This is a genomic window from Streptomyces sp. NPDC048248, assembly GCF_043201875.1.
Taxonomy (GTDB): Bacteria; Actinomycetota; Actinomycetes; order Streptomycetales; family Streptomycetaceae; genus Streptomyces.
In genome coordinates this window covers 285,067-338,983 of sequence record NZ_JBICZL010000002.1, presented here as the reverse complement: position 1 = coordinate 338,983, position 53,917 = coordinate 285,067, and the positions used below count along the sequence as shown (strand labels likewise).

Sequence of the window (53,917 nt, the reverse complement as noted above, 5' to 3'; positions counted from 1 at the left end):
GGGGGGCTCCCGCCGCCGGCCCCCACCCTCCGGGCCCCCGGGGGGGGGGTGGGGGGGGGGGGCGCCCGCCCCCCCGGGGGGGGGGGGGCGGCCCCCCCCCCCCCCCCGCCCACCTGGAGAACCCTTCCGCTACACCTCGCGAATGCCGCGGCCGGCCCACTCCGGCGCGGGAGCGGCCAGCGCGGAGAGGTGTTCGCGCGTCGCGTCCGGCAGCGGCGCCGCGCGCCCGGTGCCCTGGTCGACGTGCAGGGTGAAGAGCTCCTCGGTCGCGACCGGGTCCCCGGACGGTTCGCCGACGAACATCTCGTGCAGGAGGCGGAGCTTCTTACCGTCCACGCCCAACACCGTTGTACGGATGGTGAGTTCGGTGTCCCGGGCGACCTCGCGCAGATAGCGGACGTGTGCCTCGACCGTGTAGAGGGAGCAGCCGCTGCGTGCGCGGTAGGCGGCATCGAGGCCCGCGCCGTCCATCAGGGCGTCCGTCGCGAAGCCGAAGATCAGGACGTAGTACGCCTCGCTGAGGTGGCCGTTGTAGTCGATCCAGGCGTCCTGGACGGTCTGCCGGAAGAGAGGGAGAGGGGCACTCATCGGCGGTCGTCCCCCAGCCGGCCGGTGGCCCGCAGGACGTCGATGACGCCCCGGTCGCGTTCGGCGACCAGATCCGCGTAGCTGCGCTCACCCGCGGCCTCCGCGCAGCCGTCGACCATCGCGTCGCGCAGCGCACGGTCCAGCTCCGGTGCTTCCAGGCGGGTCCACGGGGACTTCAGCGACGGGCCGAAGTGGTCGAGCATATGGGCCATGCCGCCCTCACCGCCGGCCAGTGCGAAGGTCAGGCACGGGCCCATGAACGCCCAGCGCAGCCCCGGGCCCTCGGTTATCGAGGCGTCGATGTCCTCGACCGAAGCCTCGCCGTTGGCGACCATGTGCAGCGCCTCGCGCCACAGCGCCTCCTGGAGGCGGTTGGCGATGAAGCCGGGCAGCTCGCGGTCCATGGTGATCACGGACTTGCCCGCCACGTCGTAGAAGCGGGAGGCCCACTCGACGGCCTCGCGGTCGGTCTGCTCACCGCCGACGACCTCGACGAGGGGGATGAGGTAGGGCGGGTTGAACGGGTGGCCGACCACCAGCCGGCCGGCGTCCTCGGCGTCCGTCTGCATATCGGTCATGGGGTAGCCGGAGGTGGAGGAGGCGATGACCACGCCCGGACGGGTCGCCGCGGCGAGTTCGGCCAGCAGGGAGCGCTTCAGCTCCAACTTCTCCGGGGCGCTTTCCTGGACGAAGTCGGCCTCGGCGACCGCTGTGGCGAGGGTGGGCGCGACGGTGAGGCGGTCCTGGGATGCGCCCTCGGCGAGGCCGATCCGCTCCAGAGCGGGCCAGGCCGCGGAGACCAGGCGGCGGAGCTTTTCCTCGCCGCCGGCGGCCGGGTCCCAGGCGGTGACGTCGTAGCCGCGGGCCAGGAAGTGGGCGACCCAGCCGCCGCCGATCACTCCCGCGCCGATGCAGGCGACACGGCGTACGGCCTCGGGCGAACAGGGGGCAGGGGTCGGGGCAGGGGTGGTCTCAGGCATGGGGAGCGGCTCCGGGAAGAGGGCGGGCGGGGGAGGCTGCGGCGGGTCAGCCGCGCGGCTTGATGCCCAGGCGGGCACGCGCCTGCGCGGGGGTGGCGACGGATGCGCCGAGCAACTCGGTGATCTGGACGGCGCGTTCGACGAGCTGACCGTTGGTGGCCTTGACGCCCTTGCTGAGGTAGAGGTTGTCCTCCAGGCCGACGCGCACGTTTCCGCCGAGCAGGATCGACTGGGCGACCCAGGGCATCTGCATCCGGCCGAGCGCGAAGCTGGCCCACTGCGCGCCCTCGGGCAGCATGTTCACCATCGACTGCAGCACGCCGGGGTCGGCCGGTGCGCCCCACGGGATGCCCATGCACAGCTGGAAGATCGTCGGGTCGTCCAGCAGGCCCTCGGCGAGCAGCTGCTTGGCGAACCACAGCTGGCCGGTGTCGAAGATCTCCAGCTCCGGACGGACGCCCAGCTCCTGGATGCGCCTGGCGCCCGCCCGCAGCATGTCGGGGGTGGAGACGTAGAGGTTGGACCCGTCGCCGAAGTTGAGCGAGCCGCAGTCCAGGGTGCAGATGTCGGGCAGCAGTTCCTCGACGTGCGGCAGCCGTTCCAGGCCGCTGACCAGGTCGGTGCCGGGCAGGCTGCGCAGCGGGTTCTCCGGGTCGATCACCAGGTCGCCGCCCATGCCGGCGGTGAGGTTGATGACGACGTCGGTGCCGGTCTCCTTGACCCGTTCGACCACCTCGGCGTACAGGCGCGGGTCGCGCGAGGGGGCGCCGGTCTCGGGGTCGCGCACGTGGATGTGGACCACCGCGGCGCCTGCGGACGCCGCCTCGACGGCCGAAGCGGCGATCTGCTCGGGGGTGACGGGCACGTGGGGGGAGCGGCCCACGGTGTCGCCCGCGCCGGTCAGCGCGCAGGTGATGATGACCTCGTTGTTCATGGTGATCCCTTCGGTGGGGCGGGGCGGAAGGACGAGAGGGGGGAAGGCGCGTTCCGGAGGAGGCGCAGCGGGTTGCGGGGCCGGGCTTCGTGCCTCAGTGGGCCGTGAGCTCGCCCTCCACGAAGGCCAGGAGTGCGGCGTGCATCGTGTCGGGGCCGGTGCTGTCGGGTGCGGTGGCGAGGACCTGGGTGGCCAGGCCGTCGATGAGCGCGGTCAGCCGCAGCGCGGTGAACTCGGGGTCCACCGGACGGAAGACGCCCTGTTCGACGCCGCGGCGCAGGACGTCGGCGACGGTGGTGCGCCACTGCCGGTAGTAGTGCTCGTGCAGCCGTCCGACGGCCGTGGAGCGGGCCGCCTGCGCCCACAGGTCCAGCCAGACCAGCCACTGCCGGCGCTGCTGCGCGGTGCGCGGGGTCTGCAGGGCGATCAGGTGCAGCAGCTCCTCGCGGGCGTCGGACGCCTCGGCCAGGCCCGCGGCCCGGCGGTCGGTGTCCTCGTCCATGCACCAGCGGACGGCCGCCTCCAGCAGCTCGTCACGGCCGGGGAAGTGGTAGTGGACGGCGGCGGTGCTCGTGCCGCAGGCCGCCGCGATATCGGCGACCCGTACGCCGTGGAAGCCGTGCTCGGCGATGAGCCGGACGGTCTCCCGCACGATCTGCAGCGGCCGGCCGCCCTCGGGCAGGGGAACCGGTGCCCGGTCCGCCGGCGGCGCGGGCCGTTCCGGGGAGCCGAGCAGCCGGCCGACCTCCACCCCGCCGATGTCGGCGATGCGCACGATCTCGGCCAGCGTGAAGCGCCGGGTGCCGCCCAGTGACCTGGACAGCTTCGAGGGGTCCATCACGATGCGGCGGGCGAACTCCCGGTGGCTGCAGCCGAGCCGGTCGATCACCTCGCGGACACGGTCGGTGACCTCGCCCGCGTCGTCGCCCACCCGGGCTCCGGGGTCTTCCTTCATGGTCCGGGACCGTAACAGCGTGTTGAGAACATCGCAACGACCGAGGTGCGGTCGGAGGCGGTAGAGGCCAGTATTTTGGGGGTGAGTGGTGACGTGATGAGCAACAACTGATGAGGGAGTCAGTATTGCGGCCGGCGGGGAGGCTGAAATACCTCCATCCGCCGCAATCCGGGTGAATGTGGCAAAGTGACGGCATGGCTGACCGGGGACCGAAGCGCCCCACCGTGTCGGTGCCGGACGATTGGCCCGCCCACCCGGACCTGACCCTGGCACTCAACGGCATGGGCGGCTTCGACTGGGACCTCGACAGCGGGCTGATGCACATGGACCCGCCCGCCCTCGAGGTCTTCGACATGCCGCCGGCCGAGTACGACAACCGCCCGGAGACCCTCGGCTGCCGGGTACCGCCCACCGAGTCGGCCCGCCTGGACGCCGTGGTCGCCGCGGCCCTGAAGGACGGCAGCCACTCCTACGGCGCCTACTTCCGGATCCGGCTGCGCGACGGTGGACTGCGCTGGACGCACACCCAGGGCAGCATCCGCCGCGACGAGTCCGGCAGGCCCCGCCGGATCATCGGCGTCGTCCGGGACGCCAGCGACGAGTACACCCAGGCGGCCGAGCGGGTCGCGGTCGACGAGGAACGCCGCCGGCACACCAGCGTCGTCGAGCGCACCACCGCCGCCCTGGCGCACGCCAGAACGGTGCGCGACGTGATCGCCGTGCTCGCCGACGAACAGGGGCTGAGCCGGCTGGGCGCGGAGAACGTCATCCTCGGCCTGGTCGAGGCCGGCCGTATTCGCCTGGTCTCCGAGGGGAAGGCCGGCAGCTTCGTCCCCGACCACGAGCTGACGCGGGTCGGCGACGAATTCCCGATGAGCGAGGTCGTGCGCACCCTCACCCCGCGCTACCTCCGCAGCCGCGCGGAATTCGCCCGCGACTACCCCGACCTGTGGCCGGCCATCGAACCGCTGGACGTCGGCTCCGCCGCGTACCTGCCGCTCATCGCCCAGGGCCGACCGATCGGCGTGATCGGGCTGTTCTACCGGCGGGAGAGCGAATTCCGCGACCAGGAGCGCAACGTGCTGGTCGCGCTCGGCAGCAGCATCGCCCAGAGTCTGGCCCGCGCCATGCTCTACGACCAGGAACACGACCTCGCCGCGGGCCTGCAACAGGCCATGCTGCCGCGCCGGATCCCGGGCGTCCCCGACGCCCAGGTAGCGGTCCGCTACCGCTCGGCCCGGCTCGGCCGGGACATCGGCGGCGACTGGTACGACGTGATCCCGCTGCCCAACGGCAGGGTTGCCGCCGTCGTGGGTGACGTCCAGGGCCACGACACCCAGGCCGCCGCCCTGATGGGCCAGCTGCGGATCGTGCTGCGCGCCTACGCGGCCGAAGGGCACGCACCCGCCACGGTCATGGCCCGCGCCTCGGCGTTCCTGAACGAACTCGACACCGACCGCTTCGCCACCTGCGTCTACGTCGACGCGGACCTGAGCACCGGCGCGGCCCGGTTCGTCCGCGCCGGGCACATCGATCCGCTGCTGCGGCACTCCGAGGGCATCTGCCGCCGGCTGCCGGTGGCCGGCGGCCTGCCGCTGGGGATCTCCTCCGAGTTCAAGCGCCTGGACTACCCCGTCACCACCATCCACCTCGCCGCCGGCGACACCCTGGTGCTGTGCACCGACGGGCTCGTCGAGCAGCCGGGAGCCGACCTCGACGACGGCCTGCGGCAGCTGGCCCGCGAGGTCCGCGAGGGCCCCCAGGACGTCCAGCAACTCGCCGAACGGCTCTGCGAGTCGGCGGCCGAGCGCAGCGGCGAGGACGACATGGCGCTGCTGCTGCTGCGACGCCTCGGCGCCCCGGAGCACGACATCGCGGGGCGGTTCCGGCAGCACATCGCGCCCGCCGACCCCCAAGGGCTCTCCGCCGCCCGGCACATGATCCGGGCAGCCGTCCGCGCCTGGGGGGCGCGGGAGCGCTCCGAGGAGATCGAGCTGGTGGCCGACGAGCTGATCACCAACGCCCTGCTGCACACCGACGGTGAGGCGGTGGTCAACATCCGGATGCCGCACAGTGTGCAGCGGCGCCTGCGCCTGGAGGTCGAGGACAACTCCAGCAGCCTTCCGCGGCGCCGCGAACCGGGCGAGGCGGGGGTGTCCGGGCGTGGCCTGCTGCTGGTGGACCGGTTGGCCGATGTCTGGGGTGTGGAACCGCGCGGTGGCGGAAAGTGCGTATGGTGCGAGTTCAACTGCCCCTGACCGGGACGGGCCTGTGCCCGCCGTCGGTGACGGGGGGATCGGGCGCCGAGGGATCGGCACGGCGGAGTGAGGACGGCATATGGCATCGCGGCCTGCGGAACAGCGCGGGGACGCCCGCCAGTTGGCGGCGCGACTGGACGCGGAAGGGGTCCGGAACCTGGCCCTGACCTGGGTGGACAATGCGGGCATCGTGCGCGTCAAGGCCATTCCGGCGCAGCGCCTCGCGCAGGCCGCGGAGCGTGGCGTCGGGATGTCGCCCGTCTTCGACGTCTTCACCTCCGAGGACCAGATCTCCCCCTCCGAGCACCTCGGCGGGCCGGACGGCGACCTGCGGCTCTTCCCCGACCTCGACCGGGTCACCGTCCTCGCCGCCCAGCCCGGCTGGGCATGGGCCCCGGCGGACCGCTACGACCAGCTGGGCCTGCCGCACCCCGCCTGCCAGCGGCAGTTCGCCCGCCGGATGACCGAGCGGGCCACCGCGGCCGGCCTCGACCTGCGCGCGGGCTTCGAGACCGAGTGGGTGGTCACCCGCGCCCCGGCCGGCCCGCCCCCGGCAGCGGCCGACACGTACGAAGCACTCGACTACCCCTGCGCCGGACCCGCGTACGGCATGACCCGCGTCGTCGAACTCTCCGACTACCTCCGCGATGTCTCCGAGGCGCTGGCCGTCCAGGGCGTCGAGGTGCTCCAGCTCCACCCCGAGTACGCCCCGGGGCAGTTCGAGGTGACCACCGAGCCCGGTGACCCGGTGCGCGCCGCCGACGACGTGGTGCTGGTCCGCGAGACCATCCGCGCCGTCTCCCAACGGCACGGACTGCGCGCCTCGTTCGCCCCATCGGTCGTCGCAGGAGAGGTCGGTAACGGCTGCCACCTCCACCTCAGCATGCACCGCGACGGCGAGAGCCTGCACCGCGCCGCGGACGCCGAATGGGGCCTGGCACCCGACGCGCAGGCCTTCCTGGCCGGCGTCCTGGGCGCGCTGCCCGCCCTCCTCGCCATCGGCTGCCCGTCCCCCGCCAGCTACCTCCGGCTGCAGCCCTCCCACTGGGCGGGCGTCTACCAGTGCTGGGGAGTGGAGAACCGCGAGGCGGCGCTGCGCCTGATCACCGGTGCGCCCGACGACCCGGACGGCGGCCACGCCGAGGTCAAGACCTTCGACGCCGCAGCCAACCCCTACCTCGCCGTCGGCACGGTCATCGCAGCGGGACTGCACGGCATGGAGACCGGTGCCTCGCTCCCCGCACCGACGGTCGGCGACCCGGGCGTCCTCGGCGTCCGCGAGCGCGCCCGGCGCGGCATCGTCCGGCTGCCGTCCACTCTCAGCGAGGCCACCGACCGGCTGGAGAAGTCGGCGCCGCTGTTCGAGGCGCTCGGCGAGATGCTGCACGGCGCGGTGCTCGCCGTCCGGCGGGCCGAGGAGGCGCGGTTCGCCGAGAGCGACGCCGAGGAGATCGCCGCCGCCACCCGCTGGCGCTGGTGATGGCCGCGGACGACCCGGGGCCCGGCGACGGTGCGAGCCTGCCGCCGCTGGTGGACCACCACTGCCACGGCGTGCTCCGGCACGAGCCCGACCCCGTGACGTTCGCCGCGCTCCTCACCGAATCGGACCGGCCCGCCGCGGCCGGCACCACCTTCTTCGACACCCAGGCCGGCTTCGCGGTACGCCGCTGGTGCCCGCCGCTGCTGGATCTTCCGGCCCACTGCGCGCCCGACCGCTATCTGGCGCGACGCGCCGAACTCGGCCCGGACGAGACCCGTCGCCGGCTGCTGGGCGCCACCGGCATCGGCGCCTACCTCCTCGACACCGGGCTGCCGGGCGATCTCACCGGGCCGGACGAGACCGCGGCGGCCGGCGGCGGCACCGGACACGAGATCGTCCGGCTGGAGACGCTGGCCGAGCGTGTCGCGGCCGCCACCCATGACGCCGAGGAGTTCCTGCACGCCCTGGAGAGCGCCGTACGGGATGCGGCGCGCACCGCCGTGGCCTTCAAATCGGTCGCCGCGTACCGGCACGGACTCGCCCTCGACCCGAGGCCGCCCGCCCCCGCCGCACTGCACAGCGCCGCCCGCCGCTGGACGGCCGGCGGGGCGACCCGTGTCACCGACCCGGTGCTGCTGCGCCACCTCGTCCAACTGGCCGTCGCCACCGGCCGCCCCCTCCAGCTGCACACCGGCTTCGGCGACCCCGACCTCTCCCTGCACGGCGCGGACCCGGCCCTGCTCACCGACTTCGTCCGGGCCACCGCCGACACCGGCACCGACCTGGTGCTCCTGCACTGCTACCCCTACCACCGGCAGGCCGCCTACCTGGCGAGCGTCTTCCCGCACGTCTACGCCGACTTCGGCCTGACCCTGACACACACCGGGACACGCGCCACCGCCGTCCTCGCCGAATTCCTGGAGCTCGCCCCCTTCGGCAAACTGCTCTTCTCCACCGACGCCTACGGCCTGCCGGAGCTGTACACCGTCGGCAGCGCCCTGTTCCGTACGGCCCTCGCCTCGGTGCTAGGCGACTGGACCGCCTCCGGAGCCTGGTCGGAGGCGGACGCCCAGCGGGTCGGCGCGATGCTCGCGGCGGACAACGCGCGGCGGGTGTACGGCCTCCCCGGAGGCTGAGAGCTGCCCGGCGGCCGCGCCGGGGCCGTACCGCCCTGCCGTATCCGAACTCCGGCCACCGTGCTTTACTTCCGCGTGCCTCCTGCAACTACCTCGAAATCCGGCGACATACCGCTGCGCTCCCGGATATTCGCCGACCTCACGCCCCTGCGCAGCTCCGCCGACTACCGCAGGCTGTGGTGCGGCAACACCATCTCCTGGATGGGCCAGCAGATGACCGCGCTCGCGGTCTCGCTCCAGGTCTACGCCATCACCGGCTCCACCTTCTCGGTCGGCCTGGTGGGTCTGTGCTCCCTGGTGCCGCTGGTCGTCTTCGGGCTCTACGGCGGCGCCATCGCCGACACCGTCGACCGCCGCAAACTGGGCCTGTTCAGTGCCGGGGGCGCGACGGTGATGTCCGTCGTGCTCGCCACCGCGGCACTGGCCGGCTACCACCGGGTCTGGCTGCTCTACGGCGTCGTCGCCCTCCAGGCCGTCTGCTTCGCGATGAACTCCCCGGCCCGCTCGTCGATGATCCCCCGGCTGCTGCCCACCGAGCAGCTGCCGGCCGCCAACGCGCTCAACTCGCTGACCAGCAACCTCGGGTTGATGGGCGGGCCGATGCTCGGTGGCGTCATCGTCGGCCTGTGGGGCTACCAGGCCGCGTATCTGATCGACGTCATGGCCTTCAGCGGCTCGCTCTACGCGATGTGGCGGCTGCCCTCCATGCGCCCCGATCAGGGCGAGGGACACCCGGCGGGCAGGCGCCGGGCCTCCGTCCTGGACGGGCTGCGCTTCCTGGCCACCCGGCCCAACCTCCGGATGACGTTCTTCTCCGACCTCGCGGCCATGGTGCTCGCGCAGCCCCGGGCGCTGTTCCCGGCGATCGCGGTGCTGTGGTTCGGCGGGGACGCCAAGACCGTCGGCCTGCTGGTCGCCGCGCCCGCGGTGGGCGCCGTCCTGGGCGGGCTGTTCTCCGGCTGGCTCGGCGGGATCCGCCGGCACGGCCTGGCCATCCTGCTCGCGGTGGCCTCCTGGGGCGCCGCCATCGCCTGCTTCGGGCTCTCCCGGCACCTGTGGCTCGGGCTGTTCTTCCTTGCCGTCGCGGGCTGCGCGGACACCATCTCGATGGTCTTCCGCAGCACCATGCTGCAGGCCGCCACCCCCGACGCGATGCGGGGGCGGCTGCAGGGCGTCTTCATCGTGGTGGTCGCGGGCGGGCCGCGCCTCGGCGACTTCCTCGCCGGCTCCGCGGCCGATCTGACCTCACCTGCCGTCGCGGTGATCGGCGGCGGCCTCGCCTGCGTCCTGGTGGTGACCGGCCTCGGCCTCGGCCGCCGCGCCTTCGCCCGCTACGACGCCCACGACCCGCAGCCGTGACCTCCGTCGGGCCACCGGGGCCGACGGCCCGCCGCCGGCGTCCGGACCCGATCAGTAACGGGTGATCGCCGTGGGCCCGTGCGTCGTGCCGATGGCGATGTGCGGGTCCCGGGCCGGCCGCACCCAGGCCAGGATCCGCGCCATCGCCCCGGCCGGTACGGACACACAACCGGCCGTCGCCCCCTTGCCGTTGACGTGCAGGAAGATGCCCGCGCCGCGGCCGCGTACCGGATGGCGGTAGTTGAACCCGATCACCAGCGCCCGGCCGTACTGGGCCGGATACTTCGCGAGCCGCTCGGACTCGGCGGCCGCGCAGTCCGGTGGCCGGGGATCCACCCAGCGGTTGTAGGACGAGGACGCGTTGTCCTGGCACCACCAGGAGCCCGCGCCGACCCGGCGGTACGGGGTCGTGGTGCCGGCCGGCGCGGGGGCGGTCCCGAACGCGAACGGCAGGTCGTACAGCCCGGTCGGTGTGGTGGAAGTGCCCTGTACCCGGGTGCGGCCCTCGGCCAGGCCACCGGAGCCGAACCGGGCCGGCGCGGAACCGGCCCGTCGCCAGCCGCCGTTGTGCCGCTGCCACCAGCTGACCGTCCCGGTCGTGGCGCGCGTACCGGACGCGACGGCGGTGATGAGCTGATCGCCGCCCCCGGTGTCGGCCATCCGCAGGGGGAGCGGGACGGGCGCTGCCGGGGCCGGTGCGGCGGGCGCGAGCAGGGCCGCGCAGAGCGCCGACGCCAGGACGGCGGCCCGGAAACCGGGTCCGCCGGCGCACCTCCCGGGACCGCTGCCGGCCGCGGCTGTGGTCGTACGCGTCAGGGACATCTGCGCAATGTAGAGCGGGTCGGGGCGGCCCGGCGTCGTCCGAACAGGTCATTCACCGAGGGCTCGGTGCCGTCCCTCGGCAATCCGCGCTGCGTCGGGGCCATGGACGGGCGAGACTCGGGTACGGGCACCCATGTGCCCGAAGCCGTCCGATTCTGGAGGCCAGAAGTGCAGCGGCAAGCGAAGACGCGGCGGGTCCGCACCACGGGCCGCGATCCTGATCCCGTGCCGCCTCCCGAGCCGGGCCCCGGCCCTGTGCCGCCCCCGGAACCCGGCCCCGGTCCGGTGCCGGAGCCGCCCCCCGTACCACCGGCCCCGCCAGGACCACCCGGGCCGCCGGACCCCGTCCCGCCGTCCCCGGTGCCACGGCCGCCCGGCCCCGATCCGGATCCGGTCCCGGATCCGTCCCCGGCGCCCTCTCCGCTGTCCTAGGGGCGCCGCGGACCACCACCCCGTACGCGCATCACCACCCGTACCCCCAAGGAGGTGCTGATCATGGCCATCGCCACGGTCAACCCGGCCACCGGCGAGACGCTGAAGACCTTCGACGCGCTCAATGCGGGCGAGATCGAGGACTGCCTGGTCAGGGCCGAGCGGGCCTTCCAGGAGCACCGCCTGACGTCGTTCGCCCACCGGGCCGAGCGCATGCTCAAGGCGGCCGATCTGCTCGACGCCGACCAGGACTCCGTCGCCCGCACGATGACCACCGAGATGGGCAAGCCGCTGGCCCAGGCCCGCGCCGAGGCCGCCAAGTGCGCCAAGACGATGCGCTGGTACGCGACGCACGCCGAGGAACTCCTCGCCGACGAGCATCCCGACCCGGCCGATGTCCACGACTCCGGCGCGATGCGTGCCGTCGTGCGCTACCGCCCGCTGGGCACGGTCCTGGCGGTCATGCCGTGGAACTTCCCGCTCTGGCAGGTCGTCCGGTTCGCCGCGCCCGCCCTGATGGCGGGCAACACCGGCCTGCTCAAGCACGCGTCGAACGTCCCGCAGACCGCCCTCTATCTGGAGGAGCTGTTCCGCAGGGCGGGCTTCGCCGAGGGCTGTTTCCAGACCCTGCTGATCGGTTCCGGCGCCGTCGAGGACGTCCTGCGGGACCCGCGGGTCGCCGCCGCGACGCTGACCGGCAGCGAGCCCGCCGGCCGCTCGGTCGCCGCCATCGCCGGTGACGAGATCAAGAAGACGGTCCTCGAACTCGGCGGCAGCGACCCGTACCTCGTCATGCCGTCGGCCGACCTGGACAAGGCCGTCCGTACGGCGGTCACCGCACGGGTGCAGAACAACGGGCAGTCCTGCATCGCGGCCAAGCGGTTCCTGGTGCACACCGACGTCCACGACACGTTCGCCGCGCGGTTCACCGAGCGGATGGCCGCGCTGACCATCGGCGACCCGATGGAGGAGCACACCGACGTCGGTCCGCTCTCCAGCGAGCAGGGCCGCTCGGACCTGGAGGAGCTGGTCGACGACGCGCTGCACCAGGGGGCGACCGCGCTGTGCGGCGGCCGGCGCCCGCCGGAGCACCGTACGGGCTGGTTCTACGAGCCCACCGTGCTGTCCGGCATCACCCCCGCCATGCGGATCCACCGGGAGGAGGCCTTCGGCCCGGTCGCCACGCTCTACCGCGTCGAGGACCTGGACGAGGCGATCGCGCTGGCCAATGACACGCCCTTCGGCCTCGGTTCCAACGCCTGGACCCGGGACGCCGAGGAACAGGCCCGGCTGGCCCGGGACTTGCAGGCGGGCGGCGTCTTCTTCAACGGTATGACCGCCTCGCACCCGGGCCTGCCGTTCGGCGGAGCCAAGCGCTCCGGCTACGGACGGGAGCTCTCCGGGCACGGCATGCGGGAGTTCTGCAACATGACGACGGTCTGGTACGGGCCCGAGGACTGAGCCCCGCCAGGGTGGTCCGGGCGGTCCGCGCGCGGTCCGCCCGGACCGCTGTGTCCGGCCCGGTTCGGGCTCCCGGGGAGGGGTGGCGGGGCGAGGGGCGAACGGCGTGTACGGAGCCCCGGCAGGCGCGTGCGCCGGAGCAGTTTTCGTCAGCCGTGCGAGGGTGTACGTTCCGATCAGGGCGAGTCGGCCAACGGCCAGGTTGGCCGGCTCGGCCATGTTGCGCCCCGACCGCGCCGCGGGGGAGTCGCAGAGACCGGTCGATGGCCGCCGCGGCGCGCCCACGGGACGTCACCGCAGCGCTGCGGCGCGGACCTTCAGTAGGCCGAGCCGGTGGTGTCCGGCAGGACGAACTCGCACCACAGTGCCTTGCCGGAGCCCCGCGGCTCCGCGCCCCAGCGGTGCGCGAGTGCCTCGACGAGCATCAGCCCCCGGCCGGAGGTCGCGGTCTCGCCGGGGCTGCGGCGCCGTGGCCACTGGCTGGAGCGGTCCTCGACCTCTAGTCGGATCCGCTGGGGTGAGCCGGGCAGCAGTTCCATGGCGATCAGGGCGCCGCTCTCGGTGTGTGTCAGGGCGTTGGCGATCAGCTCGGAGGCGGCTACCTCGACATCGTGCGACACGCTCCCGGCTCGCCACTGGTCCAGGGTCCGGCGCAGTGCCGAGCGGACCTCAGCGGCGCCCGACGGGTCGGCCTGATGGACGTGCAGCCGCAGCCGCGGCGTGAGGGCGGCCGCCGTGCCGGGCAGCCGGTGCAGCAGCAGGAGCGCCATGTCGTCATCCGAGCCGGGGCTGGCCCACAGCTGGTCAGCGAGCCGGTCGGCGAGCGTCTCCAGGTCCCCCGGCCCGGCGCGGACCGCGGCGGACAGCTTGTCGATTCCCATGGCGATGTCCTGGCCCGGCTGCTCGACCAGACCGTCGGTGCACAGCAGCAGGGTGGACCCGGGCTCCAGGAACAGCTGGGTCTCCGGAAAGTGGTCGTGCCCGAAGGACGTCGCGACGCCCAGGGGCAGTCCGCCGCGGATCTCGGGCCAGTCGATGTGCCGGGAGCTGTCGCAGATCAGCGGGCCGAGATGACCGGCACGCGCCACCCGCAGGGCCCCGGACTCCAGGTCGGCCTGGACGTACGTACACGTCGCGAACCGTTCGGTCTCCAGCTCCGACAGAAAGCGGGAGGCCCGCACCAGCACCGTCTCCGGCGAGTGGCCCTCACTGGCGTAGGCGCGCAGGGCGATGCGCAACTGGCCCATCACCGCGGCCGCGTGGGTGTCGTGGCCCTGCACGTCCCCCACCACCAGGCCGGTACGTCCCTGTGGCAGCGGGACCACGTCGTACCAGTCGCCGCCGATGTCCCGTCCGACGCTCGCCGGGTGGTAGCGCACGGCCACCTCGCCGCCGGGGATGGGCGGGACCCGGCGCGGCAGCATCGTCGCCTGGAGTCCGGTCGCGAACTCCCGCTCCTGGTCGAAGAGGGTGGCGCGCTGCAGCGACTGGGCGACGACACCGGCCAGCGCCAGGGCCAGGTTCCGCGAATCGGTCGACTGCACCGCCGGCTCGGCGTTGAGCAGGGCCAGAGCCCCGATGACGGTGTCCTGCGCGATCAGCGGCAGGAAGGCCGCGCTGCCCGTCGGCAGCATCTCGGTGTAGGGACGCAGCCGGGGATAGCGGGCGATCAGCTCGCCGCGGGTGCCCAGGAAGCTGGGCCGCCGCGAGCGCACCGTGTCCGACAGCGGCAGGGTGTCGTCCAGCGGCGCGTTCATCAGGTCCTGGGGGACCTCGCCCGTCAGTCCGGTGGCGGCGATCACCTCGAAGGTGTCGCCGTCGACCAGCCCGAGGACCAGCGCGTCGGCACCGAAGCGGAGGGCGGCGCCGGTGCCGGTGAGCACCCGGGTCACATCCGCGACGGACAGGGCACGGGACAACGCGGTCGTGGTCTGCTGCACCATGACCGTCTGCCGCTGCCGCTCCCTCTGGAGAGAGCGCAGCAGCCCCGAGTCGGCCAGCTCGCCCGACGCCTCCCGGACGATGCCGATGACCCGGTAGGGGAGCCCTTCCGCGTCGTGCAGGATCCGGCCCTGGGAGTGCGTCCAGCGCGGGGTCCCGTCGCGGCACCGGATACGGAAGTACGCGCCGTAGGAGGAGTTGCCGTGCTGGAGCGCCTCGGACAGCGCCGTGTCCAGCCGCAGGCCGTCGTCCGGCGGCACCCGGGTGGCCAGGGACAGCGGGTCCCCGTCGAATTCGTCGGCGCTCAGGTCGAACACGTCGAGCGCGCCGTCGTCCAGGTTCATGAAGCCGCTGTCGAGGTCCCAGTCGAAGGTGCCCATGCGGTTGAGCGAGAGCCGGCCGCGCAGGTCGACGGGCTCGTGGTGCGACACACCCGGCACGTCTTCCTCGACACGCCGCGGGGACCTGTCGGCACGGGGGTCGTAGCGCTCGCGCCGCGGTCCTTTCCGGCTCGTCATGGCGGTGGCGCCCCCACCCCTGCCGGGGCACGCACGCCCCACACCCTCGGTCGCGGGCCGTTGACCGGGGCCGATCTCCACCGGAACGCGGCCATGCGCTCACCCTAGGCCCGGGTCCGGCCGCCCGCATTCGGGGTGCTGCGGGTGCCGTGGGGCGTTACGGAAGTCGGGTGACGCCCGGCGGACGCCCTGCCGGGGCGGTGCGCGGCGCCGGGCGTGGCAGACCAGGGAGCACCTCCGCGAGTCCATGTTCATGTGGTGAACGCGCCGCGCGACGCGAGGCCGGTCAACTCCGGTTTTCTCCCCGACTCTTGACGTGGCACGTTCAACTCCCGAACCTTGTGTCGAGCCGCCGGCCGTGACCACACCGGCCGGAAGCAGCAGCAGGGCCGTGACCGCACCGGCCCGTCGGGCAGACCGGCGTATGCGCCTGCCTGCCCTGCCACAGGAAGGCACCCCCCCCATGAGATCCCGCAGATTCCGCCGCGCCATGACCGGCGCGGTCGGGGCGGCCGCGGCCGCCCTCGTACCGGTGTGTGTGGCCGCCGGAGCGTCGGCCGCCCCCGAGGCCGCCGCGCAGACGCAGGTCCAGGTCCACCTCACCACCACCTCCGACCCCGGTGGCCGGCAGGTCGCCAAGGGACTGGAGAAGCAGGACCCGGTGGCCTTCGTCCCCGGCGGCGGAGGAGACATCACCGTCGACGAGTCGACGACGTACCAGACGTTCGAAGGCGGTGGGGCGTCCTTCACCGACACGGCCGGCTGGCTGTTGAAGAGCAGCGGCGCGATCAGCGAGGCCACCCGCTACGCGACCATGAAGAAGCTCTTCGACCCTGTCGAGGGCATCGGCCTCGGCTTCGTCCGCAACCCGATGGGCGCCTCCGACCTCGCCCGTTTCGGCTACACCTACGACGACATGCCCGCCGGGCGGACCGACCCCGCCCTGGACGCCTTCTCCATCGAGCACGACCTCGCCGACGTGCTGCCGCTGACCGCCCAGGCGCGTGCGCTCAACCCGGCCGTCAAGGTGATGGCTTCGCCGTGGACCGCGCCCGCCTGGATGAAGGACAACGACAAGCTCGACCAGGGCTGGCTGGAGGCGCAGTACTACGGGGCCTACGCCCAGTACTTCGTGAAGTATCTCCAGGCGTACCGCGACAAGGGCGTGCCCGTCGACTACGTCTCCGTCCAGAACGAGCCGACCTGCTGCTCCGGCTATCCCTCCATGCAGTGGAACGGCTCCGGCCTCGCCTACTTCACCAAGAACAACCTGCTGCCCGCCCTGAAGGACGCAGGCCTGTCCACCAAGGTCCTGGCGCTCGACTGGAACTGGGACAAGTACGCCGACTTCGCAGCGCCCACCGTCGACGACGCGGCAGTGCGCAGCCACCCCAACTTCGGCGGTATGGCCTGGCACGGCTACGGCGGCGACGTCACCGAGCAGACCAGGGTGCACGATCGCTACCCCGGCCTCGTCGCCCACGACACGGAGCACTCCGGCGGCCAGTGGATCGCCAACCAGCAGAAGGAGGACATGCACAACCTGATCGACTACACCCGCAACTGGGGCAGCAGCTGGGTCAAGTGGTCACTCGCCGTGGACCAGAACGGCGGGCCGCACAACGGCGGATGCGGCACCTGCACCGGACTGGTCACGGTGCACAACGGCGACGGTCAGCACGGCACCGTCGACTACACCGTCGAGTACTACACGATGGGACACCTCACCAAGTTCGTGCGGCCCGGCGCCCGGCGTATCGCCTCCACCGCCTCTGCCACGGTTCACAACGTGGCCTGGAAGAACCCCGACGACTCCAAGGCGCTGATCGCCTACAACGACACGGCCGAGACCCGGAAGGCCGACATCAACTGGGGCGGCGAGCACGTCACCCATGACCTGCCGGCCGGCGCGTCGGCGACCTTCACCTGGAGCGGCAACCCCTCCGGCAGTCCCTCCCGCGGTGCCCTGACCGCGGACCGCGGGCCCGTCACCGCCGCCTACCAGCGAGAGCGGGAGTGAGCGCGACGAGGAGGCGCCCGCCGCGCCGCGTTCCCCCGTGTTGAGTTCTCCGCGCTGAGTCGGAGGAGTGTCGTCCCCCGGTGCTCCCCGCCGGGGGACGACACATGCCGTCAGGCGTGCACCCGAGCCCCGGCGGCGACCGGCGCCGCGGTCCGTGTCCGGTGCGCCAGTGTGGCTTTCCGCGTGGCCACGTCGACGGTGTAGGCGTCGATGGTCAGCCGCGCCCCGGACACCTTCAGCACCATGAACCCGTGGTCGGCGAAGTTCTGCCAGGCCGCCGGGTGCCCGAAGTGGGCCTTGCCGTCCTCGGTCTTGGCCGACGCGCCGCACACCACCTGACGAGTGCCGCCCGTCCGGGCCGTCGGCTCCAGCACCTGGAGGGTGTGGTCGTGACCGGACAGGATCAGATCGGCCCGTCCGCACACCACCTCCTCGTACATCTCCTTGAGGTGAACGCCGCTGGTGTAGTTCCCGATCTCGAAACCGTCGTAGGAACCGGCGCTGCCGTGCTTGCCGTTGTTGAGGTACGGATGGTGGCCGATGACGACCTTCCAGCGGGCCCGTGACGCGCTCAGCGCGCCGTCCAGCCACTGCCGCTGCTCGCGCATGTACGGGCCGTTCCACCAGTAGTGCGGGTCGAGCTGCGCGACATACGACGACCACGGAATCGTGTCGATCGCGAAGAACTCCACCAGTGGATCCGCGGCCGGCAGCGGCACACTGTAGTAACGGGCAGGCATGTGCCAGCGCCGCGAGGTCGCGGCGTAGGCCACCTCGCGGTCGCCGCGCGAGGGGTCGCCCCCGCTGCCGGGTATCAGACCCGAGCAGTCGTGGTTGCCCAGCACCATCAGCCAGGGCACGTCGATGCCGTTGTTCGGCTTCTCGAACTTGTCCTGGAACTCCGAGTCGTGGTCGGACTCGGGCCCGTTCTCGTAGATGTTGTCGCCCAGGCCGACCGCCAGGCCCACCCCCTCGGAGCGGCAGACGTCGCGGGCGGCGGCGGCCACCGCGTACTGCGCCTCGTCGCCGGTCCCCGCGTCTCCGGTGACCAGGACGGCGAACTCGCCGTTGCCGTTGGGGTGTTCGGGGAAGGGGAAGGCCTCGGCAGCCCCCGAGGCGCCGGTGCGCGACGCGGCGGACGCGGGCGACTGCGCGCCGGTGGGGAGTACGGCGAGCGCCGCGCCGGCCACCGCTCCGCCCAGCAGCGTCCGCCGGTTCACGAACTGCGGGACGCGCCCCGTCGTCCGCATCGGCGGCCCCCCGGCCGCGGCGTCCGAGCCGGTGCGCAGCCACTGGCTCTCGGTCATGTCCGCCTGCGGCGGGATCAGTTCGTCTTCACACATGCCTGGTTTCTCTCACGCGCGTCAGGGCCGGTGGTGACGAATTGATGAACGAGGAGTGGATGTATGAAGATTCCGGCGCGTCGAGTTGCCGGAATGTGCACCCCCGGTTCTTCCTCCCTGGTGCCGGGGCCCGGGGCTCCGGCGGTTCAGATGCTGTCGCGGGGGCGGTCGGCGAGGCGGCGCAGGGTACGGCCGAGGCGCTGGGCGTACAGGCGCTGGAAGACGGGGACCACGGGCCCCGCGAGGCGGCTGTAGAGGCGGGCCGGGCGGCTGAATGCGGTCACGGTGAACCACACCGAGCCGTCCGCGCGCAGCTCCGCGATGAACGCCTCCTCGCCGCACTCCGGGTGGCCGTCCCGGGTGCCGTACGCGAAGCCGACGCGGTCCTCCTCCTCCGCCGTCCACACGACCCGACAGGGTGCACGCAGCCACAGCGGGCCGATGCCGAGCGCGACCTCGACGGCCACCCCGGGGGCGGCGCGCGGGGCGTCGGCGTGGACCTGGGCGCCTGACGCGCGGTGCATCCGGAAGGTGGTGATCGCCTCGCCCGCCGCCGCCAGCACCTCGGGACCGTGGCCGATCTTCCGCTCCTCGTGCAGGTGGTGGTAGCCGGGCGGCAGCGGGCGGTGCCGGGTGCCGCCCTCCTCGGGATAGTTGAGGTCGCTCATGCGGTGCGCTCCTTCAGCGTGCGGATGTCGGGTTCGGTCGTGGTGCCGTGGGTCTGCGCAACGGGTTCGTCCGGAGCCGGCACCTGCACGGCGCGCAGCCGTCGCTGGGCGAGGAGCGCGCAGAGGGCGAATCCGAGGGCGTTGCCCAGGCCGTGGGTGGCGGCCATCCAGGCGAGCGAGGGGTGGGGCAAGCCGGTCGCCTCACCGAGCGCCCAGCTCAGAGCCAGCAGCATGGTGGCCACGAGGACCGTCGCGGAGCAGGCGAGCAGCGCCCGCGTCGTCCGGTCGGGCCCCGTCGTCCTCAGGTCGCGCCAGGTCAGCAGGCCCACCAGCCACATACCGGCGGTCAGGACCAGGGCGCCGGCCAGCTCCGCCCAGTCGTCGGCGAAGTACCCGGCGAGCACCAGCAGGGTGCCCACCGGAACGCTGAGCGCGGCGGCCCGGCCCGCCCGGCCGCCGCCGGTGCCGCGGCACACCAGGCCAGCGATCAGCGCCGCGGCGAATCCGGCGAAGTGGAAGTGCGGCACTGTCAGCGCCAGGATGTCGAGGTCGAAGCCGAACAGCCGGTACCCGCCGCGCTCGGCGACCAGTGCGGCACCGGCGACGGCCGGGGTGGCCAGCGCGGTCAGCACGGCGACCTCGGACGCCGCCAGGGAACGGGTGCGGGCGAGCCGCCGCGGGGCCTGGAGGGCGAGCGCGAGGGTGGCCACCGCGTAACCGGCGGCGCAGCCCACGGCGAGGGGGCCGCGCGGCAGCCAGAGGGCCGCCGTGCCCGCCGCGGCGGCGAGCGGCCACCAGCGGCGGAGGCGGGCCATGCCCCCCGAGCCCCGTCCTTCGACGAGTGAGATCCCGAGCGGGATCACCACGAACATCCCGAGCATGACGATGAAGTGGACCAATACGGTCACCACGCCCCCCTTTCGTGACCTGTCTGTCCGGTACGGCGCCGACAGTACGCGCAGAATTGAACGTGTTCAAGAATGGTCCCCGGTGGAGGGCTCTCCGTGTCCGCCGCCGCCCGGCGGGCGCGCCGAGGTCCGCGGAAGTGGGCGTCGCGGGGGCGGTGGAGCACCCGCGCGTCGCGCTTCCGGGCCGCTGCGTACACTCCCTGACCAGGACGGCAGCGGTGAAAGAAGCGGAACGGGCGAGCCCTGGGGGCACCATGCGGATGCATGTCGACCGGCGTCATGAGCGGGTGCTCGCGCTGGTCCAGGAGCGCGGCAGCCTGCGGGTGACGGACCTGGCGGGCGAGCTGGGCGTGTCCGTTGTCACGGTGCGGCGGGATGTCGAGACGCTGTCCGGGCAGGGCAGGTTGGTGCGGCGGCACGGCGCGGTGCTGTGGCCCGGCGCCGTGGCGGACCGCCGCGAGCGGGAAGCGGGTCACGCGGGGGGCGCGCCGGGGAGGCCGGCGCCGGTCGTCGGCATGGTGGTACCGACCGTCGACCGCTTCTTCGGTGACATGGTGCGCGGCGCCCGCGAGACGGTGGAGGCGCAAGGCGGCCGCCTGCTCCTCGGGCTGACGTCCTATCAGCCGGAAGAGGACGCCGCACAGATCGGACGGATGCTGGAAGGCGGCGCCAACGGGTTGTTGCTGGCGCCCAGTTGGCAGGAAGGGCTGCCCTCGGCGGCCCAGCAGCAGCGGCTGCGGGAGAGCGCCGCGCCGGTGGTGCTCGTCGAGCGGTGGGCGCCCGCGGGAAGTCCCGCCGCTGAGCTGGACCGGGTGCGTACGGACCGGGCGCACGGTGCGGCGATGGCGGTCCGGCATCTCGCTGACCTCGGCCACCGGAGGATCGCGCTCGCGGTCCAGGAGAGCGTGCACGCGGGCCGTATCCGGGACGGCTTCGAGGGCGCGGTGCGATCGTTGGGGCTCACGTCCGTACCGGTGTCGCCGTCGGAGGGCCACCCGGCGTCGACCGGCACCCGGCGACTGGAGGCCACCTTGGAGCATCTGGCCGACGCGGTGGCCCGCGACCGGGTCACGGCCGCCCTGGTGCACAGCGACGCGGACGCCATCGCGCTGGTGGCCCGCCTGCGCGAGCGCGGCGTACGGGTGCCCGAGGACCTGGCGGTGGTGGCGTACGATGACGAGGTGGCCTCGCTCGCGGAGGTTCCGCTCACCGCCGTGGCCCCTCCCAAGCGTGCGGTCGGGGCGATGGCGGCGCAGCTGCTGCTGACCCGGATCGCCGAGGACGCCGACCGTGAGCGGGAGGCGCTGCCCCGCCAACACCTCGATCTGCTACCGGAATTGCGTGTGCGCGCCTCGTGCGGTGGGGGCGCCGGCGGGACCGGGGGCCCGGGGCCCGTCACCCGAGCCGCACCGTGACCTTCTGGCTGACTCCGCCCGTCCCCGTCAGGTCGCCGAAGGTCAGCGTCAGCGAGGCACCCGTGGTGGCCGCGGTGACCGTCGAGGGCTTGGAGAGCACCGCGGCGACCCGTCGGCGCCAGGTCACCTTCAGCGAGCTCCTGGCGCGCATCGGGTCGCTCACGCCGATGACGGCGGTGCCGTCCGCCCGCTCGTGCACCGTCACGCTCGCCGGCGCGTCCGTGGTGAGCGGGCCCGCGGTGCCGCCGAACCAGAAGTTGGCGCCGAGGAACCCGAGCGAGGGCACCGCGACCGCCTGGAGGGCGTCGGTGTTGGCCAGGATCCGCAGCCAGGAGGTGTCCGCGGACCGGGCCGCGGTACGCGCCGCGGAGGCACCGGGCAGCAGGACGTAGGAGTAGCGGGCGCCGGACGGATCGGTGCCGTGATCGGCGAGCAGCGTGAGGTAGCGGCGCTCCAACCGGGTCGGTGAGCCGCCCGCGTTGATGTCCTTCCAGGACCCGGAGCGTGCCTCGCGAAGGGCCTTGAGCGTCGTGCCGCAGGGGAAGACGTAGCCGGCGTGGCCGGCGAGGTGCGCCCAGCGGGTGCCGGTCAGGGGCGCCGACCAGGGATATGAGGTGGGCTGCCGCCGGCCGTCCACGGTGAGCGCCGAGGCGCCCAGGGGCCCAAGATTGCGGTTGTCGACGATCGTTTCGACCGATCGGCCGTCCCGCGCGGTGATGCCCGCTCCGAGGCAGACCACCGCGTCATCGAGGAAGAACCAGGACTTCTTGGCCACGAGGGTGGACGCCAGTCCCTTGAGGTACTGGCCGACCGCGGCGTAGGACCCGGCGTCGCTGCCACCCACCCACGACACCTCGGGGCGCGCCGCGCCCCACACGCCGCCCTCCCCGTCCGCGAGCTGCTTGCCGGACGCGGTGGTGCCGGGCAGCCGCATCGGGTCGACGGTGGGCCAGAAAGCGTCGCTGTACTGACCGTTGCCGTAGGTGTCGCCCCACCAATAGAGCATCCCGGAGCCGGTGTGCCAGCCGCGGACGTTCTCGCCGTTGCCGTTCTCGTAGTGGGTGATGCGCCGGGAGGCCATGGAGAGGGAGGCGGCCCAGCCGGGGCGGCGGTGCACCACGCGGTCCATGCCCGGGAACTGCCGGTGGCCGGTCGGCTCGGGGACGGGCGTCACCGCGGAGTCGTCCAGGACCTCCTTGAGCCGGGAGAGCGCACCGATCGACAGGCTCGGATCGCTCATCGCGGGGGAGTAATAGTCGCGAGAGCACCAGCCCTTGGCCAGGCCGCGCCAGCGGGTCCGCTCCGCGGCGCTCGCGCCCTCCCCCAGCAGAAGGATCGATGCGATGACGGGATGGCCCCGCAGATGGTCGTCGGCCTGCGTCCCCGTCGCGTCGCCCGCGGCCACGCCGCGGCTGATCGCGCGACCCGAAACGCCGTCCATCATCAGTCCGTTGAAGAGGAGCGGCGCGTAGGCGTGCTCGACCGCGTCGAGGAACAGCTGCCGCTTCGGATCGGCCACCGCCCACGGGGAGTCGCCGAGCAGTGCGAAGAGCTTGCTGAGGCCGTCGATCAGCACCGCGCCGTAGGAGCCGGTGTAGGGCACCCAGGTGTGCTGGACGACCGAGCCGTCGGCGTAGATGCCGTCGCCCGAGGCGACGTAGGGGAAGACCGGGGTGAGGGCGTCGCGGGCCAGCGCGATCTTGTCGGCGTCCGCCCCGACGATGCCGCGCAGCGCCAGTACCCGGCACAGGTCCACGCGGTTGGCTCCGGTGCTGGTGCCCGTGTACGAGCCGACGGCCGTATCCGGTACGAAGTGGTCGACCGCGGCGAGGTAGCGTGCCCTGCGCTCGTCGGACAGCTGGTCGTGGAGCAGGACACAGATGTCCAACAGCGGCTGCGGGGCGCCGATCTGCCAGTTGTACCAGTTGCCGTAGCGGGTGGTCCGCTCGTTGTAGACCTGCTCGTCGAGGTGGTCGAGGCCGGTCAGCAGGGCCGTGGCGAGGTCCGGGTCGCCGGTGACGCCCGTGCCGGGCTGCGCGAAGGCCTGCGCCATCGTCTGCAGGCGCGCGTAACTGGTCTGGATCTGGCCCGAGAAGCCGTACGACTCGGGATCGGTGTCGGGCTCGGGGTCGGCGAAGACCGCGTCCGGCCACAGTGAGCCGTCGGCCGGCGTCATCGTCGAGCGCAGCTTCCTCGCGGTGGCGCCGAGTGCCGCGAGCCGGTCCTTGAAGGGCTGCGCTGTGGGGCTGAAGCCGGTGCCGAGCAGCAGTTCGCGCCATGTCGTACGCAGCGCAGCGAAATCCTCGGCGGAGGCCGCGGAGCGACCTGCCGCGGCGCCGTCGGCGGTGTGGGGACGGGCCAGGGCGGAGGCGCCGGTCAGCCCGGCGGCGAGCGAGGCACCGCCCGCCGTGAGGAGCAGGGAACGGCGGGTCCATGGGTGCGTCATGGGGTCTCCGTAGCCGGGAGGGCGGGGGCGCCGAGGGTGCGGCGTGCCCGTATGAAACACGAGCGACACCAAACGCTCAAGAGGTTCGCATCAAACGATCCAAACGATCGTTCGCTCGCGAAGTGTTCGCCCCTCCACCCCTCCCGGATTGCCGGCTGGGCGGGTCCTCACCGGGCGCCGGCACCGAGGCCGCCGACGGCGAGGTCCCGGGCCCCGGGGGCTAGCCCTCCGGCTCGCCGTGCCGCCCCGCTCCCGCCGCGAACCGCGCCGCGCCTTCCAGTCCCTCCGCCAACACCGCCTGCCCATGGACCAGTTCGCGTTCCATGGCCTTCGCTTCCGGCTCGCCCTCCTGGTCGAGCAGCGAGGCGCGGTCGCTACGCAGGCACGCCTGCGGCAGGCTCGCGATCTCGGCTGCCAGGCTCTCCGCCTCCGCGCGCGCCCTTCCGGTCGGCACGAGCCGGTTGGCCAACCCGATGTCCAGTGCCTCCGCGGCCGATACCGGACGGCCCGTCAATACCAGGTCCCTCGCCCGGCTCACCCCGATCAGCCGCGGCAGTCGCACCGTCCCGCCGTCGATCAGCGGCACGCCCCAGCGCCGGCAGAACACTCCGAAGACCGCGTCCTCCTCCGCGATCCGCAGGTCGCACCAGAGCGCGAGCTCCAGCCCGCCGGCGACCGCGTGGCCGGCGACCGCCGCGATCACCGGCTTGCTCAGCCGCATCCGGGTCGGCCCCATCGGCCCGTCGCCGTCCGGGGCGACGCGGTTGCCGTGCCCGGTGCCGACCGCCTTGAGGTCGGCACCGGAGCAGAACGTGCCACCCTCGCCCCACAGCACCGCGACGTGCGCACCCTCATCGGCCTCGAACGCACGGAAGGCGTCGGCAAGTTGAGCTGCCGTGGCGCCGTCCACGGCGTTACGCGACGCCGGCCGCGACAGCACCACCGTCGTGACCGGCCCCGCGCGCTCCACCCGTACGGACATCAGGCGGTACCCGGTGCGGTGTCCCCGGACCTGGACCCGGGGCGGGCGCGCTCCAGGATCGCGGCCAGGTCGGCGCCGGCGGGCAGCGTGCCGAAGGCGTTGCCCCAATCGCCGTCCAGACGCGACGCGCAGAACGCGTCGGCGACCGCGGGGTGACTGAACCGCACGAGCAGCGAACCCTGAAGCACCAGCGCCATCCGCTCGGCGAGCGAACGGGCCATCAGCTGCGCGCGCTCCGGGTCGGCCAGGCCGCCGAGCATCTTGCGGACCCCGGCCACCGCGGCGTCCAGCCGCCGGTCGGCACCCGCGGCCGTCTCGACCTCGGCGAGGAACGCCTCCAGCGCGGCCGGTTCCTTGCTCAGCGCCCGCAGGACATCGAGCGCCGCCACGTTCCCCGAGCCCTCCCAGATCGACAGCAGCGGCGCCTCCCGGTAGAGGCGCGGCATGCCCGATTCCTCGACGTAACCATTGCCGCCCAGGCACTCCAGCGCCTCCGCCGCGTGCGTGCTGCCGCGCTTGCAGACCCAGTACTTACCGGCCGCGAGCGCCAGCCGGCGCAGCGCCCCCTCCGCGCTGTCCCCTGCCTGGGACCGGTCCACCGCAGCGGCGAGCCGCATACCCAGCAGCGTCGCTGCCTCCGACTCGACGGCGAGGTCGGCCAGCACCGAACGCATCAGCGGCTGCCGGTCCAACTCCCGCCCGAACGCCCGCCGGTGGGAGGTGTGGTGCAGCGCCTGACGCAGCCCGGCCCGCATGCCCGCCGCGGAGCCGAGCACACAGTCCAGCCGGGTCATGTTCACCATCTCGACGATGGTGCGCACCCCACGGCCCGGCTCGCCGACCGGCCAGGCCACCGCCTGGTCGTACTCGATCTCCGAGGACGCGTTCGAGCGGTTGCCCAGCTTGTCCTTGAGCCGCATCAGCCGCATTCCGTTGAGGGAGCCGTCCGGGAGTACCCGCGGCAGCAGAAAGCAGCTCAGTCCCTCCTCGGTCTGCGCCAGCGCCAGGAACACATCGCTCATGGGAGCCGAGGTGAACCACTTGTGGCCGGTGATGCGGTAGGTGCCGTCACCGGCCGGCACCGCACGCGTGGTGTTGGCCCGTACGTCGCTGCCGCCCTGCTTCTCCGTCATCGACATGCCCGCGATCAGCCCCGCCTTGCTCAGCGGCGCGCGCAGCCCGAAGTCGTAGGTGCGGGAGGCGAGCAGGGGTTCGTACCGTGCGGCGAGGTCCGGAGCGGCCCGCAGCGCCGGCACGGCGGCGTACGTCATCGAGACCGGGCAGCCGTGTCCGGCCTCGGCCTGCGACCAGACGTAGAACTTCGCCGCACGCACCAGATGCGCTCCCGGCCGGTCGTCCACCCAGGGCGCGGCGTGCAGGCCGTGCTCCACCGCGACGGTCATCAGCTGATGCCAGGCCGGGTGGAACTCCACCTCGTCGACGCGGTGACCGAAGCGGTCGTGGGTGCGCAGCCTGGGCGGCTGTTCCTCCGCCCACCGGGCCTGGTCCTGCACGGCTGCCGAGCCGGCCAGCGCGCCCAGCTCGGCGACCTCCGGCTCGCCCCACCCGGCGCCCTCCCGGCGCAGGGCCTCCAGCAGGGCCGGTTCGTCGGCCGTGCTGAATCCGGTCAGTGGCGGGGCCTGATTCACGACTTCATGGGTGACGGTCATGGCTCGACGTTACAGAAACCGAACAGCTGTGAGAAGGCTGTAATGCCCGCGATCGGCGGAGCTAGAATTTCCCGCACTCATGAACGACGACATCCGGCCCCGCCGCGACCATGCCCCGCAGCGCTCCGGCGAGCGCACCCCGACCGCGGAGGACGCCCCCGCGCTGCGTCCTCTCACGGCCCGCTCGATCGTGCTGAGCACCCTCCTCGGGCACCACCCGCCGCAGCTGCCCGCGCGCGCCCTGGTGCGGGTCGGCGAGCTCTTCGGCATCGCCGAAGGCACCGTCCGGGTCGCGCTCTCCCGGATGGTGGCCGCCGGAGACCTGCGGCAGGGCGACGGCTCGTACGGCCTCACCGCGCGGCTGCTGGAGCGCCAGTCACGGCAGGACGAAAGCCGGTCGCCCAGGACCAGGGCATGGCGGGGGGACTGGGAGATCGCCGTGGTCACCACGGCCGAACGCCGGCCCGCAGCGGAGCGCACCGCGCTGCGCCAGGCCATGTCCGGGCTGCGCCTGGCCGAGCTCCGCGAGGGCAGCTGGCTGCGCCCCGCCAACCTCGACCGGCCCCGCCCCGCTGTCGTCACCGCACAGTGCACCTGGTTCACCGGCACCCCCGACGACGACCCGGTCGCCCTCGCCGGCCGCCTCTGGGACCTGACCGGCTGGGCCGACGAGGCCCGCGCCCTGATGGCCGCGCTGGACCGCGCGGACACCCTGGCCGACCGCTTCACGGTCGCGGCCGCCGCGCTGCGCCATCTGCTGTCGGACCCGCTGCTGCCCGACGCGCTGCTGCCGCCCGGCTGGCCCGGCGGCGAACTCCGGCTGCGCTACGACGCGTTCGCGGCCGAGCTGCGCGAGCTGCTCCGTCAGTACCTGTCACCGCGGGCGGCCCGCTGAACTGCCCGCCGTAGGCGGCGACGGTGCTCGAAGCCCGGCGCATCGCCGCAGTGCTTCCTCAGCGCGAGGCGCTCGCGCAGGTCACAGCGGTAGAACGCAGACCGGGACGGGCGCGGCGAAGGGTTCGCCGGTGCGGGTCAGCCCTCCGCTCCCGGAATCCACCGAGAACACCGTCACCGTGCCGGACTTCTGGTTCGCCGCGAACAGCAGTCGCTCGTCGGGGGAGAACGCGAGATGCCGGGGGAAGTCACCGCCCACCGGCACGGTGTCCAGCAGCCGCAGTCGCGCCCCGCCACCCTCCACGGCGTAACGGGTGAGGCTGTTGTGGCCACGATTGGCGAGATACGCGAAGCCGCCGTCCCGGGTGACCAGCAGCTGCGCGGGGTAGCTGGTGCCTGCCCCGGTGCCGGTGGACTGCGGTGTGCCGGGCGTCAGCCGGCCACTGCCGGCGTCGTACCCGCAGACCACGACGGTGTTGTCGACCTCGTTGGCGAGGTAGGCGAAGCGGCCGGACGGATGGAAGGTCAGATGCCGCGGGCCGGCGCCGGGGCGCAGCGCCGCCCGCGACACCTCCGTGAGCCTCCCCGCGGTCTCGTCCAGCCGGTAGGTGTAGACGGTGTCGTTGCCGAGGTCCACGGCGAGTACGTGCCGGCCGTCGGGGGCGGTGAGGATCTGGTGGGCGTGCGGCCCGTCCTGACCGGGGCCGGGCGGCGGGCTGTCGTGGGTGACGAGGTCGGTCCGCTCGCCCAGGGCGCCGCTGTCCGGCGCGATCGGATGGACGGCCACGCTGCCGGAGAGGTAGTTGGCGCTGAGCAGCCAGCGGCCGCCGGGGTGCACCGACAGGTGGCAGGGCCCGGCCCCGCCGGTCGACCGGGTGCCCAGCACCGTAGGCGCGCCGCCCGAGGGCAGTGCGATGGCTGTCACGCCGCCCTGCTGCTGTTCATCGACCGCGTAGAGGGTGCGCTCACCCGGCGCGAGCGCCAGAAACGACGGATCCGCGACGTCCGCGACCACCCCGGTGGCGGTGATCCGGCCACTGGTGTCGTAGGTGCCCAGACCGATACCGGTGCCGCCGCCCTCCGTGGAGGTGTAGGTCCCCAGGAACAGCGGGCGGTCGGTGCGGGGGCGCCGCCCGGAGCGGTGCCGGGCGTGGGCGGGACCGGCGTCCTTGACGTTCAGTGCCGAGACCGCGGCCGTCGCGGCGAGCCCCGCGACCGTGCCGGCGAACCGCCGGCGGGCGAGGCCGCTTCCCGTCGTGGTGCCTGGCCGTGCTGAACTCATGTCACACCTCGGCGTTCGGTGATCTGTGGGGGATCTGCGTGCCGTGCTGCGTGCTGTGCTGTGCTGTGGTGCGCGGTGACCCGAATACGGCAGCCAGGGTGACCCGTTACCCCACCTCTCGGCAAGGGACGCAACCCGAATTGCGTAGTACGCAACGCCACTTCGGGGAGGCGTGGGTGCCGACCGTCCGAGGTCCGCACGAGGACTGAAGGGGGACAGGCGCGGCCGGCAGGAGCGGCCTCAGGGTCGGGGATCGCGACGTTCGTGCAGGTCAGCGGTGCTCTTCCGGCCCAGCTACCCCGACGCGGTCGTACATCCCGGTGATGACCATCAGCCCCACCCGTAGCACTCGAGTCGTACAGCACAACACATACGCGGACTGATTCGCCGCCCCCTGTCCGGCTCGTAGTTTCTTGATCAAGGCACGGAGATGATCGAGAGGCCACGGATATATGTACGGCAAGGCATTCGCCCCGGAATACCAGGATGAGCTGGGCTCGGCGCTGGGCGTGAACTCCTCGTACGAGGAGGTGCTGGCGACCGCGGGACTGGCTCGCTCCCGCGCGAGCGGGCCCCTGGAGCGGGCGCGTGCCGCGCTCGCCGTCGCGGAGGCCAACCGGCGCCTCGGCCGGGTGGCGGACGCCGGCGACGCCTGGCGGGAGAGCTACCGCAGCGCGCGCACCGCGGGCGACGCGGGCGCCATGGCCTGGGCGCTGTGGAGCGGAGGCACCCTCGCCCGCCAGTGCGGGACGCTGCCTCTCGCCCGCAGGCTGCTCACCCACGCCGTGACGCTGGCCGCCACCAGCGGGGACCGCCTCGCCCACGGCTACTCCCTCGCGGGGCTCGCGGAGACCGGCCGCATCCAGGGTGACTACGCCGCGGTCGCCGAACTCCACGAGCAACTGCTCGAACAGGGCCGGGCGCACGGCGAGGCCCGGCACATGGTCTGGGCGATGTCCGGCATCGCGCAGATGCACCGCAACACCGGCGAATACGCCAAGGCCCTGGAGCTGTTCGAGGAGTCCGTCCGAATAGCCACCGAGGCCGATGACGCGCGGGGCCGCGCCTGGTCGCTGCGCGGTGTCGCCGACGTCCTCTCGGTCCAGGGCGAACCGGACCGTGCGCTGGAGCTGCTGTCCGAGGCCGAGGTCATCTGCCGTGCCATGGACCTGGCGAGCGCGCTCGCCTACAACCACAAGATGCGGGGGAACGTCCTCTACCGCGCGGGGCGCTACGCAGCGGCCCGCGACACCTACCTTGTGGCGCTGCGCGAGTTCCGCGCCATGCACGAGCCCCGGGGCACCGCCCTCTCCCGGCTGGGGCTGACCAAGTCCCGTGCCCGCCTGGGCCGCGACCTGCGGGAGACCCTCGACGAACTCGGCGAGCTGGAACGGGACTTCACCCGGATCGGGCTGCGCCACGCCCGCGACGCGGTCATCGCCTTCCGGGACGAGGAGAGCGCGACATCGGCGCCAGCAGGTCCCGCTCCTTGCTGCGATGCCACCACGCACCGGTCTGCCGCAGTTCCCGCCACGTCGTGAAGCGATAGCGGAAGACCCGCGCCCGCACCCGCGCGGGCGGCACGTCCGGGAACGGATTGACGCGCAGCAGCCGCAGCGTGTCGCGGTCGTTCTCCAGCAGCCGCTCCACGAACGGGACGAACCACGCCCGCGCATAGGCCGGCGAGAGGGCCGCGAACCACATCAGCCAGTCCAGGCGCAGGTGGTACGGCGCGAACTGGCGCGGCAGCCGTCGCACGTCCCCCGGCTTGCCGTGGAACTCGTACGCCAGCCAGGTCGTGTCCGGCCCGTTCACCGCGTCCGCCGTGCCCTCGACGACGATCTCCCGGCGCACCCGGGTGATGCTGCCGAACGCCCCGTAGGAATTGACGAGGTGCAGCGAGTCATAGGAGGCGTTCATGCGCTGCTGCCGGGCCAGGAGGTTGCGGACAGGGCGGTAGCTGAGCACGAGGACGAGCGCGGTCATGGCGATGACCAGGACCTCGAACCAGACCGGTGGAGCCGGCAGGGACGAGGGCGGCTCGGCCCAGGAGGGCACGGCCGAGAGGGCCAGCGCGATGGTGACCCAGTTCAGCCAGGCGAAGTTGCCGGACAGCACCAGCCACAGCTGGGTGACCGCCATCGCGACGGCGGCCCACCCCGCGATCGGCTGTGGGGTGAACAGCAGCACGGGCAGCAGGAGTTGCGCCACATGGTTGGCGGCCACCTCCGCCCGGTGCAGCGGCTTGGGCAGATGGTGGAAGAACCAGCTCAGCGGGCCCGGCATCGGCTGGGTCTCGTGGTGGTAGTACAGACAGGTCAGGTCCCGCCAGCAGCTGTCGCCGCGCATCTTGATCAGCCCGGCGCCGAACTCCACCCGGAACAGCACCCAGCGCAGCAACCACATCACCAGCACCGGGGGAGCGGTCCGGTCGTTGCCGAGGAAGACCGCGAGCAGACCGGCCTCCAGCAGCAGCGACTCCCAGCCGAAGCCGTACCAGGTCTGCCCCACGTTCACGATGGACAGAGACATCGCCCACAGCGCGGCCCACATCACCATCGCCGCCCAGAGCGGGACCGCGTCCGCGGCGCCCGCCGCGACGGCCGCCGCCAGCAGCGCCCCGCACCACGCCCAGGCCGCGAAGAACCGGTCGGAGTAGTGCAGCTGGAAGACCGACGGCGCGTCGCGGAACGGCATCCGTGCCACGAACGCGGGGATCGGCAACATGCCGCGGGCCCCGATGAGCGCCCGGAAATGCCGCGCCGCGGCGATGAAGGCGATCAGGTAAAGGACGGCCAGCATTCGCTGGTAGATGAGCCGGCCGAGCCAGTAGCCGGGATCCGAGAACCATTCCACCCGCCCATGGGTAGCACTCCGGCCGTGCGCCCGGCGGGGAGGCGCGCGGCCTCACGGGGGTGTCGTCGGGCTCCGGCCCGGCGGCCCGCCCGGGGCATCGAAAGCGGCGTCCGGGAGGCGGTACGCCGAAGGGCCGGTGCGGACACCGGCCCTTCGGCACGCTGGTGAGCGGATCGCTCGCCGGGAGCCACGACCCCGTGAAAACGGAGGCCGGGAGGGAGCGAACGCTCCCCCTACCCGCTCATTTCCAGGGTACGGACGCCGCCGCCACCGGCAACCGGAGCGCTGTGCGAGGCGCCGTGCCGGCCCCCGGCCGCGTTGTTTCCTCCGTGCGCGCGGGGCGCTGTTACCGCCTTCCGGTGACATGCCGATTTCACCGCAAAAAAGTCGAGCGAGCCGCGAGGGACATCGTTAGGCTGGAGGACGACGGACGACCTTTCGGGGAGACGCCAACACCATTGGCCCGTCGCGGGAACGCCACAAACCCTGGCCGATCTCCCGGTTTGTGAACGAGGCGCCACCGCGTCGGAACCAATACCTCGATGAAGGAGTGCGTGGTGGCATTGCACAAGGCTCACTACGAGCAGCCTCGCCCCCAGCAGGGCGACCGGCCGGGCCGTATCAAGGAAGTCCGCAATCTGGAGGTCTGGGACCGCTGTGTCCCGGTGCGCCTCGCCGGCTGCGACGACGACCCGGCCGAGTCGAACATCTTCCGCGGCATCGACTGACCGCCGGGCGCCGGGCCGCCGCTTCCCCTCGAAGCGCGCCCCACGCCGCCCGAACCGACGGGAGCGGCTGCCCTCGGCAGTCGCTCCCGTCCGCAGGCGAGAGCCCGGCCGGTCAGGGCCGGCGCCCGAGCAGGCAGAGCAGCCGGGTGAGGTCATCGGCGCCGGCCGGGGGCTCCACGGGCTCGGCGAACAGCCCGGATCCACCGAGCTCCGCGGCGTACGGTTCGACCTCGCACAGCGCCGCCGTCGCCAGGTGCCCCGGCAGCCGTTCCTCCGCGCCGACGGCCCGGGAGAGGTCCCAGGCGTGCACCACCGCGTCGGCCATCATCTGCGTGCAGTAGGCAGCGGCGCCGCTGGAGCCGTAGGACAGGTGCACGGTGCGGTCCAGCGCGCCCGGTTCGCTGAACGCCGCCACGGCGGCGACCGCCGCGCGGTCCCAGACGGCGGCAGGGTCCTCGCCCAGCCGGTCGCCGTCGAAGTCCGCCCCCACCTCCGCGACCGTGGCGCCGTCGCGCACCAGACGAGGCACCCACAACTGCTCGACGGTGAGGTGGTTGACCAGATCGCGCACCGACCACCGGGTGCACGGCGTCGGGGCGTCCCACTGGTCGTCGCGGACGGCGTGGACCCGGGTCCCGAAGAGTTCGATCGCCTCGCCGTGCGTGCGCAGGATCTCGTCCTTGTTCATGTTCCCCGAGGATAGGAGCGGCCACTGACAACGGCCCCCCGGCGCACCGCTGTCGGGCGGGTGCTCACCGCCCGTCGCGCCCGCCGACCGCCCCTTCGAGCCTCCCGTCCCGGCGCGGCGGCGCCCCCGCCGCTCCTCGATGACCCGTTCGGCCCAGCCCGGCAGGGGAATTTTCCCGGGCCGGGAGAAGCGAGAAGATCGGCGCGAGGAGCGGCGTGGACGGCGGTCCCACCAGGTGGGCGAGGTCCGCCGGGCGGGCGCGCGGCGGGCGCGTGGTCAGTCGGCGTACAGCCGGCTCCGCGGCACGACCTGGAGGCTCTGGTCGGGCCCGGCCCAGAGGAGTTTCATGTGCGCCTCGCCCGTGCCCTCCGTGTAGTCGATGCGGATGCTGTGCCGGTGCCCAGCGGTGAGCGTGACGGTCCCCTTGTCGGCCTTAGGCCCGTGCGGTGTGCTGCTGTCGATGATCGGTTCGCCGTCGATCCACAGGCGCACGGTGTCGTCGGAGACGGTGGTGAAGGTGTACGTCCCGCCCGACCGCGGTTGGATGCTCCCCGTCCACCGGGTGCTGAAGTGGTCCGAGGGGATGCGTGGATCGGGAGAGCCGTCGAAGCGGTAGGACTTGTTGACGGTGGGGTCGACGGTGGTCACCGCAGGCGGTCCGCTGAAGGAGTCATTGGCCCAGGTCCGCGCGGTCAGCCCCGTCCCGGTGCCGGGTGGGGACGCCGCCGGAGGTTCGATGCCGAGCCGGATCACGCCGGCGACGGGGCCGGTGGCGGCGCCCGAGGGGGTGAGGTCGAAGCCGTCGCCTGACGGTGTGACCCGCACCCGCTGCGAGCTGCCCAGGACCGTGGCGGAGGTGACCTCGAAGGCGTCCTTGGCCGTGAGGTGCAGTGGGCTGCCGGCCGCGGGCCACGACGTCACGGAGGCATACAGGGTGTCGCCCCGGCGCGAGACCGCTCCCCAGGAGGGGTCTGCGACGAGTCCGGTGTGCCCGGCCCCGTACACCGCGCCGCCCTGGCCGTGCGCGCCGAGCCACCGGCCCGCCTCGCGGAGCCGGTCCACGGACGGCTGCGGGATGCGCCCGCGCCGGTCGGGTCCGACGTTCAGCAGATAGTTGCCGCCGCGGCTCGCGACGTCCAACAGGTTGCGGACGACGGTCGCCGACGACTTCCAGTGGGTGTCGTACTTCGCGAAGCCCCAGTGGTCGTTGAGGGTCATACAGCTCTCCCACAGCTGCCCGGCGACCGGTTCGTCGGGGATCTCCTGCTCAGGGGTGCCGAAGTCGCCGTCGACCACCTCGCGCTTGCCGACCCGGTTGTTGACGATCAGGCCGGGGTCCAGGTGATGCAGATACGCCTGGAGGTCGGCGCCGTCACGGCGGGACCAGGTGTTGGTGGGGTTGTCGGCGTCCCATTCGCCGTCGAACCACAGCAGTGCCGGGTCGTAGCCGTCCACCAGTTCCTTGAGCTGCGCGTACATCCGTTTCTTGTAGCGCGGGAAGGTCGCCGGGTCGGCGAAGTCGGGGTCGTGCCAGTCCCAGATCGAGTAGTAGAAGCCCAGCTTGATACCGGCGGCGTCCGCGGCCTTCTTCAGCTCGGCGAGGATGTCGCGGTGGGGGTCGAAGGACGAATGGTCGCGCAAATTCCAGGAGTTCTGCTTCGTCGGCCACATCGCGTACCCGTCATGGTGCTTGGACGTGATGACGATGTAGCGCTGGCCCGCGTCCTTGGCGGCCTTGACGACCGCCTCGGCGTCGAAGTCCGCGGGGTTGAAGGTCGCGGCCTGCTTCTCGTACTCCGCGGTGGGGATCGCGCACTCGCGCTTGATCCACTCGGCGTTGCGGCAGACGGTCCCGTCGGGCCGGGTGTACTCGCCCTCCAGGTTCGAGTAGGCGCCGAAGTGGATGAACATCCCGAAGCGGTCCTGGCGCCACCAGGAGGTGCGCTCCGAGGTGAAGGGGTCGTCGATCGCGTGGTTGGTGCCGGGGCCCGCGGTGACGCGTGGCGGGGGCTTCGCGGACGCCGTGGGGCTGCCGCCGGTCAGCAGCAGGGCTCCCAGCAGCCCCAGAACTCCCAGCGCCCTGGCCGGTCGTGTGCCTCTGCGCATGGCTCGCTCCTCCGGTCGGTTCGTGCCGACGGTGCTTCCGTGCCACCCCGCATGGTGGCGCGCACCGTGCCGGACCGGAAGACGTCTGACACGACAAACATCGGAGGACAGTGGTCAACAAGCGGAGCAAATAGTGGAGTTGAGAGTGTCGACCTCGAAAGATGTCCGATAGACGTCCGATCTAAGGGAAAAGGGGGGAGGTGAGACGGACGGCGTGACGAGGCGCATCGAACGGCGTGCGGTGCGCGCCGACTGCGCATCAGCGCCCTGGCGAACCCGGGGAGGTGGCTGTTCAATGGGCGCGGGCCGCACTCACTGGAGGCACCATGAACGCCGTCGCCCCATCCGCCGCCAACGGCACCGCATCCGCCGGGCCACCCGCCGTCGCGCACAGAGGCGGCCCCGCCGAGGTGTCACGCCCCGCACCCGCCCTCCGCGCCGCGGGACACGAACGGAGCTATCCCGACTTCCTCGACCGGGCAGCGCGCATGGCAACCGGCTTATCCGATACGGGTGTCGATCCGGGCGACCGGATCGCCATCGTCATGCGCAACGAACCCGCCCACTTGGAGATCACCGCCGCGGCCGCCCGGATCGGCGCCTCCGCGGTGCCGGTCAACTGGCACTTCAAGCACGACGAGCTGCGGCATGTGCTGACCGACAGCGGCAGCAAGGTCGTCTTCGCCCACACGGACCTGCTGGCCGCGGTGCGCGCCGCGCTCCCCGACGGCGTACGGATCATCGAGGTGCCCGTGCCCGAAGGCGTCGCGGCAGCCTGCGGGTTCTCCGCGCCGCCCGCAACCGGCGACCACCCCCTCCTGGACAGCTGGCTGGCCGGCTACGCCCCGCTGGCCCGGGCAGCCGAGGAGCGCCCGCCCACCGTCATCTACAGCTCCGGAACGACCGGGCGCCCCAAGGGAGTTCTGCGCGAACCGGTGCCCCAGGACCGGCTGGAGGAGGGGGTCAGGTCGTTCCTGGAGTACTTCGCCGTGGCACCCGGCGGCCGGACCCTGATCCCCGCCCCGCTCTACCACGCGTCGCCCAGCCAGCACGCCGTCCTCGCCCTCGCCGCGGGCCTGGACATCACCTTGATGCCGCACTTCGATGCCGAGGAGTTCCTGCGGCTGATCGAGCGCCACCGCATCGAGCAGGTGCAGGTGGTGCCCACGATGTTCGTCCGGCTGCTGCGGCTGCCCAAGGACGTGCGCGAGCGGTACGACCTGTCGTCGCTCACCTCGGTCGTGCACGCCGCGGCGCCCTGTCCGCCGCACGTCAAACACGCGATGATCGACTGGCTGGGGCCGGTGCTGCGGGAGTACTACGGGGGCAGCGAAACCGGCGCGGTGACGTGGTGCGACAGTGCGGAATGGCTCGCCCACCCGGGCACGGTCGGCCGGGCCGACGGTACCTGCGGTGTCGCGGTCCTCGGGCCCGAGGGCGAGGCGCTGCCGACCGGCGCCACCGGCGAGATCTATCTCAAACCCTCCGACAACTGGCCGCAGTTCACCTACCTCGGCGACGCCGCCAAGCGCGCCGCGATGGAGGCGCCCGGCCTGCCCGGCTACGTCACGATCGGCGACATCGGCCACCTCGACGCGGACGGTTACCTCTACCTCAGCGACCGCCGCAACGACATGGTCATCTCCGGCGGCGTCAACATCTACCCGGCGGAGATCGAGGGCTGTCTGCTCTCCCTCGAAGGGGTGCGGGACGTGGCGGTGTTCGGCATACCCGACGAGGAGTTCGGCGAGGTGCTGGCGGCGCACGTGCAGACGGAGCCGGGTGTGCTGTTGCGTGCCGAGGCGGTGCGCTCGCACGTCGCGGAGCGACTGGCCGGGTACAAGGTGCCCAGGGCCGTGGTCTTCGAGGAACTTCTGCCGCGCGACGAGTCGGGCAAGCTCTTCAAGCGGCGGCTGCGGGACCCCTATTGGGCCGGGCGGGACGGCGCCATCTGAGCGTGGGGCCGGATGCGGGCGGTGCCGTATCCGGCCCCTGCCGCACTACTTGACATGCTTATAACAAGTCTCGAATTATGTGGCGCCGGGGACCGAGGCACAGGAGGCGCCCATGGTGGCCCAGCGGCGTACGACGACCCGGGACATGCGGCGCGGGAACCGGTCCGTGGTCCTGTGGACCCTGTACTTCGACGGGCCGCTCAGCCGCCAGGACCTCAGCGCTCGTACGGGCCTGAGCGTCACCACCGTCTCCACGGTCGTCGGCGAACTCCTCGGTGAGGGCGTGGTGGTGGAGGCCGGTGCGGTCGACTCCGACGGCGGGCGGCCGCGGATCCTGCTGCGCGTCGACCCCGGCCGGCGTTACGCCGTCGGCGTGGACGTGGGGGAGACCCGGGTGCGGGTCGAGCTCTACGACCTGGCCATGAACGAGCGGGCGAGGGCCGATCACCCGCTGGAGAGCGGCCGCCACGACGTCGGGCCGGTGGTCGAGCGGATCCTCGCGGGTCTGCGGGAGGTCACCGCGGCCGCCGCGGTCGACCGGGCCGACATCCTGGGCGTCGGCGTCGCCGTCTCCGGAATCGTCGAGCAGGCGGGTGCGAGCGAGGGCGGTGCGCTGGTGCACGGCCAGACCTTCGACTGGGACGCGGTGCCGCTCGGCCGTCTGCTGCGGGCCGGTACCGCGGCGTCCCCGGGCACCGACCTGCCGCTGTACATCGAGAACGGCGCCAGGACCCTGGGGCAGGCGGAGATGTGGTTCGGCGCGGGGCGCGGGGCCGATCATGCCGTGATCGCGCTGATCGGGTCCGGTGTCGGGGCCGCCGTCGTCGCCAACGGCAGCTTCTACCACGGCGCCACCAGCAGCGCGGGGGAGTGGGGGCACACCGTCGTACAGGTCGGCGGCCGGCGCTGCCGGTGCGGGGCGCGGGGGTGCCTTGAGGCGTACGTGGGCGCCGAGGCGATCCTGGACCGCTACCACCAGGCCCGCAGGGGCCGGCCCGCGCCCGGCGCCGACGAGGAGTCCGCCCTGGCCGCGCTGATCGCCGGTGCCGGCGGCAGCCCCGCGGCCCGTCGGGTCCTGGACGAGACCTGCGTCTATCTCGGTGCGGGCATCGCCAACCTGGTGAATCTCTTCAACCCCCGGCGGATCGTCCTCGGCGGGTGGGCCGGGTCGATGCTCGGCGACCGGCTGCTGCCGCAGATCCGCGAGGCGGTGGCCGGTCCTGCGCTGCGCCACCCGTACGAGCGCTGCACCGTCGAGCTGTGCCGGCTCGGCCCTGACGCGGTGGCGCTCGGGGCGGCGACGCTGCCCGTCGAGCGTTTCCTGGCGAGCGGTGGCACCGCCTGAGGGCGCGTACGAGGCCGTCGTTCCGATCGCTGAACTCCCCTTCCCAGGCGCCGGGTTGGCTGCCACGATGGCCCACGATGCGCATCACATGAACGAACGCTGTTCATGTACCTGACCCTGCATGCCTGAACTTCCGTACCGGAGAGGTGTGTTCATGGAACGTCGGCAATTCCTCGCCACGGGCGCCGCGCTGGCGGCCGGCACCGCACTGCCCGCCCTCACGGCCGGCGCCGCCCGCGCCACCACGGGCGCCCGCCCCGCCGACCGGCTGCCGCCCCGCGCCGAGATCGTCGCCGTACTGCGCCGGGTCGCCGACCACTGGATCGGCGCGCACGCCGACCCCGGGGACAACCAGTGGGCCCGCGCCACCTTCTTCAGCGGGCTGATGGCCCTGCACCGTCTCACCCGCGAGCCGCGCTACCTCGCGTACGCCCGCGGCTGGGCCGAGAAGCACGCCTACGGGCTGCACAACGGCGTCACCACCCGGCACGCCGACGACCACTGCGCGGGGCAGACCTACCTCGATCTGCACGCGCTGGACGCCACGCCGGACCCGGCGAAGATCGCCGCCATCGAGGACTCCCTGCAGCGCATGGTCCTGACCTCGGCCGAGAAGCACGACGACTGGTGGTGGGACGACGCACTGCACATGGCGATGCCGCCGTTCGCCCGGCTCGGTGCCCTGCGGCAGGACCCCGCCTACTGGGACGCGATGCACGCCCTCTACATCCACACCAGGGGCGCGGAAGGCGGGCCGGGCCTGTACGACCCCGCCGTCGGGCTCTGGTATCGCGACAAGCGGTTCCTGCCCGGTGGTATCGCCTCGCCCAACGGACGGCCGGTCCTCTGGTCGCGCGGCAACGGCTGGGTCGCCGGTGCCCATGTCAAGGTGCTCGGGGTCCTGCCGGCCTCGCACCCGCACGTCCCGGAATATCGCGCCGCACTCGTCGGTGAACTCACCGCGCTGCGTGCTGTCCAGCGCGCCGACGGGTTCTGGAACGTGAACCTCGCCGACCCCGAGCACCTGCCGGGCCCGGAGACCAGCGGCACCGCCTTCTTCACGTACGGCACGGCGTACGCGCTGCGCGCCGGGCTGCTCCCGCGGGAGACGTTCCGGCCGGTCGCCGCCCGTGCCTGGAACGGGATGGTCGCCACCGCGGTGCACCCCGACGGCTTCCTCGGATACGTGCAGAACGTGGGTGACCGCCCGGAGTCCAGTCAGCCGGTCGGGTACGGCACCACGGCGGACTTCGGCGTCGGCGGCTTCCTGATGGCGGGCACGGAGCTGGCGAAGACGGCGGGCTCCTGACGCCGGGTTCGGTGCGGGCCCGGTGCCGCCTCGTGGGGAGGGTGCCGGGCCCGTGCGTCCGGGGGCGACCACGGTCACGGCACCCCGGAGCAGGCCGTCGTCGGCCTCGGGGGGCAGGTCTTCCTGCGGCCCAACTCCCAGGACGCGGTGCGGGAGTTCCGCCCCTACTTCGACAGCGCGCCCGTCTACGGGCACGGCCCGTCGCTGGAGGAGTTCACCGAGCAGACCCCGCTCACCGTCGGCAGTCCGCAGGAAGCCGTCGACAAGACCCTCACCTTCCGTGAGTCCTTCGGCGACTACCAGCGCCAGCTCTTCCTGATCGACCACGCGGGTCTGCCGCTGAAGACCGTTCTGGAACAGCTCGACATCCTCGGTGAGGAGGTCGTCCCCGTGCTGCGCAAGGAATTCGCCGCGCGCCGGCCCGCCGGGGGGCGGACGCACCGACGCACCAGGCGCGGGTCGCGGCAGCCACCCGCTGAGGCCGCCGGGCGGGCGCTGCCGGCCGAGCCCGCGGGCCCGTGCTGTCGGGTGGCAGGAAAGCCCGGACGCCGCGCGCTTGACAAAGCGTCTTGCCGGGTCGGCAATGGAACAGATGGCAGACGACGATCTCGCACACGTACTGACCGCTGTGGGCCCGCGACTGAGGGCGCTGCGCCGTGAGCGCGGCACCACCCTGGCCCAATTGAGCGAGACCACAGGCATCTCGCTCAGTACCCTCTCGCGCCTGGAATCCGGCCTGCGCAAACCCACCCTGGAGCTGCTGCTGCCCCTGGCGAAGGCGTACGCCGTGCAGCTGGACGAACTGGTGGACGCGCCGGCCACCGGCGACCCGCGCCTGCACCCCCGGCCCTTCACCCGCGACGGCGTGACCTTCATCCCGCTGACCCGGCACCTCGGCGGGCTGCACGCCTACAAGCAGGTGGTGCCCGGCGCGCAACCGGGGGCGGCGGATCCGGAGCAGCGGGCGCACGAGGGCTATGAGTGGCTCTACGTGCTGGCCGGCCGTCTGAGGCTGCTGCTGGGTGAGCACGACGTCGTGCTCACCGCTGGGGAGGTCGCCGAGTTCGACACCCGCACTCCGCACGGGTGGTCCAGCGCCGGCCCGGAGCCGGTCGAATTCCTCAGTCTCTTCGGGGCGCAGGGGGAGCGCCTCCATGTGCGGGCCAGGCCCGCGCGCAAGTGACCCTGGCGACCCGCGACGGGCCGCCCTTAGCCGCGCCCGGGGTCGCATCCGGGCGAATGTGAGCTGCGGTCCGGCGCGCCGAGTGGGCGCTTCCACCGGGGCCCGTAACGCTTCCGGACACATATGGGCCCCGCCGATGCCCGCCGGCTCGGTGACCGAAGCGATCACGTTCTGGGGATGCGATGTCGAGCGAGGAGAACAAGAGGCTGGTTCGCCGCTTCTACGAGGAGATCGACCGGGGCAACCTGGACGCCATGGACGAGCTGGTCGCCGAGGACTACAAGGACCACTCACCGCCGCCCTTCCCGGGCTTCGCGGAGGGCCGGGAAGGGCTCAAACAGGTCTTCCGGTTGTTCTGGGAGGCGACTCCCGGGACGCACGAGATCGAGGACCAGGTCGCCGAAGGCGACAAGGTCGTCACCCGGCTGACCGCCCGCGGTGTCCACGAGGGCGACCTGCCGGGCATCCCCGCCACCGGGAACGCCCTCACGATGACGGGGACGGTCATCCACCGCATCGAGAACGGCAAGCTCGCGGAGAAGTGGTCGGACAAGGACCTGCACGGACTGCTGACGCAGCTGGGCGTGCTCCCGCCGCTCGGGGCGGCGCCGGAATGACCGGGACCGGCGCCCGGGGTCCGGGGTGTTTCCGCAGGCCCCGACGGACCTCGGTGGCGGCCGTGGTCAGCTCTGCCACATCCGGGTGAGCACGGCGTTCACCGCGTCCGGGCGGTCCTGGTGCGGGGTGTGGTCGGCGCCCTGCACCCGTACATGGCGTGCGCCGATCGCGTCGGCGAGGTACTCGCCGCAGGCGGCCAGCGCCGCTCCGGTGAAGTCGCGGTAGTCGGGGTGGGCTTCCTCCCACGAGCCGTTGATGACGACCTTGGGCATCCCGGCCTTGGCCAGCGGGCCGAGCGGGATCTGCGCGTCCCAGGCGGGCCGTTCGCGCATCGCGGACCGCGCGGCGCGCAGCAAGCGAGGTGTCGGCTGCGGCACCGGCAGGCCGTAGGGCTCGGTGGCACGCCGCAGGAAGTCCGCCGGGCTCGACTCCGCGTCGGCGCCCCCGAAAGCGGCGCGGATCCGCTCCAGCGCCGCCGCCACGACGGGGTGGCCGGCCGCGGTGCGAAGCGGCGACGGCTCGATGAGGGTGAGCGACTGGACGGCCTGCGGGCGGTCGGACGCGGCCAGCATGGCCGCCACCGCGCCGTAGGAGTGGCCGACCAAATGCGCGCCGTGTCCCAGCAGTTGGCGGACGTCCTCGGCGTCGACGGTGTAGTCGCTGCGGTCGATGTCCGGGCTGTCGCCGAAACCGCGCCGATCGACCAGTTCCAGGCGGAACATGTCGGCCAGCGGACGCTGCCCGGCGAAGCACTCCGTGCCCCAGCTCAACGTGCCGTGCACCAGCACCGCCCGCGGCGCGCCGGGCGTCGCCTCGTCCCACACCGTCACATGAAGTGGTTCACGGTTCATACGCCCCCACCCTAGGCCGTGGGCGACCCGCACGGAGCGCGTGGCGCGTCCCGTCGAAGGTCACAATCCGGCCAGCTCCGCGAGCACCCGAGCCTCCGCCAACTCCGTTGCCCCGCCCGCGACATCGTCGTGATCGGCGCTCCACAGCGCGCTCTCGACGGCACGCGCCACCGACCAGGCGAACAGCCGCGCGGGGTCTTCGCCCAGGACTTCGCCGACCAGCGTGCAGCGCTCCCGGAGCACCGGGCGCGGGTCCGGGTGTGTGAAGGGGTCGTCGACCTGCGTCAGCAGAGGCCACGGGTCGTACGCCGGGTCGCCGACCATCGGCTTGGGGTCGATGGCGAGCCAGGGCCGCCGCCGCGCCGCCAGCACATTGCCCGGGTTGAAGTCGCCGTGCACCACGACCTCGCGGGTGGCCGTGACCGGCAGCTTGCGCAGCAGGTCGGCGCCGAGCGCCACAAGACCCGGGTCGTAGCCCGGCCGCAGCCGGAACATCCGCTCCTGGAGCACGTCCGCCCACTCCGCGCACACCGCGTCGACCCGCTCCAGCCTGCCGTCCGGCGGAGTGGGTGCGGCCCACAGGTCGCGCAGCAGGCCGGCGGCGAGGGCGAGCCGCTCGGCGGGCGGCAGCGGGGAGTCGTCGAGCGGGGTGCCGGGGGTGCAGCGCTCGATCAGCAGCGCGCCGTGCTCGGGGTCCCAACGGTGCAGCCGGACGGCCCCGTTGCCGTCCCAGGCGTGCAGCCCGGGTGCCTCGCCCTCGGCCTCCCGGTGCGGCCAGGTCACCTTGAGCACCGCGGGCTCGCCGTCGGGCCCTTCCGCGGGCGCCACCCAGGAGCAGCTGCCGCCGTGGAACGGGGCGCCCAGTCGCAGCTCCCACCGCTCCTCGATCTCGCGGACGATGCCCGGCAGCCGGTCGAGCCAGGCACGCCCGGAGGGCGTCCGCCCCATCCGCGTGACCACGGGCAGGTCGGCGGGGAAGCGGTCGTCGTGCGGGGTGTGCGCCATCCGGGAAGCTTAGGCGGTGCCAGGAGGGTCACGGGCGGGGTCGGGCAGTCCCCTCGCTCCGGTCCCTTTCGGCCGGACAGTGCACCCCGCAGCCGTACGGGAAGGCTGCCCCGCGGGACGGTGAGCCGGATCACTCGGCGCGCGCCGCGCGGCACTCCCGTAAGCCGTCGCGCGACGATGTGAAACCCTGGTCGGACCACATCGGCGAGGCCAGGGAAGGACCGCAGGGCAGTGAGCGAGAGTGCGGCCGTCCGGCCCCGTAACCCGCGCGGACAGGGTGAGCGGCTGCGCGAGGAGCTGCTGCGGGCCACCGAACGCCTCCTGGAGCAGGTCGGCAGCGAGGACGCCCTGTCGCTGCGCGCCGTCGCCCGCGAGGCCGGTGTCGCCGCCCCCAGCATCTACCGTCACTTCGCCGACAAGACCGAGCTGGTCTGGGCGACCCTGGAGGTCAGCTACGAACGGCTGGCCCGCGCGATGGCCGAGGCCGCCGAGAAGGCGGACGGCGATGATCCGGTCGCTCGGCTGCGTGCCCAGCTGCGGGCCTACTGCCGGTACGCCATCGCGCACCCGGCCACCTACCGGCTGCTCTACGAGACGCGGCAGACCCCCGTCGGCCCCGAGCGGCTGGCGGGGCACCCGGCCGGACTGCTGGTGCGCAGCTGGAACGACGCGCTGACCGCGTGCGAGGAAGCGGGCCGGCGGGTGCGGTGCTCACGCTCGGAGGCGCCGTACGTGCTGTGGTCTTCCGTGCACGGCCGGGTGATGCTCTGGCAGGTCATGCCGAGCCGCAAGGACGCCCGCCGCCTGGACCGTTTCGTGGACGAGATCCTTCAGCTGCTGCTCGAGGACTGAGCGCGGCCGCCCGCGGGCGGCCGGTGCCGTGGGCGTGGCGTGCGGCGGGGGCCGCTCATCAGGGGCGGGCTCCCGTCGTGCGGTCCTTGCCGTTTCCGGCTGCCGCCGTGCCTCGTCGCCTGCAACGCTGCCACCCCGCCGTTTCGCCGTCGCCGACCCGTCACAGCCCCTGCCGCAGGCCCCGCCGTCGACCGTGTGTCCGGCGTGGTCACTTCCTGAGTTGCTGTCACTTCCGGTACCCCGATGCGTTTACGTGTCTATTACACATGTAAGTTTACGGGTGTTAGGCGAACGTTCGACTCTGAGCACGCCGCTGTCGGCGTGCGCGCGAGAAGCGAGATGAGCGAGATGACACTTTCCCCCGCCCCGGCGTCCCGGACCGCCCAGCCGTCGAGCGGCTGCCCCTTCGACCCGCCCCCGCTCTCGGATCTCCTCGACCAGGGGGACGACCCGCACGCCGCCCTCGCCGCCCTCCGCGCCGAGGAGAAGCTCTCCAAGGTCGCCCTTCCGGACGGCAGTTGGGCCTGGCTGGCCACCCGCTACGCCGACATCCGCGCCATCCTCGGGGACACCCGCTTCAGCTCCGACACCACCGTCCCCGGCTACCCCCTCAGCGGCATGACCGGCGGCACCAACACCGACAACCGCGGCTTCATCCGCATGGACCCGCCCGAGCACACCCGGCTGCGCCGGACGGTCACCCGGGAGTTCATGGTCAAACGCGTCGAGGCACTGCGCCCGGAGATCCAGCGCATCACCGACGAACTGTGCGACGCGATGGAGCGGGCACAGGGGCGCGAGAACGGGGGCGTTGACCTCGTCGAGGCGCTCGCGCTGCCCGTGCCCTCGCTGGTCATCAGCCTGCTCCTCGGCGTCCCCTACGACGACCACGACGTCTTCCAGGGGCTCACCGGCAAGCTGCTCTCCCGCGTCGTCCCCGACGACGAGCGGGAGGCCGCCCGCATCGAACTGCGCGACTACCTCGACCGGTTGGTCACCACGAAGGAGGCCGACCCGGGCGACGACATCCTCGGCCGCCTCATCGCCGAGCAGCAGCGCACCGGCGAGATCACCCACGACGAGGTGGCCGCCTTCGCCGCCCTGCTCCTGATCGCCGGGCACGAGACCACGGCCAACATGATCGGCCTCAGTGCGCTCACCTTGATGCGCGACCGTGAGTCCGCCGACCGGCTGCGCGAGGAGCCCGCGCTGATCCGCGGCGCCGTCGAGGAACTACTGCGCTTCCACAGCATCATCCGCAACGGCCCGCGCCGGGTCGCCACCGCCGACATCGAGATCGGCGGCCACCTCATCCGGGCCGGTGAGGGCGTCGTGGTGGCCGTACCGTCCGCCAACCGCGACGAGAACGTCTTCACCGACGCCGACCGGCTCGACGTGTGCCGCCCCAACGCCCAGCACCACGTCGCCTTCGGCTACGGCGTCCACCAGTGCCTGGGCCAGGCACTGGCCCGCGTCGAACTCCAGGTCGTCATCGGCACGCTGCTGCGCCGCTTCCCCACCCTGCGCCCGGCCGTACCGGTCGAGGACATCCCCTTCCGCAGCGACATGGCCATCTACGGCTGTCACGCCCTGCCCGTCACCTGGTGACACCGGGCGGCCGTCGTCCGCCCCGAGCCCCCCACGCACCCCCTCACCACCACGGAGTTCCGCCATGAAGATCACCCTTGACGCCGACAAGTGCTGCGCCGCCGGTCAGTGCGTACTGATCGCCCCCGAGGTCTTCGACCAGCGCGACGAGGACGGCGTGGTCGTCCTGCTCGACGCCGCGCCGCCCGCCGAGCAGCACGACGCGGTCCGCGAGGCCGCCGCCATCTGCCCGGCCGCCGTGATCGAGGTCCACGCGTGACCACCCGCCCGATCGCCGTCGTCGGCGCCTCCGCCGCGGGCCTCGCCGCGGCGGAGGCGCTGCGCCGGTTCGGCTGGACCGGACCGCTCACCCTCATCGGCGACGAACCCCACCTCCCCTACGACCGTCCGCCGCTGTCCAAGCAGTTGCTGCACGGCACGTGGGAGCCCGAGCGGCTGCTGCTGCGCACCGCGGGCCAACTGGACCCGCTCGGTCTCGACCTGCGGCTCGGCACCCGGGCCACCGGCCTCGACGCGGCCACCAGGACGCTCACTCTGGACGGCGGCGAACGACTCACCTGCGCCGGCGTCATCATCGCGACCGGCGTCGCCGCCCGCGCGCTGCCCGGGGCGGAGCACCTCGCCGGAGTGCACACCCTGCGCACGCTCGACGACGCTCTCGCACTGCGCGACCGGCTGACCGGCCCCGAGCGGCGCCTGGTGATCGTCGGCAATGGCGTCCTGGGCTGCGAAGCGGCCGCGGTGGCACGCGAACTGGGCCACGAGGTCACCCTCGTCGGCCGCGACCCCGTACCGATGGCGCGTGCCCTCGGCGCCGAGGTCGGCACCCTGCTCGCCGAGGAGCACCGCGCCCACGGGGTGCGCCTGCTCACCGCCGACGTGGACGGATTCGACACGGCGGCGTCCGCCGGGGCCGAGGCCGCACAGGTCACCGCCGTGCGGCTGACCGACGGGACGCGTATCCCCGCCGACAGCGTGCTGCTGGCCATCGGCTCGGACCCCGCCGTGCAGTGGCTCGACGACCCGGCCCTGGACACCGTCGACGGGCTGCGCTGCGACGCGTACTGCGCCGCCGCCCCCGGCATCTACGCCGCGGGCGACGTGGCCCGCTGGGACCATCCCGTCCACGGCCGTCCGCTGCGCTTCGAGCATCGGACCAATGCCACCGAGCAGGGCATGGCCGCCGCCCGCAACCTGCTGGCGGAACTGGCCGCCGAGACCGTCCCGGCCGAGCCCTCGGACCCGGCGGCCGACGGCGCCCCGGCACCGCAGCGCCGCCCCTTCGCCCCCGTGCCGTACTTCTGGTCCGACCAGTACGACATCAAGATCCAGGCGTACGGACTGACCGCGGACGCCGACCGCGCGGAGACCATCGTCCTGGACCACGGCGCACGCCGCACCGTCACCCTCTACGGCCGCGACGGCACCGCCACCGGCATCGTCGCGACCGGGCTGCCGCCCCGGCAGGTGCGGGCACTGCGCGCGGTCATCGCCACCCCCCTTCCCTGGGAGGAGGCGCGCGAGCGCGTCGGCGCCGCCATCACTCCCGGCTGACCGTGCCCGATCATGGAGGGATGACCGACTCGTACGTACGGGTGCGCGGCGCCCGTGAGCACAACCTCCGCACCGTCGATGTGGACATCCCGAGGGACGCCCTGGTCGCGTTCACCGGGGTGTCCGGATCGGGCAAGTCCTCGCTGGCCTTCGGCACCCTCTACGCCGAGGCCCAGCGCCGCTACTTCGAGTCGGTCGCCCCCTACGCCCGGCGGCTGATCCACCAGGTCGGCGCCCCGAAGGTCGAGGACATCACAGGGCTGCCGCCCGCGATCGCCCTGGAGCAGCGCCGCTCCGCGCCCACCTCGCGCTCCTCGGTCGGCACCGTCACGACGCTCTCCAACACGCTGCGGATGCTGTTCTCGCGGGCGGGCGACTACCCGGCGGGCGCCGACCGGCTCGACTCCGACGCCTTCTCGCCCAACACCGCCGTCGGCGCCTGCCCCGAGTGCCACGGCCTGGGCCGGGTCCACCGGGTCACCGAGGAGTCCCTCGTCCCCGACCCCTCGCTGTCCGTCCGCGACGGCGCCATCGCCGCCTGGCCCGGCGCCTGGCAGGGCAAGAACCTCCGCGACATCCTCGACGCCCTGGGCCATGACGTCGACCGGCCCTGGAGGGAACTGCCGCAGGCCGACCGCGACTGGATCCTGTTCACCGACGAACAGCCGGTCGTCACCGTCCACCCGGTGCGCGACGTCGGGCGCATCCAACGCCCCTACCAGGGCCAGTACATGAGCGCCAGACGCTACGTCCTGCACACCTTCGCCGACTCCAAGAGTGAGACGCTGCGCAAACGGGTCCAGGGCTTCATGGTCGCGGAGCCCTGCCCGGTGTGCGCCGGACGGCGGCTGCGCCCGGAAGCCCTGGCCGTCACCTTCGCCGGCCATGACATCGCCACCCTCGCGGGCCTGCCGCTGAGCGCCCTGGCCGAGCTGCTGCGCCCCACCGCGCAGGCGCCTGACGAGGGGGTGGCGCCGACCCTGGCCCGCGACCTGGTGGCCCGCATCGAGATCCTCACCGAACTCGGCCTCGGCTATCTGAGCACCGACCGGCCCTCGCCGACCCTCTCCGCGGGCGAACTCCAGCGGCTGCGGCTGGCCACCCAGCTGCGCTCCGGCCTCTTCGGCGTCGTCTACGTCCTCGACGAGCCGTCCGCGGGTCTCCACCCCGCCGACACCGAGTCCCTGCTCACGGTGCTGGGCCGGCTCAAGGAAGCCGGCAACTCACTGTTCGTCGTCGAGCACGACATGGATGTGGTCAGGCGTGCCGACTGGATCGTGGACGTCGGCCCCCGGGCCGGGGAGCACGGCGGACAGGTGCTGCACAGCGGGCCGGTCGACGCGCTCGCCGACGTCACCGGCTCGGCCACCCGCCGTTTCCTCTTCGACACCGAGCCGCCAGCGCCCCGCACACCCCGCAGCCCCTCCGGAACGCTGACCCTGCGCGGCGTCACCCTGCACAACCTCCGGGGTGTGGACGCCGCCTTCCCGCTCGGTGTCTTCACCGCCGTCACCGGCGTCTCCGGTTCCGGCAAGTCGACGCTGGTCACCCGCGTCCTGGCCGAAGCGGTCCGCGAGCACCTGGGCGCGGAGCAGGGCAGGCCGGACGCCGGTGACGTGGCGGAGCCGGACGCCGGGCCCATGGCCACCGCCCAACTCACCGCCGTCCACGGCCTGGAGACGATCGGCCGGCTGGTGCGCGTCGACCAGAAGCCGATCGGCCGCACCCCCCGGTCCAACCTCGCCACCTACACCGGGATGTTCGACGCCGTCCGCAAGGTGTTCGCGGCCACCGAGGAGGCCCGCGCTCTCGGGTACACCGCGGGGCGGTTCTCCTTCAACGTCACCGGCGGCCGGTGCGAGACCTGCCAGGGCGAGGGGTTCGTCGCCGTCGAACTGCTCTTCCTGCCCGGCACCTACGCGCCCTGCACCGACTGCCACGGCGACCGCTACAACCCCGAGACGCTCCGGATCACCTACCGCGGCCGGAACGTCGCCGACGTCCTGGGGATGACCGTCGACACCGCCGCGGACTTCCTCGCCGACGTCCCCGCGGCCGCCCGCAGCCTGCGCACCCTCCAGGACGTGGGCCTTGGCTACCTCCGCCTGGGCCAGCCCGCGACGGAACTGTCCGGCGGCGAGGCCCAGCGCATCAAGCTCGCCGCCGAGCTCCAGCGCGCCCGGCGCGGCCACACCCTCTACCTCCTGGACGAACCCACCACCGGCCTCCACCCGGCCGACACCGAGGTCCTGCTGCGGCAGTTGCACGGCCTGGTGGACGCCGGCAACACGGTGGTCGTCGTCGAGCACGACATGGCGGTCGTCGCGGGTGCCGACCACGTCATCGACCTGGGGCCGGGCGGCGGGGCCGAGGGCGGCAGGATCGTGGCGGAGGGGACGCCGGAGGAGGTGGCGTCCGCGCCCGGCAGCCGTACCGCGCCCTATCTCGCCCGTGACAGGGCAAGGCCCGGGCGTTCTTGACGGTCGGATAATCTACGCAGGTCACATCACCGTGCAGCAACGTGCAGCAAGACGAAGGGGGCACCTCTCGTGGCAGACATCGAGAAGGCCAGGGCGGAGTTCGACCGGTTCGACGCGGACAAGGACGGCCTGGTCACGGCGGACGAGTTCAAGCGGGCGATGGCCGAGATGGGTGACCCGTTCGTCACCGGCCCGATCGCCGAGGCGGTCATCAAGTCCAAGGACAGCAACAGCGACGGCCGGCTGTCCTTCGACGAGTTCTGGCAGGCCCTGGAGAAGTGACGCCCGCCCCCTGACGTCCGCTCCTCCGGTACGTCTGCCGCCCGCGGACCGGCCGCGCGACGCCGGCCGGTCCGAAGACGGGCAGCGCCGGCGTGCCCGTTCGGGCCGGCCGTGCCGACCGGCCCGGACACAGCGAACCGCGGACGGCGGGTACGGCTCGCCCGTCCGCGGCTCGATGCCTGCTCCCCGGGGCCGTCGGTGACCGGCCCGGGGCCACGCTACTTCCCCGCGGTGCCCACCGGCGGTGGCGCCGAGCCCTCGCCCGTGCCCCAGCCGGACGGCTTCGTCCCCAGGGTGAAGGCCAGCTCACGTCCCGAGCGCAGATCGCCTGTGGTCAGATACGTCTGCTCCCGCGCTGCGCCGCCGAGACGGACCGACCGCACGTAGCGCAGGTCGGACGAGGTGCCGGGCGCGGTGACGCTGAAGTGGCCGGCCGGGAAGTACCGCCGGTCCAGCGTCAGGTCGACCCGGTCGAAGACCGGTGTGCTCAGCCCCCAGGTGTCGGTGCCCGGCTGTACCGGGAAGATCCCGATCGACGAGAGCACCATCCACGCCGACATGGTCCCCAGATCGTCGTTCCCGGTCATACCGCTCGGCGTGTCGGTGAAGAGGGTCAGCGCGGCATGCACCACGTCGGTGGTCTTCCACGGCCGACCGGTGGACAGATAGGTGTAGGGCGCGATCAGATCGGGCTCGTTCTGCGGGTTGTACTTGTCCGCGTTGTAGTAGTCGTACGGGCCGTTGACCCACACCTCGCGCGCCGTCTTCTCCGGGTCCTTCAGCAGGTCCTGGTAGGCGAAGAAGGAGTCGAGCCGCTGGTCGGCCTTCTCCTTGCCGCCGATCAGGGCCAGCGTCCCCGGCAGATCCTGCGGCACCAGCCATTGGTACTGCCAGGAGGTGCCCTCGTGGAAGCCCTCGCTCTTGGCCGGATCCGCGGGACCGGTGAAGGCGCCCTTCCCGTCGCGTGCCCGGAAGAAGCCGGTCGACGGGTCGAAGATCCTGCGGTAGTTCTGGGCGCGGGCGGCATACCGGTCGGCGTCGGCGTCGTGCCCCAGGTCGCGCGCCATCTGGGCCAGCATGGCGTCCGACAGGGCGTATTCGAGGGTCGCCGACGCACCGTGGTCGAAATCGGAGTCGCCGGGCTTGGCGTGCTCGCGGCCCTTGAGGAACGGCACGAAACCGTCCTCAAGGTATTCCGCGTTGCCCTCGCGGCCGACGGCGGGCGAGTCGGCAGGCGGCACGCCGTCCGCGTTCTTCTTCAGGGCCGCGTACGCCTCCTCCTCATGCCCCCGCAACAGCCCCTGCTGATAGGCGTTGGTGAGGAACGGCGTGACCGGGTCGCCCGTCATGATGTTCGTCTCGACCGTTCCGTAGCCCCACTTCGGAAGCCAGCCGCTCTCCCTGTCGATCCGCAGCACCGACAGCGCCATGTCGCGCGACTCCCGTGGCGCCAGGAGCGCCAGAAGTTGCGCCTGGGTGCGGTAGGTGTCCCACAGTGACCAGTTCTGGTAGTAGGTGAACCCCCCGTCCTCGGTGGCGCGGTGGGTCTTGCGGTCCCATCCGGTGTAGCGGCCGTCCACATCGCTGCCGATGTTCGGCGCGAGGAAGGACCGGTAGAGGGAGGAGTAGAAGGTGCGGCGCAGCGTCGTGTCGCCGCCCTGGGCCCGGACCAGCCCGAGCCGCCGCTCCCACTCGGCGTTCGCCGCGGCCTTCGTCCGGTCGAAGGAACGGCCGCCCTCGGCCCGGAGGTTGCGGGCCGCGCCCGGGGCGTCGACATAGCTGATGGCGGTGGTCGCCTCGACGGTGCGGTCGGTGCGGGTGTCGAAGCGCGCGTAGGCGCCGTGCCGGCCGGTGGCCGTCGAGTCCCGGGAGCCGGCCGTCACCTTGTCGCCGTCCCAGGTTCCGTACGAGGTGAACGGCCGGTCGAAGCGGGTGAGGGTGTGCAGGGTGTACGGCTCGGTGTCCTGGCAGAAGCCGCGGCCGGTGATGCTGGTGCGGATGGTGCGCGAGTCGAGCACCTCGACGCGGGTGGAGACCGTGCTGTGCAGCGACTGGCCCGTGTTGAGCAGCACGTTGGCCTTGTCGGTGGCCGGGAAGGTGTAGCGCTGCTTGCCGGTTCGCTCGGTGGCGGTCAGCTCGGCGGTGATCCCGCCGTACGACTTCAGGCCCACACGGTAGTAACCGGGACGGGCCGATTCGTCGTCGTGGGTGTAGGAGGCGGCGTATTTCGCGTAGTCGGTCTCGGTGATGTCGCCCGTCGTGGGCAGCACCGGCAGATCACCGCCGAGGCCGCAGCCGACGCCGGAGATGTGCACCGAGCTGAAGCCGCGGATGTGGTCGTCGTCGTAGCCGTAGCCGGTGGTGTGGCCGGTGTCGGGGGAGAGCTGCACCATGCCGAACGGTACGGCGGCGCCCGGATAGGTGTTGCCGTCGTGCCGGCTGCCGATGAAGGGGTTGACCAGGTCGGTGAGCGGGCCGGCGGGCGGTTCGGCCCGCGCGGCGGGGGCCGCGAGCGCGCCCCCGATGAGCGCGGCCGCCAGCACCGCGCCTGCGGTGCGCAGCCGGGTGCGACTGAGCCATGGCATGGATCGGACCTCCGGGATCGTGGCCGCGTGGCCGGCCGGCCGGGCGGTCAGCGGGCCCGGTCGGCAGACAACGTTGTCAGAGCGCGCTCATTCTTGGTGCCGACCCGGCGGGCGTCAAGGGTCGGCGTCGAGGGAACTCCGGCGTGTCCGGGCCACGCGAGTGCGGGTGGCCCGGACAGCCGAAAGGCAGGCGCGGTTGGAGCCGTTCAGGGGAGGGCGCGCCCCGGTGCGCGGGATGCCGGAGCGGTGTGCACGGCGCCGCCGCGCCCCCGGACACCGCGGGCCGGTGCGGCCCCCACCGTCAGGACGTGCCGCAGGGCATCGAGGCCGGGTCGGACGCGTCCTTGATGAGCGCGCGATGCGCCGCCGCCAGACGCTTCACATCCGGCTTGACCACCTTGCGGTCGTAGGTCAGCAGTCCGTTCAACTCGCCCTCCACATCGCTGATCTGGGTGTAGACGGCGCCGTTGCCGCCCTGGCAGGCCAGCGTGCGGACATGCGCGAGCTCCGCGAGGTAGTCGTCCGTGTACGCGGCCTGGTCCACCCCGACGTAGGTGTGCTGCACCGGCCAGGCGTGGCCCGGTACGGCCAGACCGAGACCGCCGTACTCGCCGCTGACCAGGGCGCGTCTGCCGTCCGGGGCGGGCAGTTGGGCGCGGGGATAGCCATGGGCGTCCGCCACGTCGCCGTTGCCGCCGTCCTGGGCGCCGCAGCAGTTGAGGCCGCTCATGTTGTTCACCAGCCGGGTCGGGTCCCACGCCTTGGCCTGGTCGGCGACGCGGGCCTGGTCGTACTGCCCCCAGCCCTCGTTGAAGGTGACCCACATGATGACCGAAGGGCTGCTGACGTGCTCGTCGATCATCTGCTTCATCTCGCGCTCGTACTGCGCGCGGGCCGGCTGGGACGGCTCGACGGTATTCATCGCCGGCATGTCCTGCCACACCATCAGGCCCAGCTTGTCCGCCCAGTGGAACCAGCGGTCCGGCTCGACCTTGATGTGCTTGCGCACCGAGTTGAAGCCCATGGCCTTGTGCATCTTCAGGTCGTACGCCAGCGCCTCGTCGGTCGGCGCGGTGTGCAGTCCGTCCGGCCAGAAGCCCTGGTCCAGGGTGGCCATCGAGAAGACGGGCTTGCCGTTGAGGACGGTCCGCGGGACGCCGTCGACCTTCTCGACGCCGATCGAGCGCATGCCGAAGTAGCTGCCGATCCGGTCGGTGCGGGAGCCGGAGCCGACGGTCACCTTCAGGTCGTACAGATGCGGATCGTCCGGCGACCACAGGTGTGCGTCGGGGACCGGCACCTTGATCGGGCCGTCGCCGGTGCCGCTCGCCCGGCCGACCTCGCGCCTGCCGTCGTAGGCGATCGCGGTCACCGGGACGCCGTCGCGCACCCCGTGGGCCTCGACGGACACCGTGCTGCC

The 53,917-nt window shown here is 72.8% G+C and carries 40 protein-coding genes and 2 pseudogenes (1 of these 42 cut by a window edge); 22 read left to right on the top strand and 20 right to left on the bottom strand.

Annotation, left to right across the window (positions count from 1 at the left end; genetic code table 11):
- Nucleotides 1–129: 129 nt before the first annotated feature.
- The 4 genes from ACGFZW_RS04675 to ACGFZW_RS04660 form a co-directional block, all read right to left on the bottom strand.
- On the bottom strand, nt 130–588 hold the full coding sequence (locus ACGFZW_RS04675; RefSeq protein ID WP_393891559.1) for a thioesterase family protein: 459 nt from the start codon (nt 586–588) through the stop codon (nt 130–132).
- Complete coding sequence (locus ACGFZW_RS04670) at nt 585–1,568, bottom strand: 3-hydroxyacyl-CoA dehydrogenase NAD-binding domain-containing protein (RefSeq protein ID WP_393891558.1); 984 nt, start codon at nt 1,566–1,568, stop codon at nt 585–587. Before ACGFZW_RS04670 ends, ACGFZW_RS04675 begins: the two co-directional genes overlap by 4 nt.
- 46 nt (nt 1,569–1,614) lie before the next feature.
- Nucleotides 1,615–2,502 carry a 3-keto-5-aminohexanoate cleavage protein gene (locus ACGFZW_RS04665; RefSeq protein ID WP_393891557.1) on the bottom strand — a complete coding sequence of 296 codons (888 nt, stop codon included), beginning with the start codon at nt 2,500–2,502 and terminating at the stop codon, nt 1,615–1,617.
- A 94-nt stretch (nt 2,503–2,596) separates the two neighbouring features.
- Nucleotides 2,597–3,457, bottom strand: coding sequence for a TetR family transcriptional regulator C-terminal domain-containing protein (locus ACGFZW_RS04660; RefSeq protein WP_393891556.1), 861 nt, complete (start codon nt 3,455–3,457; stop codon nt 2,597–2,599).
- 194 nt (nt 3,458–3,651) lie between these two features.
- Between ACGFZW_RS04660 and ACGFZW_RS04655 the strand changes: the two genes are divergently transcribed.
- From ACGFZW_RS04655 to ACGFZW_RS04640, 4 genes are all read left to right on the top strand, one after another.
- Nucleotides 3,652–5,715 carry a SpoIIE family protein phosphatase gene (locus tag ACGFZW_RS04655; RefSeq protein ID WP_393891555.1) on the top strand — a complete coding sequence of 688 codons (2,064 nt, stop codon included), beginning with the start codon at nt 3,652–3,654 and terminating at the stop codon, nt 5,713–5,715.
- A gap of 79 nt (nt 5,716–5,794) precedes the next feature.
- Nucleotides 5,795–7,195 carry a glutamine synthetase family protein gene (locus ACGFZW_RS04650; protein ID WP_393891554.1) on the top strand — a complete coding sequence of 467 codons (1,401 nt, stop codon included), beginning with the start codon at nt 5,795–5,797 and terminating at the stop codon, nt 7,193–7,195.
- On the top strand, nt 7,195–8,331 hold the full coding sequence (locus ACGFZW_RS04645; protein WP_393891553.1) for an amidohydrolase family protein: 1,137 nt from the start codon (nt 7,195–7,197) through the stop codon (nt 8,329–8,331). The genes ACGFZW_RS04650 and ACGFZW_RS04645 overlap by 1 nt, the downstream gene beginning before the upstream one ends.
- 75 nt (nt 8,332–8,406) lie before the next feature.
- Entirely contained in the window at nt 8,407–9,690 is a 1,284-nt protein-coding gene (locus tag ACGFZW_RS04640) for an MFS transporter (RefSeq protein ID WP_393891552.1), read from the top strand.
- A gap of 51 nt (nt 9,691–9,741) precedes the next feature.
- On the opposite strand, the gene ACGFZW_RS04635 is transcribed toward ACGFZW_RS04640, so the two are convergent.
- A complete protein-coding gene (locus ACGFZW_RS04635) occupies nt 9,742–10,512 on the bottom strand; it encodes a L,D-transpeptidase (protein WP_393891551.1) in 771 nt (256 codons plus the stop codon).
- Nucleotides 10,513–11,007: 495 nt separating this feature from the next.
- On the opposite strand from ACGFZW_RS04635, the gene ACGFZW_RS04630 reads away from it, so the two are divergent.
- Nucleotides 11,008–12,405 (top strand): NADP-dependent succinic semialdehyde dehydrogenase, encoded by a 1,398-nt coding sequence (locus ACGFZW_RS04630; protein WP_393891550.1) that lies wholly within the window; start codon nt 11,008–11,010, stop codon nt 12,403–12,405.
- 317 nt (nt 12,406–12,722) lie between these two features.
- On the opposite strand, the gene ACGFZW_RS04625 is transcribed toward ACGFZW_RS04630, so the two are convergent.
- Nucleotides 12,723–14,864: a SpoIIE family protein phosphatase gene (locus ACGFZW_RS04625; protein ID WP_393891549.1), complete on the bottom strand. Its 2,142-nt coding sequence runs from the start codon at nt 14,862–14,864 to the stop codon at nt 12,723–12,725.
- 490 nt (nt 14,865–15,354) lie between these two features.
- Here ACGFZW_RS04625 and ACGFZW_RS04620 point away from each other — a divergent pair.
- Nucleotides 15,355–16,824, top strand: a pseudogene (locus ACGFZW_RS04620) (glycoside hydrolase family 30 beta sandwich domain-containing protein); the annotation flags it as partial.
- 170 nt (nt 16,825–16,994) lie between these two features.
- Here the strand turns inward: ACGFZW_RS04620 and ACGFZW_RS04615 are convergent.
- The 3 genes from ACGFZW_RS04615 to ACGFZW_RS04605 all read right to left on the bottom strand — a co-directional run bounded on the left by ACGFZW_RS04615 (nt 16,995) and on the right by ACGFZW_RS04605 (nt 19,803).
- Complete coding sequence (locus tag ACGFZW_RS04615; RefSeq protein WP_393891548.1) at nt 16,995–18,227, bottom strand: metallophosphoesterase; 1,233 nt, start codon at nt 18,225–18,227, stop codon at nt 16,995–16,997.
- A gap of 146 nt (nt 18,228–18,373) precedes the next feature.
- On the bottom strand, nt 18,374–18,895 hold the full coding sequence (locus ACGFZW_RS04610; protein WP_393891547.1) for a DUF1990 family protein: 522 nt from the start codon (nt 18,893–18,895) through the stop codon (nt 18,374–18,376).
- Nucleotides 18,892–19,803, bottom strand: coding sequence for a YndJ family protein (locus tag ACGFZW_RS04605; protein WP_393891546.1), 912 nt, complete (start codon nt 19,801–19,803; stop codon nt 18,892–18,894). Before ACGFZW_RS04605 ends, ACGFZW_RS04610 begins: the two co-directional genes overlap by 4 nt.
- A 254-nt stretch (nt 19,804–20,057) precedes the next feature.
- On the opposite strand from ACGFZW_RS04605, the gene ACGFZW_RS04600 reads away from it, so the two are divergent.
- Complete coding sequence (locus ACGFZW_RS04600) at nt 20,058–21,218, top strand: substrate-binding domain-containing protein (RefSeq protein WP_393891545.1); 1,161 nt, start codon at nt 20,058–20,060, stop codon at nt 21,216–21,218.
- Here the strand turns inward: ACGFZW_RS04600 and ACGFZW_RS04595 are convergent.
- The 3 genes from ACGFZW_RS04595 to ACGFZW_RS04585 form a co-directional block, all read right to left on the bottom strand.
- On the bottom strand, nt 21,199–23,664 hold the full coding sequence (locus tag ACGFZW_RS04595; RefSeq protein WP_393891544.1) for a polysaccharide lyase 8 family protein: 2,466 nt from the start codon (nt 23,662–23,664) through the stop codon (nt 21,199–21,201). The two genes, ACGFZW_RS04600 and ACGFZW_RS04595, sit on opposite strands and share 20 nt — an antisense overlap.
- 220 nt (nt 23,665–23,884) lie before the next feature.
- Nucleotides 23,885–24,646, bottom strand: a complete 762-nt coding sequence (locus tag ACGFZW_RS04590) for a crotonase/enoyl-CoA hydratase family protein (RefSeq protein WP_393891543.1) — start codon at nt 24,644–24,646, stop codon at nt 23,885–23,887.
- Complete coding sequence (locus tag ACGFZW_RS04585) at nt 24,646–26,316, bottom strand: acyl-CoA dehydrogenase family protein (protein ID WP_393891542.1); 1,671 nt, start codon at nt 26,314–26,316, stop codon at nt 24,646–24,648. Before ACGFZW_RS04585 ends, ACGFZW_RS04590 begins: the two co-directional genes overlap by 1 nt.
- 79 nt (nt 26,317–26,395) lie before the next feature.
- Here ACGFZW_RS04585 and ACGFZW_RS04580 point away from each other — a divergent pair, with 79 nt between their 5' ends.
- Entirely contained in the window at nt 26,396–27,211 is an 816-nt protein-coding gene (locus ACGFZW_RS04580) for a PaaX family transcriptional regulator C-terminal domain-containing protein (RefSeq protein WP_393891541.1), read from the top strand.
- Between the two features lie 81 nt (nt 27,212–27,292).
- Here ACGFZW_RS04580 and ACGFZW_RS04575 read toward each other — a convergent pair whose 3' ends face one another.
- Entirely contained in the window at nt 27,293–28,492 is a 1,200-nt protein-coding gene (locus tag ACGFZW_RS04575) for a lactonase family protein (protein WP_393891540.1), read from the bottom strand.
- A 452-nt stretch (nt 28,493–28,944) separates the two neighbouring features.
- Here ACGFZW_RS04575 and ACGFZW_RS04570 point away from each other — a divergent pair, with 452 nt between their 5' ends.
- Nucleotides 28,945–30,033: a tetratricopeptide repeat protein gene (locus ACGFZW_RS04570; protein ID WP_393891539.1), complete on the top strand. Its 1,089-nt coding sequence runs from the start codon at nt 28,945–28,947 to the stop codon at nt 30,031–30,033.
- On the opposite strand, the gene ACGFZW_RS04565 is transcribed toward ACGFZW_RS04570, so the two are convergent.
- Nucleotides 29,927–31,348, bottom strand: a complete 1,422-nt coding sequence (locus tag ACGFZW_RS04565; RefSeq protein ID WP_393891538.1) for a lipase maturation factor family protein — start codon at nt 31,346–31,348, stop codon at nt 29,927–29,929. The genes ACGFZW_RS04570 and ACGFZW_RS04565 overlap by 107 nt on opposite strands.
- A 557-nt stretch (nt 31,349–31,905) precedes the next feature.
- Here ACGFZW_RS04565 and ACGFZW_RS04560 point away from each other — a divergent pair.
- Complete coding sequence (locus ACGFZW_RS04560; protein WP_393891537.1) at nt 31,906–32,076, top strand: hypothetical protein; 171 nt, start codon at nt 31,906–31,908, stop codon at nt 32,074–32,076.
- A gap of 112 nt (nt 32,077–32,188) precedes the next feature.
- Here the strand turns inward: ACGFZW_RS04560 and ACGFZW_RS04555 are convergent, their stop codons facing one another.
- Together ACGFZW_RS04555 and ACGFZW_RS04550 are read right to left on the bottom strand one after the other, a co-directional pair.
- Nucleotides 32,189–32,764, bottom strand: a complete 576-nt coding sequence (locus ACGFZW_RS04555; RefSeq protein WP_393891536.1) for a TIGR03086 family metal-binding protein — start codon at nt 32,762–32,764, stop codon at nt 32,189–32,191.
- A 276-nt stretch (nt 32,765–33,040) separates the two neighbouring features.
- Entirely contained in the window at nt 33,041–34,870 is a 1,830-nt protein-coding gene (locus ACGFZW_RS04550; protein ID WP_393891535.1) for an alpha-L-fucosidase, read from the bottom strand.
- Between the two features lie 326 nt (nt 34,871–35,196).
- On the opposite strand from ACGFZW_RS04550, the gene ACGFZW_RS04545 reads away from it, so the two are divergent.
- The 6 genes and pseudogenes from ACGFZW_RS04545 (at nt 35,197) to ACGFZW_RS04520 (ending at nt 41,279) form a co-directional block, all read left to right on the top strand.
- Nucleotides 35,197–36,825 carry an AMP-binding protein gene (locus ACGFZW_RS04545; protein ID WP_393891534.1) on the top strand — a complete coding sequence of 543 codons (1,629 nt, stop codon included), beginning with the start codon at nt 35,197–35,199 and terminating at the stop codon, nt 36,823–36,825.
- A gap of 112 nt (nt 36,826–36,937) precedes the next feature.
- Nucleotides 36,938–38,170, top strand: a complete 1,233-nt coding sequence (locus ACGFZW_RS04540) for an ROK family protein (protein ID WP_393891533.1) — start codon at nt 36,938–36,940, stop codon at nt 38,168–38,170.
- 154 nt (nt 38,171–38,324) lie between these two features.
- Complete coding sequence (locus ACGFZW_RS04535) at nt 38,325–39,479, top strand: glycoside hydrolase family 88 protein (protein ID WP_393891532.1); 1,155 nt, start codon at nt 38,325–38,327, stop codon at nt 39,477–39,479.
- A gap of 69 nt (nt 39,480–39,548) precedes the next feature.
- A pseudogene (locus ACGFZW_RS04530) lies at nt 39,549–39,958 on the top strand (5,10-methylene tetrahydromethanopterin reductase); the annotation flags it as partial.
- 113 nt (nt 39,959–40,071) lie between these two features.
- Nucleotides 40,072–40,662: a helix-turn-helix domain-containing protein gene (locus ACGFZW_RS04525; RefSeq protein WP_393891531.1), complete on the top strand. Its 591-nt coding sequence runs from the start codon at nt 40,072–40,074 to the stop codon at nt 40,660–40,662.
- A gap of 182 nt (nt 40,663–40,844) precedes the next feature.
- Nucleotides 40,845–41,279, top strand: coding sequence for an ester cyclase (locus ACGFZW_RS04520; RefSeq protein WP_393891530.1), 435 nt, complete (start codon nt 40,845–40,847; stop codon nt 41,277–41,279).
- 66 nt (nt 41,280–41,345) lie between these two features.
- On the opposite strand, the gene ACGFZW_RS04515 is transcribed toward ACGFZW_RS04520, so the two are convergent.
- Nucleotides 41,346–42,131, bottom strand: coding sequence for an alpha/beta fold hydrolase (locus tag ACGFZW_RS04515; protein ID WP_393891529.1), 786 nt, complete (start codon nt 42,129–42,131; stop codon nt 41,346–41,348).
- A gap of 60 nt (nt 42,132–42,191) precedes the next feature.
- Complete coding sequence (locus tag ACGFZW_RS04510) at nt 42,192–43,136, bottom strand: aminoglycoside phosphotransferase family protein (RefSeq protein WP_393891528.1); 945 nt, start codon at nt 43,134–43,136, stop codon at nt 42,192–42,194.
- Between the two features lie 231 nt (nt 43,137–43,367).
- Here ACGFZW_RS04510 and ACGFZW_RS04505 point away from each other — a divergent pair, with 231 nt between their 5' ends.
- From ACGFZW_RS04505 to ACGFZW_RS04480, 6 genes are all read left to right on the top strand, one after another.
- Nucleotides 43,368–43,988 carry a TetR/AcrR family transcriptional regulator gene (locus tag ACGFZW_RS04505; RefSeq protein WP_393891527.1) on the top strand — a complete coding sequence of 207 codons (621 nt, stop codon included), beginning with the start codon at nt 43,368–43,370 and terminating at the stop codon, nt 43,986–43,988.
- A gap of 348 nt (nt 43,989–44,336) precedes the next feature.
- Nucleotides 44,337–45,596, top strand: coding sequence for a cytochrome P450 (locus ACGFZW_RS04500; protein ID WP_393891817.1), 1,260 nt, complete (start codon nt 44,337–44,339; stop codon nt 45,594–45,596).
- A gap of 64 nt (nt 45,597–45,660) precedes the next feature.
- Nucleotides 45,661–45,855, top strand: coding sequence for a ferredoxin (locus tag ACGFZW_RS04495; RefSeq protein ID WP_393891526.1), 195 nt, complete (start codon nt 45,661–45,663; stop codon nt 45,853–45,855).
- Nucleotides 45,852–47,150, top strand: a complete 1,299-nt coding sequence (locus ACGFZW_RS04490; protein ID WP_393891525.1) for an NAD(P)/FAD-dependent oxidoreductase — start codon at nt 45,852–45,854, stop codon at nt 47,148–47,150. Before ACGFZW_RS04495 ends, ACGFZW_RS04490 begins: the two co-directional genes overlap by 4 nt.
- Nucleotides 47,151–47,170: 20 nt before the next feature.
- Complete coding sequence (gene uvrA, locus ACGFZW_RS04485) at nt 47,171–49,630, top strand: excinuclease ABC subunit UvrA (protein WP_393891524.1); 2,460 nt, start codon at nt 47,171–47,173, stop codon at nt 49,628–49,630.
- 69 nt (nt 49,631–49,699) lie between these two features.
- The gene (locus ACGFZW_RS04480; protein ID WP_393891523.1) at nt 49,700–49,912 is read left to right on the top strand and encodes an EF-hand domain-containing protein; all 213 of its coding nucleotides are present in this window, start codon (nt 49,700–49,702) and stop codon (nt 49,910–49,912) included.
- 218 nt (nt 49,913–50,130) lie between these two features.
- On the opposite strand, the gene ACGFZW_RS04475 is transcribed toward ACGFZW_RS04480, so the two are convergent.
- Nucleotides 50,131–52,497 carry a GH92 family glycosyl hydrolase gene (locus tag ACGFZW_RS04475; RefSeq protein WP_393891522.1) on the bottom strand — a complete coding sequence of 789 codons (2,367 nt, stop codon included), beginning with the start codon at nt 52,495–52,497 and terminating at the stop codon, nt 50,131–50,133.
- Nucleotides 52,498–52,798: 301 nt separating this feature from the next.
- Nucleotides 52,799–53,917: the end of a PA14 domain-containing protein gene (locus ACGFZW_RS04470; RefSeq protein ID WP_393891521.1), read on the bottom strand. Its footprint extends 1,686 nt past the window's final position; 1,119 of the gene's 2,805 nt are visible here — the last part of the coding sequence; its start codon lies off the right edge, out of view — the gene reads right to left on this strand; it ends in the stop codon at nt 52,799–52,801.

Excerpts from the sequence above, each read along its gene's own strand:
- ACGFZW_RS04675 (WP_393891559.1), bottom strand. The coding sequence starts at position 588 with ATGAGTGCCCCTCTCCCTCTCTTCCGGCAGACCGTCCAGGACGCCTGG.
- ACGFZW_RS04670 (WP_393891558.1), bottom strand. The coding sequence starts at position 1,568 with ATGCCTGAGACCACCCCTGCCCCGACCCCTGCCCCCTGTTCGCCCGAG.
- ACGFZW_RS04665 (WP_393891557.1), bottom strand. The coding sequence starts at position 2,502 with ATGAACAACGAGGTCATCATCACCTGCGCGCTGACCGGCGCGGGCGAC.
- ACGFZW_RS04660 (WP_393891556.1), bottom strand. The coding sequence starts at position 3,457 with ATGAAGGAAGACCCCGGAGCCCGGGTGGGCGACGACGCGGGCGAGGTC.
- ACGFZW_RS04655 (WP_393891555.1), top strand. The coding sequence starts at position 3,652 with ATGGCTGACCGGGGACCGAAGCGCCCCACCGTGTCGGTGCCGGACGAT.
- ACGFZW_RS04650 (WP_393891554.1), top strand. The coding sequence starts at position 5,795 with ATGGCATCGCGGCCTGCGGAACAGCGCGGGGACGCCCGCCAGTTGGCG.
- ACGFZW_RS04645 (WP_393891553.1), top strand. The coding sequence starts at position 7,195 with ATGGCCGCGGACGACCCGGGGCCCGGCGACGGTGCGAGCCTGCCGCCG.
- ACGFZW_RS04635 (WP_393891551.1), bottom strand. The coding sequence starts at position 10,512 with ATGTCCCTGACGCGTACGACCACAGCCGCGGCCGGCAGCGGTCCCGGG.
- ACGFZW_RS04630 (WP_393891550.1), top strand. The coding sequence starts at position 11,008 with ATGGCCATCGCCACGGTCAACCCGGCCACCGGCGAGACGCTGAAGACC.
- ACGFZW_RS04625 (WP_393891549.1), bottom strand. The coding sequence starts at position 14,864 with ATGACGAGCCGGAAAGGACCGCGGCGCGAGCGCTACGACCCCCGTGCC.
- ACGFZW_RS04615 (WP_393891548.1), bottom strand. The coding sequence starts at position 18,227 with ATGTGTGAAGACGAACTGATCCCGCCGCAGGCGGACATGACCGAGAGC.
- ACGFZW_RS04610 (WP_393891547.1), bottom strand. The coding sequence starts at position 18,895 with ATGAGCGACCTCAACTATCCCGAGGAGGGCGGCACCCGGCACCGCCCG.
- ACGFZW_RS04600 (WP_393891545.1), top strand. The coding sequence starts at position 20,058 with ATGCGGATGCATGTCGACCGGCGTCATGAGCGGGTGCTCGCGCTGGTC.
- ACGFZW_RS04595 (WP_393891544.1), bottom strand. The coding sequence starts at position 23,664 with ATGACGCACCCATGGACCCGCCGTTCCCTGCTCCTCACGGCGGGCGGT.
- ACGFZW_RS04590 (WP_393891543.1), bottom strand. The coding sequence starts at position 24,646 with ATGTCCGTACGGGTGGAGCGCGCGGGGCCGGTCACGACGGTGGTGCTG.
- ACGFZW_RS04585 (WP_393891542.1), bottom strand. The coding sequence starts at position 26,316 with ATGACCGTCACCCATGAAGTCGTGAATCAGGCCCCGCCACTGACCGGA.
- ACGFZW_RS04580 (WP_393891541.1), top strand. The coding sequence starts at position 26,396 with ATGAACGACGACATCCGGCCCCGCCGCGACCATGCCCCGCAGCGCTCC.
- ACGFZW_RS04575 (WP_393891540.1), bottom strand. The coding sequence starts at position 28,492 with ATGAGTTCAGCACGGCCAGGCACCACGACGGGAAGCGGCCTCGCCCGC.
- ACGFZW_RS04570 (WP_393891539.1), top strand. The coding sequence starts at position 28,945 with ATGTACGGCAAGGCATTCGCCCCGGAATACCAGGATGAGCTGGGCTCG.
- ACGFZW_RS04555 (WP_393891536.1), bottom strand. The coding sequence starts at position 32,764 with ATGAACAAGGACGAGATCCTGCGCACGCACGGCGAGGCGATCGAACTC.
- ACGFZW_RS04550 (WP_393891535.1), bottom strand. The coding sequence starts at position 34,870 with ATGCGCAGAGGCACACGACCGGCCAGGGCGCTGGGAGTTCTGGGGCTG.
- ACGFZW_RS04545 (WP_393891534.1), top strand. The coding sequence starts at position 35,197 with ATGAACGCCGTCGCCCCATCCGCCGCCAACGGCACCGCATCCGCCGGG.
- ACGFZW_RS04540 (WP_393891533.1), top strand. The coding sequence starts at position 36,938 with ATGGTGGCCCAGCGGCGTACGACGACCCGGGACATGCGGCGCGGGAAC.
- ACGFZW_RS04535 (WP_393891532.1), top strand. The coding sequence starts at position 38,325 with ATGGAACGTCGGCAATTCCTCGCCACGGGCGCCGCGCTGGCGGCCGGC.
- ACGFZW_RS04525 (WP_393891531.1), top strand. The coding sequence starts at position 40,072 with ATGGCAGACGACGATCTCGCACACGTACTGACCGCTGTGGGCCCGCGA.
- ACGFZW_RS04520 (WP_393891530.1), top strand. The coding sequence starts at position 40,845 with ATGTCGAGCGAGGAGAACAAGAGGCTGGTTCGCCGCTTCTACGAGGAG.
- ACGFZW_RS04515 (WP_393891529.1), bottom strand. The coding sequence starts at position 42,131 with ATGAACCGTGAACCACTTCATGTGACGGTGTGGGACGAGGCGACGCCC.
- ACGFZW_RS04510 (WP_393891528.1), bottom strand. The coding sequence starts at position 43,136 with ATGGCGCACACCCCGCACGACGACCGCTTCCCCGCCGACCTGCCCGTG.
- ACGFZW_RS04500 (WP_393891817.1), top strand. The coding sequence starts at position 44,337 with ATGACACTTTCCCCCGCCCCGGCGTCCCGGACCGCCCAGCCGTCGAGC.
- ACGFZW_RS04495 (WP_393891526.1), top strand. The coding sequence starts at position 45,661 with ATGAAGATCACCCTTGACGCCGACAAGTGCTGCGCCGCCGGTCAGTGC.
- uvrA (WP_393891524.1), top strand. The coding sequence starts at position 47,171 with ATGACCGACTCGTACGTACGGGTGCGCGGCGCCCGTGAGCACAACCTC.
- ACGFZW_RS04475 (WP_393891522.1), bottom strand. The coding sequence starts at position 52,497 with ATGCCATGGCTCAGTCGCACCCGGCTGCGCACCGCAGGCGCGGTGCTG.